Source organism: Alterinioella sp. (assembly GCF_058343375.1).
This window is the reverse complement of sequence record NZ_JBTUJH010000015.1, coordinates 1-45026: the sequence shown is the minus strand read 5'-3', so window position 1 is coordinate 45026 and position 45026 is coordinate 1. Positions and strand designations below refer to the sequence as shown.

General features: G+C 61.1%; 47 protein-coding genes. 22 read left to right on the top strand and 25 right to left on the bottom strand.

Going from position 1 to position 45026, the window contains the following annotated elements; translation table 11 throughout:
- The 3 genes from ACW8PS_RS02690 to ACW8PS_RS02680 form a co-directional block, all read left to right on the top strand.
- Positions 1 to 381 (top strand): hypothetical protein (locus tag ACW8PS_RS02690; RefSeq protein WP_491525721.1); only part of this gene is annotated, 381 nt, incomplete at its 5' end.
- Between the two features lie 108 nt (positions 382 to 489).
- A complete protein-coding gene (locus tag ACW8PS_RS02685) occupies positions 490 to 1500 on the top strand; it encodes a branched-chain amino acid ABC transporter permease (RefSeq protein ID WP_491525720.1) in 1011 nt (336 codons plus the stop codon).
- Complete coding sequence (locus ACW8PS_RS02680) at positions 1497 to 2804, top strand: branched-chain amino acid ABC transporter permease (protein ID WP_491525719.1); 1308 nt, start codon at positions 1497 to 1499, stop codon at positions 2802 to 2804. Before ACW8PS_RS02685 ends, ACW8PS_RS02680 begins: the two co-directional genes overlap by 4 nt.
- Before the next feature lie 86 nt (positions 2805 to 2890).
- Here the strand turns inward: ACW8PS_RS02680 and ACW8PS_RS02675 are convergent, their stop codons facing one another.
- The 3 genes from ACW8PS_RS02675 to dusA all read right to left on the bottom strand — a co-directional run bounded on the left by ACW8PS_RS02675 (position 2891) and on the right by dusA (position 4930).
- Entirely contained in the window at positions 2891 to 3034 is a 144-nt protein-coding gene (locus tag ACW8PS_RS02675; protein WP_491525718.1) for a hypothetical protein, read from the bottom strand.
- Positions 3031 to 3855 carry a sulfite exporter TauE/SafE family protein gene (locus tag ACW8PS_RS02670; protein ID WP_491525717.1) on the bottom strand — a complete coding sequence of 275 codons (825 nt, stop codon included), beginning with the start codon at positions 3853 to 3855 and terminating at the stop codon, positions 3031 to 3033. Before ACW8PS_RS02670 ends, ACW8PS_RS02675 begins: the two co-directional genes overlap by 4 nt.
- Before the next feature lie 67 nt (positions 3856 to 3922).
- Positions 3923 to 4930 (bottom strand): tRNA dihydrouridine(20/20a) synthase DusA, encoded by a 1008-nt coding sequence (gene dusA, locus ACW8PS_RS02665; RefSeq protein WP_491525716.1) that lies wholly within the window; start codon positions 4928 to 4930, stop codon positions 3923 to 3925.
- Between the two features lie 259 nt (positions 4931 to 5189).
- Between dusA and ACW8PS_RS02660 the strand changes: the two genes are divergently transcribed.
- From ACW8PS_RS02660 to ACW8PS_RS02645, 4 genes are all read left to right on the top strand, one after another.
- Positions 5190 to 5897 (top strand): ABC transporter ATP-binding protein, encoded by a 708-nt coding sequence (locus ACW8PS_RS02660; RefSeq protein ID WP_491525715.1) that lies wholly within the window; start codon positions 5190 to 5192, stop codon positions 5895 to 5897.
- Complete coding sequence (locus ACW8PS_RS02655) at positions 5894 to 8257, top strand: ABC transporter permease (protein WP_491525714.1); 2364 nt, start codon at positions 5894 to 5896, stop codon at positions 8255 to 8257. Before ACW8PS_RS02660 ends, ACW8PS_RS02655 begins: the two co-directional genes overlap by 4 nt.
- 5 nt (positions 8258 to 8262) lie before the next feature.
- The gene (locus tag ACW8PS_RS02650) at positions 8263 to 9495 is read left to right on the top strand and encodes an efflux RND transporter periplasmic adaptor subunit (protein WP_491525713.1); all 1233 of its coding nucleotides are present in this window, start codon (positions 8263 to 8265) and stop codon (positions 9493 to 9495) included.
- Between the two features lie 143 nt (positions 9496 to 9638).
- A complete protein-coding gene (locus tag ACW8PS_RS02645) occupies positions 9639 to 9887 on the top strand; it encodes a hypothetical protein (RefSeq protein WP_491525712.1) in 249 nt (82 codons plus the stop codon).
- Here ACW8PS_RS02645 and ACW8PS_RS02640 read toward each other — a convergent pair.
- The 9 genes from ACW8PS_RS02640 to ACW8PS_RS02600 form a co-directional block, all read right to left on the bottom strand.
- The gene (locus tag ACW8PS_RS02640) at positions 9874 to 10587 is read right to left on the bottom strand and encodes a DUF2231 domain-containing protein (RefSeq protein WP_491525711.1); all 714 of its coding nucleotides are present in this window, start codon (positions 10585 to 10587) and stop codon (positions 9874 to 9876) included. The two genes, ACW8PS_RS02645 and ACW8PS_RS02640, sit on opposite strands and share 14 nt — an antisense overlap.
- A gap of 53 nt (positions 10588 to 10640) precedes the next feature.
- Positions 10641 to 12035 (bottom strand): ethylbenzene dehydrogenase-related protein, encoded by a 1395-nt coding sequence (locus tag ACW8PS_RS02635; RefSeq protein WP_491525710.1) that lies wholly within the window; start codon positions 12033 to 12035, stop codon positions 10641 to 10643.
- Between the two features lie 45 nt (positions 12036 to 12080).
- Complete coding sequence (locus tag ACW8PS_RS02630; protein ID WP_491525708.1) at positions 12081 to 12314, bottom strand: hypothetical protein; 234 nt, start codon at positions 12312 to 12314, stop codon at positions 12081 to 12083.
- Positions 12315 to 12495: 181 nt separating this feature from the next.
- Complete coding sequence (locus ACW8PS_RS02625) at positions 12496 to 12840, bottom strand: hypothetical protein (protein WP_491525707.1); 345 nt, start codon at positions 12838 to 12840, stop codon at positions 12496 to 12498.
- A 71-nt stretch (positions 12841 to 12911) separates the two neighbouring features.
- Positions 12912 to 13553, bottom strand: a complete 642-nt coding sequence (locus ACW8PS_RS02620; RefSeq protein WP_491525706.1) for an RNA polymerase sigma factor — start codon at positions 13551 to 13553, stop codon at positions 12912 to 12914.
- A gap of 42 nt (positions 13554 to 13595) precedes the next feature.
- Positions 13596 to 14282: a DUF6629 family protein gene (locus ACW8PS_RS02615; RefSeq protein WP_491525705.1), complete on the bottom strand. Its 687-nt coding sequence runs from the start codon at positions 14280 to 14282 to the stop codon at positions 13596 to 13598.
- 422 nt (positions 14283 to 14704) lie between these two features.
- Positions 14705 to 15871, bottom strand: coding sequence for an endolytic transglycosylase MltG (gene mltG / locus ACW8PS_RS02610; RefSeq protein WP_491525704.1), 1167 nt, complete (start codon positions 15869 to 15871; stop codon positions 14705 to 14707).
- Positions 15871 to 17133 (bottom strand): beta-ketoacyl-ACP synthase II, encoded by a 1263-nt coding sequence (gene fabF / locus ACW8PS_RS02605; RefSeq protein ID WP_491525703.1) that lies wholly within the window; start codon positions 17131 to 17133, stop codon positions 15871 to 15873. Before fabF ends, mltG begins: the two co-directional genes overlap by 1 nt.
- A gap of 159 nt (positions 17134 to 17292) precedes the next feature.
- The gene (locus ACW8PS_RS02600; RefSeq protein ID WP_491525702.1) at positions 17293 to 17526 is read right to left on the bottom strand and encodes an acyl carrier protein; all 234 of its coding nucleotides are present in this window, start codon (positions 17524 to 17526) and stop codon (positions 17293 to 17295) included.
- 336 nt (positions 17527 to 17862) lie between these two features.
- Between ACW8PS_RS02600 and ACW8PS_RS02595 the strand changes: the two genes are divergently transcribed.
- Complete coding sequence (locus ACW8PS_RS02595) at positions 17863 to 18507, top strand: hypothetical protein (RefSeq protein ID WP_491525701.1); 645 nt, start codon at positions 17863 to 17865, stop codon at positions 18505 to 18507.
- Here the strand turns inward: ACW8PS_RS02595 and ACW8PS_RS02590 are convergent.
- From ACW8PS_RS02590 to ACW8PS_RS02575, 4 genes are all read right to left on the bottom strand, one after another.
- Positions 18462 to 19415: an alpha/beta hydrolase gene (locus ACW8PS_RS02590; protein ID WP_491525700.1), complete on the bottom strand. Its 954-nt coding sequence runs from the start codon at positions 19413 to 19415 to the stop codon at positions 18462 to 18464. The two genes, ACW8PS_RS02595 and ACW8PS_RS02590, sit on opposite strands and share 46 nt — an antisense overlap.
- Positions 19415 to 20152 carry a 3-oxoacyl-ACP reductase FabG gene (gene fabG / locus ACW8PS_RS02585; protein ID WP_491525699.1) on the bottom strand — a complete coding sequence of 246 codons (738 nt, stop codon included), beginning with the start codon at positions 20150 to 20152 and terminating at the stop codon, positions 19415 to 19417. Before fabG ends, ACW8PS_RS02590 begins: the two co-directional genes overlap by 1 nt.
- Before the next feature lie 74 nt (positions 20153 to 20226).
- Entirely contained in the window at positions 20227 to 21174 is a 948-nt protein-coding gene (gene fabD / locus ACW8PS_RS02580) for an ACP S-malonyltransferase (RefSeq protein WP_491525698.1), read from the bottom strand.
- Between the two features lie 126 nt (positions 21175 to 21300).
- Positions 21301 to 21684, bottom strand: coding sequence for a hypothetical protein (locus ACW8PS_RS02575; RefSeq protein WP_491525696.1), 384 nt, complete (start codon positions 21682 to 21684; stop codon positions 21301 to 21303).
- Between the two features lie 450 nt (positions 21685 to 22134).
- Between ACW8PS_RS02575 and rpsF the strand changes: the two genes are divergently transcribed.
- From rpsF to rplI, 3 genes are read left to right on the top strand one after another with little or no spacing between them, the layout of a single operon-like run.
- On the top strand, positions 22135 to 22488 hold the full coding sequence (gene rpsF / locus ACW8PS_RS02570; protein ID WP_491525695.1) for a 30S ribosomal protein S6: 354 nt from the start codon (positions 22135 to 22137) through the stop codon (positions 22486 to 22488).
- A 22-nt stretch (positions 22489 to 22510) separates the two neighbouring features.
- Positions 22511 to 22738, top strand: coding sequence for a 30S ribosomal protein S18 (rpsR, locus tag ACW8PS_RS02565; RefSeq protein WP_491525694.1), 228 nt, complete (start codon positions 22511 to 22513; stop codon positions 22736 to 22738).
- Positions 22739 to 22750: 12 nt separating this feature from the next.
- Positions 22751 to 23389, top strand: coding sequence for a 50S ribosomal protein L9 (gene rplI / locus ACW8PS_RS02560; protein WP_491525693.1), 639 nt, complete (start codon positions 22751 to 22753; stop codon positions 23387 to 23389).
- A gap of 149 nt (positions 23390 to 23538) precedes the next feature.
- On the opposite strand, the gene ACW8PS_RS02555 is transcribed toward rplI, so the two are convergent.
- The 7 genes from ACW8PS_RS02555 to ACW8PS_RS02525 all read right to left on the bottom strand — a co-directional run bounded on the left by ACW8PS_RS02555 (position 23539) and on the right by ACW8PS_RS02525 (position 32357).
- Positions 23539 to 24255, bottom strand: coding sequence for a hypothetical protein (locus ACW8PS_RS02555; protein ID WP_491525692.1), 717 nt, complete (start codon positions 24253 to 24255; stop codon positions 23539 to 23541).
- 470 nt (positions 24256 to 24725) lie between these two features.
- Entirely contained in the window at positions 24726 to 25193 is a 468-nt protein-coding gene (locus ACW8PS_RS02550; protein WP_491525690.1) for a hypothetical protein, read from the bottom strand.
- A 424-nt stretch (positions 25194 to 25617) separates the two neighbouring features.
- Positions 25618 to 27039, bottom strand: coding sequence for a hypothetical protein (locus ACW8PS_RS02545; RefSeq protein WP_491525689.1), 1422 nt, complete (start codon positions 27037 to 27039; stop codon positions 25618 to 25620).
- 639 nt (positions 27040 to 27678) lie between these two features.
- Complete coding sequence (gene tig / locus ACW8PS_RS02540) at positions 27679 to 29004, bottom strand: trigger factor (protein WP_491525688.1); 1326 nt, start codon at positions 29002 to 29004, stop codon at positions 27679 to 27681.
- 277 nt (positions 29005 to 29281) lie between these two features.
- On the bottom strand, positions 29282 to 29710 hold the full coding sequence (locus ACW8PS_RS02535; RefSeq protein WP_491525687.1) for a MerR family transcriptional regulator: 429 nt from the start codon (positions 29708 to 29710) through the stop codon (positions 29282 to 29284).
- A gap of 114 nt (positions 29711 to 29824) precedes the next feature.
- Positions 29825 to 29998, bottom strand: a complete 174-nt coding sequence (locus tag ACW8PS_RS02530; protein WP_491525686.1) for a hypothetical protein — start codon at positions 29996 to 29998, stop codon at positions 29825 to 29827.
- Positions 29999 to 30035: 37 nt separating this feature from the next.
- Entirely contained in the window at positions 30036 to 32357 is a 2322-nt protein-coding gene (locus ACW8PS_RS02525) for a heavy metal translocating P-type ATPase (protein ID WP_491525685.1), read from the bottom strand.
- Between the two features lie 264 nt (positions 32358 to 32621).
- On the opposite strand from ACW8PS_RS02525, the gene ACW8PS_RS02520 reads away from it, so the two are divergent.
- The 5 genes from ACW8PS_RS02520 (at position 32622) to ACW8PS_RS02500 (ending at position 37183) form a co-directional block, all read left to right on the top strand.
- Positions 32622 to 32990 (top strand): hypothetical protein, encoded by a 369-nt coding sequence (locus ACW8PS_RS02520; RefSeq protein WP_491525684.1) that lies wholly within the window; start codon positions 32622 to 32624, stop codon positions 32988 to 32990.
- Between the two features lie 65 nt (positions 32991 to 33055).
- Positions 33056 to 33658, top strand: coding sequence for a cupredoxin domain-containing protein (locus ACW8PS_RS02515; RefSeq protein WP_491525683.1), 603 nt, complete (start codon positions 33056 to 33058; stop codon positions 33656 to 33658).
- A gap of 48 nt (positions 33659 to 33706) precedes the next feature.
- Positions 33707 to 35287 carry a cytochrome c oxidase subunit I gene (locus ACW8PS_RS02510; protein WP_491525682.1) on the top strand — a complete coding sequence of 527 codons (1581 nt, stop codon included), beginning with the start codon at positions 33707 to 33709 and terminating at the stop codon, positions 35285 to 35287.
- A 14-nt stretch (positions 35288 to 35301) separates the two neighbouring features.
- Entirely contained in the window at positions 35302 to 36165 is an 864-nt protein-coding gene (locus tag ACW8PS_RS02505; protein ID WP_491525681.1) for a multicopper oxidase domain-containing protein, read from the top strand.
- Between the two features lie 91 nt (positions 36166 to 36256).
- A complete protein-coding gene (locus ACW8PS_RS02500) occupies positions 36257 to 37183 on the top strand; it encodes a heme o synthase (RefSeq protein ID WP_491525680.1) in 927 nt (308 codons plus the stop codon).
- Positions 37184 to 37255: 72 nt separating this feature from the next.
- Here the strand turns inward: ACW8PS_RS02500 and ACW8PS_RS02495 are convergent, their stop codons facing one another.
- Positions 37256 to 37858 carry an RNA polymerase sigma factor gene (locus ACW8PS_RS02495; protein WP_491525679.1) on the bottom strand — a complete coding sequence of 201 codons (603 nt, stop codon included), beginning with the start codon at positions 37856 to 37858 and terminating at the stop codon, positions 37256 to 37258.
- Between the two features lie 82 nt (positions 37859 to 37940).
- The gene (locus tag ACW8PS_RS02490) at positions 37941 to 38858 is read right to left on the bottom strand and encodes a DMT family transporter (protein ID WP_491525678.1); all 918 of its coding nucleotides are present in this window, start codon (positions 38856 to 38858) and stop codon (positions 37941 to 37943) included.
- Between the two features lie 112 nt (positions 38859 to 38970).
- Here ACW8PS_RS02490 and ACW8PS_RS02485 point away from each other — a divergent pair, with 112 nt between their 5' ends.
- From ACW8PS_RS02485 to ACW8PS_RS02460, 6 genes are all read left to right on the top strand, one after another.
- Positions 38971 to 39153 (top strand): hypothetical protein, encoded by a 183-nt coding sequence (locus tag ACW8PS_RS02485; protein WP_491525677.1) that lies wholly within the window; start codon positions 38971 to 38973, stop codon positions 39151 to 39153.
- Positions 39154 to 39930: 777 nt separating this feature from the next.
- Complete coding sequence (locus ACW8PS_RS02480; protein ID WP_491525676.1) at positions 39931 to 41247, top strand: class I SAM-dependent methyltransferase; 1317 nt, start codon at positions 39931 to 39933, stop codon at positions 41245 to 41247.
- Between the two features lie 135 nt (positions 41248 to 41382).
- On the top strand, positions 41383 to 42606 hold the full coding sequence (gene nhaA, locus ACW8PS_RS02475; RefSeq protein WP_491525675.1) for a Na+/H+ antiporter NhaA: 1224 nt from the start codon (positions 41383 to 41385) through the stop codon (positions 42604 to 42606).
- A 257-nt stretch (positions 42607 to 42863) separates the two neighbouring features.
- Positions 42864 to 43151 (top strand): hypothetical protein, encoded by a 288-nt coding sequence (locus ACW8PS_RS02470; protein ID WP_491525674.1) that lies wholly within the window; start codon positions 42864 to 42866, stop codon positions 43149 to 43151.
- A 146-nt stretch (positions 43152 to 43297) separates the two neighbouring features.
- Positions 43298 to 43567, top strand: coding sequence for a DUF5676 family membrane protein (locus ACW8PS_RS02465; protein WP_491525673.1), 270 nt, complete (start codon positions 43298 to 43300; stop codon positions 43565 to 43567).
- A partial coding sequence (locus ACW8PS_RS02460; protein ID WP_491525672.1) for a DUF3141 domain-containing protein occupies positions 43564 to 45026 on the top strand: 1463 nt, incomplete at its 3' end. The genes ACW8PS_RS02465 and ACW8PS_RS02460, both read left to right, overlap by 4 nt.

Below are 45026 nucleotides of genomic sequence, written 5' to 3'. Positions count from 1 at the left end.
GGCATCGCCGCTCTGCCGGCCCTGCCCCTCACCGCACAAGAGGTCAGCCTGACCTGTTCCCTGACCATTATCTGTGTCGGGGTCTCGCCCTGCGCCGATCTGGAGCAGCAGATCGTGATCACCAATGCGGGCGATGGCTGGAGTGTCGACTGGAACGCGGATCTGCCCTCGGATTACATCGAAATTGCCAATATTGCCGCCCCCGAAGGGTCGCTTGAGCCCACCACGCTGCGCACGCTGCTGCATGTCAACGCGGATACTCAGGCGGTGCAGTTCATCAGTGTCGAGGCCGGCGGAAATCTGGTGCTGACGCTGCATCAGCCGCAGATCAGGCCCCAGGCCGTGACCGGCTTTGGCATTTGCGAAGGGATGGTCGAATGACACTGGCCGCGTTGCCCCTGATCGTGCTGAGCACGACTTGTTTCGGACCTTGCGAGGCCACAGGATGACCCTGCCCGCCCGCCATATAACACCGCATGGAGGTGCCCCTTGGACCTGCTGAACGCAATCGTGGTCTTGGCCAATTTTGTCATTGTGCCTGCCACTGCCTATGGTGCGCAACTGGCGCTTGGCGCGCTTGGCGTCACGCTGATCTATGGCGTCTTGCGGTTTTCCAACTTTGCCCATGGCGACACCATGGCCTTTGGCGCGATGGTGACGATCCTGGTAACCTGGGGCTTTCAAAGCATGGGCGTATCGCTTGGGCCGCTGCCCACGGCGCTGCTGGCCTTGCCCTTTGGTATCGCGGGAACTGCGCTGCTGCTGATTGGCACCGACCGGGTGGTTTACCGGTTCTACCGGCAACAAAAGGCGAAACCGGTGATCTATGTGATTGCCTCGCTCGGGGTGATGTTCATCATGAACGGGCTGGTGCGCTTCATCATCGGCGTCGATGACCAGCGTTTTGCCGATGGCGAACGCTTCATCATCTCGGCGCGCAATTTCCGCGCCCTGACCGGGTTGGAGGAAGGGCTGGCCATTCGCACAAGTCAGGGCATTACCCTGGTCACCGCCATTCTCGTGGTGGTGGTGCTGTTCTGGTTTCTCAACCGCACCCGCACCGGCAAATCGATGCGCGCCTTTTCCGACAATGAGGATCTGGCGCTGCTGTCGGGCATCAACCACGAACGGGTGGTGCTGATCACCTGGATCATCGTCGCGGCATTGGCAACCACGGCGGGTGTGCTTTATGGGCTTGATAAGAGCTTCAAACCGTTCACCTATTTCCAACTGTTGCTGCCGATCTTCGCCTCGGCGATCGTTGGCGGCCTGGGCAATCCGATCGGGGCGATTGCGGGCGGGTTCCTGATTGCGTTCTCGGAAATATCGGTCACCTATGCATTCCGCCGCGTCGTAGGCCATGTCCTGCCGGAAAGCTGGCAGCCCGAGGGGTTGATGCAGCTTTTGTCCACCGACTATAAATTCGCCGTCAGTTTCGGCATCCTGCTGATTGTGCTGCTGTTCAAGCCAACAGGATTGTTCAAGGGGAAATCAGTATGAGCCGGATTGAACCACGCAATATCCTTTTGTTCGGGTTCGTCGCCCTGCTGTTCATCGGGACCGGGTTTTACCAGTCCTGGAACACGGCGCTTGCGATCTTCAACATGGGGCTGGTTTCGGCGATCATGGCTTTGGGCGTGAATATGCAATGGGGCTATGCCGGGCTGTTCAATGTCGGCATCGTGGGCTTTGTCGCGGTTGGCGGGCTGGCCGCCGTTCTGGTCTCGATGCCGCCGGTGCCCGAGGCCTGGAATGCCGGTGGCCCGCGCATGGTGCTGGCGATGCTGGCGGGGGCGGCGACCATTGCGTCGGCCATCATGGTCTGGAAACGCCTGCCGCGCGGCCTGATCCGCACCGTGGCGTTGCTGGCCGTTCTGATTGCGGGCTATGTGATCTACCGGGCGCTGTTCGATCCGGCCCGCGATGCCATCGAAAGTGTCAATCCGGCGCTGTCGGGCTATCTGGGCGGGCTTGGCCTGCCGATCGTGCTGGCCTGGCCGGTGGGCGGGCTGTTTGCTGCGGGCGCGGCCTGGCTGGTGGGCAAGACGGCGCTTGGCCTGCGCTCGGACTATCTGGCCATCGCCACGCTCGGCATTGCCGAGATCCTGATCTCGATCATGAAAAACGAGGATTGGCTTGACCGCGGCGTCAAGAACGTGACCGGCCTGCCGCGCCCGGTGCCCTATGAGATCGACCTGCAAAACAGCAGCTGGTTCAACAATCTGGCCGATAGCCTGGGCACCAATGTGGTGAGTTTTTCGTCGGTCTTCGTAAAACTGAGCTATTCCGCGCTGTTCATTGTCGTGCTGTTGACGCTGATCTGGTTCAGCCAGAAGGCGCTGCATTCACCCTGGGGCCGGATGATGCGGGCGATCCGCGACAATGAGGTCTCCTCGGCGGCGATGGGCAAGAACATCACGGCGCGGCATTTGCAGATCTTCGTCCTTGGATCGGCCGTTGTCGGGCTGGCGGGGGCGATGATGACAACGCTGGATGGGCAATTGGTGCCCTCCAGCTACAACCCGCTGCGCTTTACCTTTCTGGTCTGGGTGATGGTGATCGTGGGCGGGTCGGGCAATAATTGGGGCGCGGTTCTGGGCGGGTTTCTGATCTGGTGGTTGTGGATTCAGGTCGAGCCCATTGGCCTGGGGCTGATGCAGTTCATCACCGCCGGAATGGCGGAGGACAATCCGCTGCGCGACCGGATGATCGATTCGGCAGCCCATATGCGATTGCTGACGATGGGGGTGTTCTTGTTGCTGATGCTGCGATTCAATCCGCGCGGATTGATTCCCGAGAAATAGGCGGGCGGGACGCAATTTCGAAATTGCGTGAAAAGGGCTTTGCAAAGCCCTTGCAAAAGGCGCTTCGAAGCGCCTTTTCCCCGCGCTCAAGGCAAAGTAAGCCAGTCGGCAATATCGGGCAGCTCTGGACGGAAATAGAGGATGATGCGGCCCTCGGGCGGGGCCTTGGCAGTTGCCGCCAGCGCCGGATCATGGTCGAACACCTGCCAGCCTGCCGACAGCCAGCTCACCAGCCCAACGCCTTGCGCAGCATGTTGAGCGCCATCACCATGATGAACACCGCAAAGACCCGTTTCAGGGGCCTGGGGTCCATCGCATGGGCCAGCCGCACGCCCCAGGGCGCGGTGATCAGGGTCATGGCAACCACGATGGCAAACGCCACCAGATTGACCTGGCCCACAGTAAAGGGCGGCCTGCCCGGCCCGTCGCCTCCCACAAACAGAAAGCCCAGAACCGACGGCACCGCAATGATCACGCCAAAGCCCGCGGCGGTGGCCACGGCATTGTGGATGGGGCGGCCATAAAGGCTCATCAATGGCACGCCAAAGCTGCCGCCGCCGATGCCCATCAGGACCGACAAAAACCCCAGAATGGGCGAAATGACGATGCGGATGAGACCGGTGGGCATTGCATCCCCCAACCGCCAATCGGCGCGGCCAAAGCCGAAATAGAGGCCGATGCAAATGCCCAGAACGCCGAAAATACCCATCAGGATCTCGGAGCGCAGCCCGCTGGCCGCGATCACGCCCAGAGCCGCGCCAATGGCAATGCCCGGCCCCCAGGATCGCAGGATGGCCCATTCCACCGCGCCTTTGCGGTGATGCGCCAGAACCGACCGCAGCGAGGTGATAATGATGGTCGCCAGCGAGGTCGCCAGCGATATCTGGATAAGTTCCGGCGTGTCATAGCCAAGCGCCGAGAAGGCAAAATAGAAGGCCGGCACCAGAATGATACCGCCGCCCACGCCCAGAAGCCCGGCAACCACGCCCGCGAAGGCACCGATGGCCAGTATAAGCAGCAGGAGCGGCAGAAACTCGGACAGGTCGGGCATGGCGTGCAATTTCCGGGCTGGAGGGTGCGGGCAGATAAGCAGAGGCGGGCGGGAATGGAAAGCGGGCTCAGGCGGCGAAGCGGCGAATGGCACCAAGGCCTGCCTCGATCACCTCGGGGCCGGCACCGGGCCGGTGGGCGCGTTCAGACAGCACCCGTTTCCAGTGCCGCGCACCGGGGCGCCCCGCAAACAGGCCCAACATATGCCGGGTGATCTGGTTGAGCCGGCCACCGCCGGCCAGATGCGCCTCGATATAGGGGATCATCGCAAGGGCCACATCCTCGGCGCTGCGCGCCGCTGCGGTGGCCCCGAAAATCGCGCCATCTGCGCCAAGCAGAATCCTGGCGGGCTCGTGATAGGCGGCGCGCCCGATCATCACCCCATCCATGCCCGCGCCCAGATGGGCCTGGGCCTGATCGAGCGAGCCAACCCCGCCATTCACCGACAGATGCAGATGCGGAAAATCTGCTTTCATGGCGTGAACCAGCGGATAATCCAACGGCGGCACATCGCGGTTTTCCTTGGGGCTGAGACCTTGCAACCAGGCCTTGCGGGCATGAATGGCAAACCGGGTCACGCCGGCTGCGCTGACGGTTTCAAGAAATCTCGGCAGCACCTGGGCCGGATCCTGATCATCGACGCCGATGCGGCATTTCACGGTAATCTCGACGGGGGCGGCGGCAATCATCGCGGCGACGCATTCGGCCACCAGCGTGGGGCGTTCCATCAACACCGCGCCGAACGCGCCCGATTGCACCCGATCCGAGGGGCAGCCGATATTCAGGTTGATCTCATCATAGCCGAAATCGGCCCCGATCCGTGCCGCCGCCGCCAATTGTGCGGGATCGGAGCCGCCCAGTTGCAGGGCCACGGGATGCTCGGACGGGTCAAAGGCCAGCAACCGGTCACGGTCGCCATGGATCAGCGCCGGGGCTGTCACCATTTCGGTATAGAGCAGCGCGTGGCGGGTCATCAGCCGATGGAAATAGCGGCAATGCCGGTCGGTCCAGTCCATCATCGGGGCGACGGACAGCTTGGCGCTTGCGCTGAGCTTCGAGTTTTCGGCCTGATCCATAATTTAGCTCCGAGACCGATTGCCTGTCCACATTCGGCATTTTGCCATTCGGGCCGAATTTCCGTTTGATTTACACCATATGCCGAAAAACAAAAGGCCATGCGACCGCCTTGGTCGCAATTCCGGAACGCCACCGCAAGAATGGCGCCATCGCGTGGCGCGCACATGGCCCGGTCATGCGACGTTAACAAACTGGCCGTAGCGCCAAAATCTGTCCAGTATGTTCAATCGGAACTGAACATCTTTTTGCGAGTGCCGGATGAAGAAGACCATTTTTTCAACCAAGGGGCTGACCAAGGTCTATGGTGAGGGGCGTTCGGCCGTTCATGCCCTGCGCGGCGTCGATCTGGACATTCCCGAAGGTGAGATTGTCGTCCTTCTCGGCCCCTCCGGCAGCGGCAAGTCCACGCTTTTGAACATCATCGGAGGCCTGGACCGCGCCACCGAAGGCGACGCCTTTTTTCAGGACCGGAACCTGTCGCAGATGACGGACAGACAACTGACCCGCTACCGCCGGGATCACGTCGGGTTTGTCTTTCAGTTCTACAATCTGATGCCCAGCCTGACCGCCCATGAAAATGTCGAGCTGGTGACCGAGATTGCCCGCGATCCGATGGATCCGGGCGAGGCCCTCAACCTTGTCGGCCTGCGCGACCGGATGGATCATTTCCCGGCGCAATTGTCCGGCGGTGAACAGCAGCGCGTGGCAATTGCGCGGGCCGTCGCCAAGAACCCCACGGTTCTGTTTTGCGATGAACCGACAGGCGCGCTGGACAGCATGACCGGGCGCGCGGTGCTGAAAGTTCTGCGCGACGTGAACCAGAAACTGGGTGCCACGGTGCTGATCGTCACCCATGCCGCCAGCCAGGCCGCGATGGCCGACCGGGTTGTCCATTTCGCCGATGGCCGCGTGCGAGACATTGTGGTGAACAGCACAAAGCTTACCCCCGAGGAGATCGACTGGTGAGCCCGCTTGACCACAAGCTGTTGCGCGATCTGTGGCGCATGAAGGGCCAGGCCATTGCCATCGGGATGGTGATTGCGGTCGGTGTCGCGATGCTGGTGATGATGTCGGGGCTGGTCACGTCGCTGAACGAAACCCGGTCCGCCTATTACGAGCGTTACCGTCTGGCGGATATGTTCGCCCCCGTGACCCGCGCGCCCGACCGGCTGGTGCAGCGGCTGGCGGCGATTGACGGGGTAAGCGCGGTCGAACCGCGCGTCACCGGCAGGGCTCTGATAGATCTGGCCGGCGTTGATTTACCGGTGCAGGCGCAGGCGGTATCGCTGCCTGATCTGCGCGCGCCCCGGCTGAACGATGTCTTTTTGTCGGACGGGCGGATGATCGACAGCGACCGGGTTGATGAAATCCTTTTGCTTGCATCCTTCGCCGACGCGCATGGCTTGCGCCCCGGCGACCGCATATCCGCGACCATGAACGGTGCGCGGCGCAGTTTTCGGATCGTGGGTCTGGCCCAGGCCCCCGAATTTCTTTATACGACCGCGCCTGGCGAAGTGATCCCCGATGATGCGCGTTTTGGTGTCATCTGGATGAGCCGTTCGGCGCTGGCCGCCGCCTATGACATGGACGGCGCGTTCAACGAGGCGCTGCTGTCCTTGTCGCGCGGCACCAATGAGGCGGCCGTATTGGATGCGGTCGACCGCATTCTGGACCCCTATGGCGGCACCGGATCCTATCCGCTGGCTGATCAGATCTCGAACCGCTTCCTCAGCCAGGAGATCATCGGGCTGGCGGGAGCGGCGATCAGCGTGCCGCCGATCTTTCTCGCTGTGGCGGCGTTCCTGCTTTATATCGTGATCAATCGCATGGTGCAGTCCGAGCGCGAGGAAATCGGATTGATGAAGGCCTTCGGTTACACCGATTTCGAAACCGGCGCGCATTATTTCAAGATGGTGATTGTGATTGCAATCGGCGGTGCCCTGGCCGGGTGCCTGTTGGGTATCGCGGGGGGCCGGGCGCTGATCCAGTTCTATGCCAATTATTTCAAGTTCCCGTTTTTGGTGTTCCAGCTTGATCCGGCGTCATTTGTCACCGGCGTCAGCGTCAGCATTCTGTCGGCATCCGTCGGCGGGCTGATGGTGTTGCGCTCTGTCTTTGCGCTGACGCCTGCGACCGCAATGCGGCCCCCGGCCCCGCCCGATTACAGCCGGTCAGGCCATATTGGGCGCTGGATCGGGGCCTGGCTGGATCAACCCTCGCGCATGGTATTGCGCCGCATCACGCGCCAACCCGGACGCATGGCGGGCGCGATGATCGGTATCGCCTCGGGCATGGCGCTCAGCGTGTCGATGATCACGATCTTTGTCGGTTATGACCGCGCCATCGAACTGACCTTCAATGTCATCGACCGCAGCGATGTGACGGTCGGCTTTACCCATGCGGTCGCTGATTCCACGATATTCGAGTTGCGGCGGATGCCGGGCGTGACCCTGGTGGAACCCGTGCGCCATGTGCCTGCGGTGTTGCGCAACGGGCTCAACACCTATCGCGGAACTGTCTCGGGCCTGATGCCGCAGGCGCAGCTGTTTCGCGCCCTGGATGCCGATCTGGGCGTCATTGCCCTGCAGGGGCGCGGCATTGTTCTGTCCACGGCGCTGGCCGGCATTCTGGACATCCGGCCCGGTGAAATGCTGACGGTCGAGATCCGCGAAGGCCGCCAGCCTGACCTGCAGATCCCGGTAACGGCGGTGGCCGAAAGCCTGCTTGGCGCGCCCGCTTATATGGAACTGGGTGCCCTGAACCGCGCCTTGCGGGAACCAAACCGCGTCTCGGGGGCCTATCTGTCGATAGATCAGGACCGCGCCCAGGATATCTACCGGGCCTTGCAGAATATGCCGACGGTCGCGGGAGTCAGCCTGACATCGGACGCCGAAGCTGCAATTGTGACCTTGATGAATTCCGGTGCCGGGGCAATTCGCTATGTCATGGGGGCAATTGCCTTTGTGATTACCTTTGGCATCGTCTACAACGCCGCCCGCATTGCCTATGCCGAGCGGTCCCGCGATCTGGCAAGCCTGCGGGTGATCGGCTTTACCAGGGGTGAGACCGCGTTCGTATTGTTGGGGGAACTTGCGGTCGTGACCATGGTTGCGCTACCGCTTGGCAGTGTCATGGGCTATTATCTGTCCTTCGGTATCGCGGCCGGATTCTCCAGCGAGCTTTACCAGATCCCGGCGTATTTCGACCCGGCCAGTTATGGGTTTGCCGCGATGGTGGTGATCGGTGCGGCTGTCACCTCGGGCTGGTTGGTGAAACGCGATATCGACCGGGCTGACCTGGTCCTGGCCCTGAAAACGAGAGAGTAGCAGCCATGGCCAAAGCAAAGAAACGATCGCGCCTGATTCTGACCACGATTACCGTGCTGCTGGTTGCGGGCGCATTGGCGGTGGCATTCTGGCCCAGACCCATGATGGTTGATATGGGGGACGTGACGCGCGCAGCCATGCGCCTGACAATAAATGAGGAAGGCCGCACACGGGTGCGCGACGCCTATATTGTCTCGACCCCTGTGGCCGGGCAGTTGCAGCGCGTCACCGTGCAGCCCGGCGACCAGGTCATCCGGGGTGAAACCATCGTCGCCAATATGCGCCCGACCAACCCCGCCGCGCTGGACGTGCGCAACCGCGAACAGGCCATTGCCGCCGTCAATGCCGCCGAAGCGGCGCTGCGGGTTGCGCGCGCCGATCTGAATGCGGCGCTGGCCAATCTTGATCTGGCGCAAGCGGAATTTTCCAGAACGGAACAATTGGTGGAACGCGGCATAGAGACCGGTGCCGCACTTGACCGCGCCCGGCAGACCGCCCGCGTGGCGCAGGCAAATGTTGATACTGCCGAGGCCGCAATCTCGATGCGCGAGGCCGAGATTGCCAATGCGCGGGCGCAACTGATCGGGTTCGACGATCAGCGCCTTGCCGCGGCCATCGGGAATGCCTCCGACGACATCCCGCTTTATGCCCCGGCCGATGGCCGTATCCTTCGGATCATCCAGCAAAGTGCGACATCACTGCCTGCCGGCGCGCCGATCATGGAAATCGGCGACATCGCCAATGATCTGGAAGTGGTGGTCGATCTGCTGTCAACGGACGCGGTGCAGGTCTCTGTGGGCGATCCGGTGATCATTACAGATTGGGGCGGATCAACGGATCTGTCGGGCGAAGTGATCCGGGTCGATCCGTTTGGAATAACACGGTTTTCGGCCCTTGGCGTGGAAGAACAACGCGTGAATGCCGTGATCGCATTTTCCGATCCGCCCGATCACTATACCGGCCTCGGCCATGGGTTTCGAGTGGAGACCCGGATCATTGTCTGGGAGGCGGAAGACACGCTGATTGTCCCTGCCAGCGCGCTTTTTCGAAGCCGCGACAGTTGGTCGGTATTTGTCGTCTCTGACGGTATCGCCCTGTTGCGCGCGATCGAGATCGGCCCGAATAACGGCATCGAGGCGCAGGTGACGCGCGGATTGTCCGAGGGCGAGCGCGTGATCCTCTACCCGTCTTCCGGCCTGTCCGAAGGGATGCGCGTCGCGGAGCGCGTGATCAATTGATGGGCCTCGCGCAGGCTCGGACCGCCTAAGCCGTCGCCAGAATCGCCAGACCAAGCAGCACCACCCCGCCGCCAAGCCCCGGCTTGATATTCGGTGCGCATTTCGGCCAGCGAATACAGACCGTCCTGATCGGTATCCATTTCATGCGCCAGCGCGGCCCCGGTTATGGCCAATATGCCAATGGCAACGGCACCAGCCAGAAGTTCGAGTTTCATGGTGAGAATTCCTTGTTCGGTGTTGATCCGCGGCAGCGCTGCCGCCCGCTGACAGGAAGACGCCGGAAAGCACCGGCATTTCAGATTTCTGAAGGAAAAACCTTTCGGTGGAAGCCCGCAAAGCGCCGGATTGCGATTCTCCGCCGGGGCGCGGCGCGCGGCACTATCGCTTTCTAGGGGCCGCATTGGCGCGGCGCCCCACTATCCCGATCGCGATCAGCGCGATCGCCCCGGTGCCATAGAGGATCAGCATCCAGGTCGGCAGATAGAAGGTCATGTAGACATCCCAGCCGATCCAGCTGAGGCTTCTTGTCACCAGCGAGGGCGTGCCGGTGAGCGACCCACCCAGGGTTCCGGTGATCGTGATGACGATCGCGCCGATGGTGGCCAGCGAGAAGGTGATCCAGCGCTGAGCGCCGTCAAACAGGTGCCGGCGGAAGCGGTAGCCAAGCACGGTCATCACGCTCCAGTAGCTCAGCGTCCAGGTCGCCAGCAGGATATGGTTGCGCCCCAGAGGCGATTGCGTGATTGCCGACCACGGATAGATTGTAAGCCCCAGCCCGTAGGTGACAAAGCCCGCCAGCGTTCCCAATGCGGCCAGCGGCCAGATCGCCTTTTGCAGTTGCACGGCGATATTGGAATCCGAGAAGCTGCGGATCACGATGAACAGATAGGCCGTCACCCACAAAGCGACCGGAAAATGCGCAACGAGAATGTGATAGACCGGGCTGAGCGACCATTGGGCAGCACCTTCCACGGCCAGCGCGACCCCGCCGCCCGCGCTATGGGCCAGGGCCGCAGCGGTTGCCAGCAGTGTCACGGCCCCGGCCGCCATACCGATCCGGGCACCGCGCGTCCTCCATTCAAAGCGTTTCATCTTGCCTTCCTTTCCGGCATTGGTGATTGGGTCAGCGCTTGTCAACTGGTGGGTCATAGCTGTTCCTCGCGGCGGCGCATCAGCAGGTTGACGTTGATCCCAAGGCCCACGATCAGGCCAAGGCTGACGACAAGCGTCCAGATCCACTGGGCGCGGATCTCCTCGGCAAATTCCATCTGCACGCCGTAGATCGCCAGCTGTTCCTCGCTGTGGCGGGAAGCCACCGGGACACGGGCCGCGATACGGTCGGCACCGGGATGTTGTTGGGCATCGGTCAGACGGCCCCAGGTGACCTGTCCGGGGTAGAAGGTGGTGATTTCGGTCCAGGGCTGGCTCCAGTCCGGCTCGGTTCCCGGCTCGATGCGTTCGGCGACCAGTTGGGCGGGTTGTTCCAACCCCAGGGATACCGGCAAGGTGACGTAGTGCCAGCGCATGGTCGACGCGTTGCGGAACACCGCGAATGCCAGATCGTAATTGCCGCCATCGCGGAAAATCTTGTCATCATCGGGATTGCCGGTATCCATGTCGCGCACCAGGGTCACGTCCCAGAACCCGTTGCGCCAGCGCGCAGCGGCGGGTTGAGCCACATCGCCGCGCGATCCCTCAGCGGGGCGCAGATAACGCCGCGGGATGGTGTCGCCGTTTTGCCAATCCAGGCTCGGGTCAAACGCAATAGCGGTTTCGGCGCTGAGGTAATAGATGTCGTTGAACCCGACATCCCCGGCGAGGACCGCCTCCAGCGACAGCGCCGGGCTGCCCGCGACCTCCGGGTTGAACATGTATCTTGGCTGGCCGGTTTCGCTATCAAAATTGGTGCTATAGGGACCGGTGCCAGCATCGCCGCTGCGTTCTTCGGCGACAAAGCCGTCATCGGCCAGGCCGATCGGGTTGGACCGGCTTGAACGCCATTGCCACAGGTCGATGAACTGGCCCGCTTCGCGCAGCGCCTCGAGTTCGCTTTCAGACCGGACCGAGTCGAAATCATTCGGATCAATGCGCGATGACGGCACGTATTTGGTGCGCTCCTCCTCGGAGTCCGGCGCGCCGGTGAAGGTCGTCAACCTGTCACCGATGGTGATATAGCCGCCATAGCGCGAAAACAGCGGCACCGAGCCGTCATCGATCATCATGGCCACCCGGTCTTCGGTCAGGAAATCAGGGTCGGGCCCCAATGTTCCACCGCCGCGCCGGATCCATTCACCATCCTGGTAGACCAGCACATCATTGAAGATGGCGGGGCGTTGCGTCGGCCACCGGTAGCGAAACCAGATCCGTTCCCCATCATAGGCGGCCCGCACTTGCAGCGTGCTGGTCAATTCATCGGGAATGACGATGTTGCGTTCGGGGTCGTCCTGGACGATGCCCGTGCCATGCGTGGCCCAGCCCAGAACCAGCAGGCCCGCGAAGATCGCCACCGAGACAGCGAGATATGACGTTGGTTGCTTCATCTTCTTTCCATTCTCTCATGGCCCTGTGGCCCCTTGCGAGGCGTGTCACTGGTGCCTGTATTCAAAAATATGCTCGATCACATGCCCGCCATCGGGCACGCCGCCATGCATTCGCGCCTCCTCCGAGCCGGGCCGAAAGCCGCGCAGCATCTCGGCCGGCAGAACCGCGGAATATATCGTCACATTGTCGACGATGACGACATCGCTGGAGCTTTGCGCGTTCCGGGCGCTGGCAAAGACCAGAAGCCGCGCGCCCATTTTTCCGAAAGGCCGGGACATTACATTGATCATTGCCGGTCTTTCCCTCTCCCCAGGTGAATGTGAGGCCCGCGCCTCTCATGATCAGACAGACGCGCGCCGCCGCGGGGGATTACAGATTTTCCTGGTGAGCGTGAAAAACAACGCCGCGCGCGGGCCGGCCGGGGCGCATGGGTTGGCGCTTGCTGTTCATTCGGGCCGGCTATTTGGCGCGGCAGCTGCAATCGTCAAGCGGGGCCGTGTCACCGGGTGCGGCATCGGGCGATATGCCAAGCCCCAGATCCAGCAGCACCGCCACGTCGCGCCGGGTTATGGCCAGCATCCGTTCGGCATCATCGATGCCCAGGCCGCAAATGGCGGCGGCGGCGGCCAGCGTCTGGCCTTCAAATTCGGTCAGGTAAAACAAGTCACGTCGCAGCAAGGCATCGCTGGCCTGCAAGTCCTTGCGGCAGCCGCAGAACAGGGCGTCCAGAACCTTGCGAAGCTCAGAATTCCCCTGAGATCCCGGCAGATCATACCCGGAACAGGACCGGTTCGAAAACGTCATTGATCGCCACCTCCCTCGATATTCGGGCCGCAATACCCCTTCATCCGGCAGACGCTCCTTGACCGGAAATGTTACAGCGACGGTGTGTCAGATGGCGTTTTTTCGCCTGCACAGCGCGATACCTCGTCGGGGTTTTCGCAACCGGCGGGCGGGCAGGAACAATCCTCAAAACCATGCTTGCAGCAATATCCACAATGTCCCAGCAGCGCATCGCCCAGCGCGGCGCGGGCGCGGTGCAGGCGCACGGCCAGCGTTCCCGGCTTCAGCCCCAGATCTGCGGCGACGCTGGCGCGATCTTCCTCGTCGATATCGATCCGGTAGATCAGCTCGCCATCCGCGGGGCGCAATCCTGGCACCAATCCCTTCACGCAGCCGCAGATCCGGGCCATCGCTTCAGAGGAGTCCACGGCTTCCTCTGCCGACTGTGTTTCGATTGCAAAGGCATCGCCCAGCCGCTTGCGCCGCCCGGTCTTGCGATAATGGTCATTCAGGGCCGAGCGTAAAACCGAATAGAGCCAGGCATCCATCCGATCCGCTTGGCGCAGTTGATCCTTGCGGGCCAGAACCCGAATGCAGAATTCCTGCAACACATCCTCGGCATCGGCGCGATTGCCAAGGCGTTTGACCAGAAACCCAAGAAACGCGGACCGCCCGGAAAGCAACGCGTGATCGAGCCCGTCACCAGTATGTGCCGAAGATGTGGAACTTTCCATGACAGCCGATACACCCCCGGTTCCTGTGGTCCGGCCGGGCGCTCATGCAAACAGCATCGGGCATTCACGCGCGCATTTGTTACGCATGATGATGTAGATCAGATGCAGCGTGCCCAGCCCGGCAAGCAGGCAGAAAAACGAGATATAAGCATAGCGCAGGAATACGATATCCACAACGACGACCGCCACGATGGTCAGCGCAAACCAGCGCATATGCAGATAGGTCGAGATCGCCGGTGCCGCAATGATCAGGAACAGGTAGATTGAAAAAGTCAGCTCTCTGGGCATCAGATAGTCAAGGATCATGGTGCCCTCATAGGCCAGCGAGTTCCGGTTGACCGACACTTCGATCCAGTCAGGGTTGAGCAGATGCGGCACATAAAGCGCCAGGCCAAAGGCCAGCCCGCCCACCGACATCGCCAGCAACCAGGGCTTTCTGGTGCTTTCGGGCGGCTCAAGCACATAGGTCGCCAGCGGAATCCAGAACGGCCACATGAACCAGGTGAAAAAGATGAACCCGAGCGCACCCAGCAATGTCGTTCCCGGATCACCGGTATTGACGCCCCACCAGACATTGCCCTCCATGAATTGCTGCACACCGGCAAAAAGCGGCATCAATGCCACCGGCAGATAGCGCTTGTTGATCTGCCACGCCTTGGTAATGGCGACCCCGCCCCCGACGATGAGAATGGCGCTGGCGGCGAAACTGACGGTCTGCGAAAGGCACATGGAACAGGGTCTCCGGGGACGTGGTGTGGGCGGATCGGTCCGATCCCTGGGGCGTTCGATCAGATTAGGAAGTTGCATCCGGGTTGTCACGGGCCAAGTTTCGCACCCCTGACTGTCAGCCAGCCACAAACGGCGTCACCAAAACCCGCGACCCAAGATCAAGCCCGGCCACCCCGTCAGATCCGGAGTTTCAGTCTCTGCTACAAGAGAGTGCTCCGCAGACCGTAACCCTATCCTGACAGGGACCGTCATGGTATTTGTCGAAACGCTTCCAGGGGAGATACAAGACAGCTTTTCCTGTTTGACAACAACTCGCTGCATGTTTGGATTCAGGTTGATCCAGATATTCTTTGCGCTGCAAATATCCCGGGGGTGTGGGGGCTGGCCCCCACCCGGATCGACGCGCGACAGCGCGGCGAGGCTCAGTTTTCCTGCGCTGCCCGTTCGGCTTCAATCGCGCGCCAGGCGGCGACGTTTCGCTGATGTTCTGCCAGGGTTACGGCAAAGGCATGCCCACCTGACCCATCCGCCACAAAGAAGATATAATCGGTCTCGGCCGGGTTCACAGCCGCCTCGATCGCGGCACGCCCGGGGTTGGCTATCGGCGTCGGCGGCAATCCGTCGATGCGATAGGTGTTCCAGGGATTGCCCGCATTATCAATTTCACTTTGCCGGATGCCGCGCCCCAAAAACCCCCGCCCTTCGCTTTCGCCATATATGATCGTCGGGTCGGTTTGCAATCTGATCCCCTGGCGCATGCGGTTCGCGAACACACCCGCCACCTGATTGCGCTCAGAGCTGACGCCGGTTTCCTTCTCGATAAGCGAGGCCAGAATCAACGCCTCCTGCACAGTCGCGATCGGCAGGTCATCCGCGCGCCCGGCCCAGGCGGCAATCAGGATGGCGGTTTGCGCCTCGGCCATTCGGGTCAGCAGCTCTGATATCACAGTGCCGCGCGCCACTTCATAGGTATCGGGGGCCAGCGTGCCCTCGGGTGGCAGATCAACCACATCATCGACCAGAAAATCCGCCCCGCGCAGACCTTCCACAATCTGCCAGACCGTCATTCCTTCGGGGACCACCACACGGTAGACAATCGGCACTGTGCCGGCGACCAGCGCAGCATAGGCCTCGGGCACCGGATCGCCGGATCCAAACACCGCCAGATCGACCTGCTCGCCGGTTCCCGGCACCCTTTCGCGCAGGCGCATTTCGCCGTTGCCCTGCCCCCGGATAACGTAGGTGGCGGTATAGCGGAAGGTCGATCGCCCGCCCGAAGTTACAATCGCAAGCACCTCAGCCATCGACACCCCGGCCGCGATCTCATAGGTGCCAAACCGCAAATCCTCGGCCTGTTCGGTATAGCGCGCACCAAGACGAAACAGCGTCGGGCTGGAAATGACACCGGCCGCAAACAGGTTTTCCGAAACCTCCGCCAGGCTGGCACCCGGTGCCACCTCAAAGAAAACGGCCTGTTCCAGCGGCCCGGGTTCGACGAATTGCCGCTGCCCCCAGGCAATCGCCCCGGCAAAGGCGATGAACGCCACGATAAGAAGGCTGAACCCGTTGGCCGCAATGTGCTTCCACATCAGTCTGTCACCTTGCCCAGGAGCAGGCTGGCATTGGTGCCGCCAAATCCGAAACTGTTGCTCAGCGCGACATTGATCTTGCGTTCGCGTTTGACATTCGGTGCCAGATCCAGCGTCGATGTGATGTCCGGGTTGTCCAGGTTGATGGTCGGCGGAGCCACCTGATCGCGGATCGCCAGGATGCAGAAAATCGCCTCCACCGCGCCGGCCGCGCCCAGAAGATGCCCGATCGAGGATTTGGTCGAGGACATGGTGGCCCCCGCCACCGCATCGCCCAACAGCCGCTCCACCGCGCCAAGCTCGATCGTGTCGGCCATGGTCGAGGTGCCATGCGCATTGATATAGTCGATATCGCCCGGGCTCAGCCCGGCCCGATCCAGCGCCGCTTTCATCGACCGAAACCCGCCATCGCCATCCTGCGATGGTGCGGTGATGTGATAGGCATCCCCCGACAGCCCATAGCCCAGAACCTCGGCATAGATCCTGGCACCGCGCGCGCGTGCGTGCTCATATTCTTCCAGCACCACAACGCCCGCGCCCTCGCCCATGACAAAGCCGTCACGATCGGCATCATAGGGGCGGCTGGCTTTTTGCGGATTATCGCCGCGATTGGTGGACAGCGCCTTGCAGGCATTGAACCCGGCAATTCCGATTTCGCAAATCGCCGCCTCGGCCCCGCCCGCGATCATCACTTCGGCGTCGCCCCACTGGATAAGGCGCGCCGCATCGCCAATGGCATGCGCCCCGGTCGAACAGGCGGTCACCACCGCATGATTGGGGCCCTTGAACCCGTAGCGGATCGAGACCTGCCCCGAAATCAGATTGATCAACGATCCCGGAATAAAGAAAGGCGAGACCCGCCGCGGGCCCTTTTCCTTCAGCAATATGGCGGTGTCGGCAATCGAGGACAGCCCGCCGATGCCTGATCCGATCATCACACCGGTGCGCAGCCGGTCGGCCTCATTCTCGGGCGTCCAGCCGGCATCGGTCACCGCCTGCATGGCGGCCGCCATGCCATAGAGAATGAAATCATCGACCTTGCGCCGATCCTTTGGCGACATCCAGTCATCGGGATTGAATGTGCCGTCGCTGCCATCGCCCAGAGGCACTTCGCAGGCATAGGTCGTGGCCAGATGGCTGGCGTCAAACTTTTCGATCGCCCCGGCACCCGACTGACCCGCCAGGAGCCGACCCCATGTTTCTTCCACACCGCAGGCCAACGGGGACACCATCCCCAGACCGGTGACAACAACTCGACGCATATATCCTGCCCTTCGCTTTTCAGCCTGTCGCCTAGGTGATAGCGTCAAGCGCCCCATGGGGGCAATCCCTTGGCGCATCGCCGGCACATGGGAAATGGCCGAAACGCAAAACGGCACCCCGCCCGGGATGCCGCAATGAATTTTCAGATCGTGCGAAGCTCAGGAGGCTTCGGTGATGAATTTGACGGCGTCGCCGAAGGTCTGGATCGTTTCGGCCGCGTCATCGGGAATTTCGATGCCGAACTCTTCTTCAAAAGCCATGACCAGTTCGACAGTGTCCAGGCTGTCGGCACCCAGATCGTCGATGAACGAGGCGTTCTCGGCCACTTTGTCTTCCTCGACGCTCAGGTGCTCGACAACGATTTTCTTCACGCGGTCTGCGATATCGCTCATCTTTACGATCCTCATTCAATTTTTCGAAAGCATGCCCACCGGGGCCACCCTCGTTTTTCAATGTGCCGATGTCGGCGGTGTCATGGCGCTTGATTAAAGCCCCGCTACCGTCTGACGCAAGTGCGCCCCCCGGCAAAACTGCGCCGCCTATAGCACATATCCTTGCGAAGGCAACGGGGCAATGCGCTGATTTTCGCCAAAATGGATGCCCTTCCGGCAGCCTTGCGCTTAACCAAATTGCATCTTTTCTGGCCTATCGTGACCTTCGGATGCAGCGATGCGCCCGCAATATGCGGTCGGATACCGAACCACATGTTTTGATGAAAGGTCCAGGCCATGACAGACCCGGTTCAGTTCCTGATTGCCGCGGTGGTCTACCATCCCGCAGCGCCCTATCTGGCGGTTGTTTTTTCCCTTGGCCTGCTTTCGATCGGCTTCATCGCATTCGATATCCGGGTGCGCAGATCAAAGCCTGGACAGGTGGCGAAAAACCATGCTGTGCGGGCTGGCGCTGCCCCCGCAGCGCCCATGCCGGCACCGGCTGAACACCTGGCCCTGGCCGCGATTGATCGGGTTCCGGTGCTTGATCCGGCGCGCGCAAGCCTGCTGGAACGGCTGGAGGATGTCGTCGAATGCCTGGGACAGGCGCAGCGCGTGTTGCCGGATGTGGCGCTTGCGCGGGCGCTCTGCATTCGCCCGGCTGCAGGCGATACTGGTCTGGCCGTGGATGCGCTGCAACCGTTGAACCGGGCCGAACTGGATTTCGGCGTATTTTCCTATAGCGGCGAAATTGACCTGGCGGTGATGATCCGCCCCCAGACCGGTGCCGCCACCGATCCGGAACGTCACCTGATTGACATCGCAATAAAAAAAGCTGGTGTGCCACTGATCCGCATTCCCGTTGATGCCTCTCCTGCGGCGCTTCGGACGCGCATTCAATCTGCGCTTCTGCCAGTGCCGGGCCCCGCAAGGGCCGCCTGACCCTCACTCTCTGCCGTTCCGGTCAGAAAGGCTGCCAGTTCATCGACGCCGGCATCGGCCTCGGGGACGCGGCCGCACATCAGATGCCAGACATGTGGCACGTCATGCCAGATCCGCAGCTCTGCCTGACCGCCTGCGGCCGTGATCGCCACCGCCAGGCGTTGCCCGTCATCGCGCAGAATCTCGCTCTCGCAGACCTGCACAAAGACCGGCGGCAGCCCCGACAGATCGCCCCAAAGCGGAGAAATGCGCGGCTCTGCGGAATCCTGCCCCGCCAGATAGGCCGCAACCGCGCGCCGCCCCCAGGACAGCGGCAGGATCGGATCGCGCCACCGGTTTTCCGAAAGCGACGCGCCCGACCCCGTCAGATCGGTGATCGGAGACATCAGCGCCACCGCGCGCGGCGCAGGCAAGCCCGCGCGCGCAATATCACGCAACAGCACCATCGCCAGACAGCCGCCGGCGCTGTCGCCCGCCAGCGAAATCCGGGCCGGATCATGGCCGGCCGCAAGCAGGCCGCGATAGGCAGCCAGGGCATCGTCAGGGGCGGCGGGAAAGGGATGTTCCGGGGCCAGGCGATAATTTACAAACAGCGCCCGCAGGCCCGATTTTGCCGCCAGATGCGCCACCAGATGGCGATGGCTGCGCAGCGATCCCATCACAAAACCGCCGCCATGCAGATAGATCAGCACACCATCCTGACGCTGATCCTGGCGGGTAATCCAGGTGCAGGGCACGCCACCCATATCGACCGGCACCAGCACCATATCGCGCGGCGTGCGATACAGCAGCCGCGCGTTCAGATCAAAGGCCATGCGGGCAATCGGCTGCGGCAATGGCAGCACCAATAGCGGTTTTTGCACCGTCCGTGCGATACCGTTGCACAGGCGCTGCCGGAGCGAGACCATCAGATCATCGCCATGCCGCCATTGACATGCAAGGTGGCGCCGGTGACGTAACCCGCCTCGGGTGAGGCCAGATACAGCACCGCTGCCGCAATCTCGGCCGGGCTGCCCATGCGCCCCGCCGGGATCTGGGTCAGGATCTTGCCTTTCTGATCCTCCGTCAGCTTGTCGGTCATCGCGGTTTCGATAAAGCCGGGGGCCACCGCATTGACCGTGATGCCGCGCGATGCGACCTCATGGGCCAGCGATTTCGACATCCCGATCATGCCCGCCTTGGAGGCCGCGTAATTGGCCTGACCGGGGTTGCCCGTGGTTCCCACCACGGAGCTGATATTGACGATCCGGCCCCATCGCGCCTTCATCATCGGGCGCAACACGCCACGGCAGAGCCGCATGGTGGAGGTCAGGTTGACCTCGATCACAGAGGCCCATTCCTCGTCCGACATCCGCATGAACAGGTTGTCGCGGGTGATGCCGGCATTATTGACCAGCACATCGACCGATCCCATTGCGTCCGCCGCTGTCTTGGGCAAGGCCTGCACCGCCTCGGAATCGCTCAGATTGCAGGGCAGCACATGGGCGCGCTCGCCCAGTTCATCGGCCAATGCCTGCAACGGATCAATCCGCGTGCCGGACAGGCCGAGTGTTGCGCCCGCACCATGCAATACCCGCGCAATCTCAGCCCCGATGCCGCCAGATGCGCCAGTTACCAAAGCGTTTTTTCCTGTCAGATCAAACATGTTCGTCCTTTTCTTAAACCACCGCCCTTGAACCCGACCGGTGGATGGGTCTCTGTGTCACACGGCCCCGGCGCTCAGGCCGTGGCGAAAGCCTCAGCCGCCGCGCGGACTTCTTCGGGTGTGCCGAGCGTCCGATAAGTCAGCGATTTGTCGATCCGGCGCACCATGCCGGTCAAGGCCTTGCCGGCCCCGATTTCCCAGGTCTCGGAGACTCCGTTCTCGGCCATCCACAGCACGCTTTCGCGCCAGCGCACCGACCCGGTGACCTGCTGCACCAGGCTGTTGCGTATGATCATCGGCGAGGTTTCGGCCACCGCGCCGACATTGACCACGACGGGCACTTTCGGCGGCGATATATCAACATGGCTCAGCGCTTCGGCCATGGCTTCGGCGGCGGGTTCCATCAATTCGCAATGGAACGGAGCAGAGACCGGCAACAGCAGCGCCCGCCTGGCCCCTTGAGCCTTGGCAATCTCGATGGCGCGTTCCACGGCCCTGCGGTGGCCCGAGACCACCACCTGACCGGGATCATTGTCATTGGCGGCCGAACAGACCAGCCCATCGGCGGCGGCGGCCTCGGCCACTTTCTGCACGGTGGCAAAATCGAGCCCCAGAAGCGCGGCCATCGCGCCTTCACCCACCGGCACCGCCTGCTGCATGGCGCGGCCCCGGATCCGCAACAGACGCGCGGTATCTTCCAGGCTGAGGGCCCCCGCCGCACAAAGCGCCGAATATTCCCCCAGGGAATGACCGGCCACGAAACTTGCCGCCTCGACGGTGACACCCTCGGCCGCCAGCGCCGCCATGACCGCAAGCGAGGTCGCCATCAGCGCCGGTTGCGCATTCTGCGTCAGGGTCAGATCATCCTGCGCGCCATGCCAGATCAGCGCCGACAGATCTTCGCCCAGGGCCTCGTTGACCGCGTCAAACACCGCCTTTGCCGCTGGATATTCCTGTGCCAGGGCCTGACCCATGCCGATGGTCTGGGCCCCCTGGCCCGGAAAAAGAAATGCTCTGGTCATGGCTGTTGCCGCCCCCTCATGGCTCTTGATATCCTAGTTTACCGGGCTAGCGCATGACGATGCATTTCGCAATTGCGAAGCGGTGCGTGGGGCCGCTGGATTGGGGCCGCTGGATTGGGCTGCCGATCAGGTCAGGGTGAAACTGGGCACCGGCGGGCCTTCGCCGGGATAGAGTTCCTGAAACAGTTTTGGAGACAGCGCCCGCCAGCTCAGCAGCAGATGGCCCTGAAACCATTTCCGGCTGACCCGATCGGGCCGGGCCATGACCTGATTGAACCGCATTATGGATTTGGTGACAAAAAAAACATCGGGGGCGGCGGCGATCAGGAACGGACGTTCCCCAGGGGGCAGGCGCAGCCCCGGGGCGTTAACGTCCTGATCCCACCATGTCCAAAGTTCGCCATGCGCCAACAGGCAGGGGCCGCAGGGCAGCTCTGCCCGCGATATTTCGGGCAAGGCAAGGGTCGCAGCCAGTGCGCGCACGCCCATCCAGGTCAAACCCTTTGCCACCCTGCCCCCATTATCTTCCGGATCGAAGCTATTCTAGCATTTTGATGGCTTCACGCATAATCCGGCCATCGCCACTGGATTACGTTAGGTCATCCAACTCTTGAAAATCAACATAAATCGCTGATAAACAGTATATATACAGGCGTTCAGGTCCCGCAACGCTGCCCTCCGGTCAGGCCGCCGAGGGGCGCGAATCGCTTGCGCAGAGGCCCATTGCCCCCCTGACCCGCCATAATGGACATGCCACCGCCCCGGCCGTCGATCACCTCGGGGATCATGGGCTGCCGCCTGGCTGTGGGCGCGCGGGGAAAGCGCTTGATCTCGCCGTTGACTTGGCTATAAGGCGGGCTTCCTCTGCTGATGCTTTGCACCGGCGTGGTCTCTCGTGGTCGGGGGCAGAGGATCAACCCCGACCTTTGAAACACGCCTTAGAAAATGACTGGAGACCCCATGCCTCTTTATGAGCATGTGATGATTGCGCGTCAGGACCTGTCCAACACGCAAGCCGAAGGCCTTATCGAACATTTCGGCACCGTTTTGTCGGACAATGGCGGCACCGTCATTGACCACGAATACTGGGGCGTCAAGACGATGGCCTACAAGATCAACAAGAACCGCAAGGGCCATTACGCCTATATCCGCACCGATGCGCCTTCGGCCGCCGTGCAGGAGATGGAGCGCCTGATGCGCCTGCATGATGATGTGATGCGCGTTCTGACCATCCGGGTCGATGAACATGCCGAGGGCCCTTCGGCCCAGATGCAGAAACGTGATGAACGCGACACCCGTCGCGAACGCCGCTGAATTTCAGGGAAGGATCAAACTGATGGCCGCAAAACCTTTTTTCCGCCGCCGCAAGACCGACCCGTTCGCGGGCCAGAATGCACCCAAAATCGACTATAAGGACATCCGTCTTCTGCAGCGCTATGTTTCCGAGCGTGGCAAGATCGTGCCGTCCCGTATCACTGCCGTAGGGGCAAAAAATCAGCGTGCCTTGGCCCGTGCGATCAAACGCGCACGGTTTCTGGCCCTGCTTCCCTACGCCGTCAAATAAGGAATCTGACCCATGGACGTTATCCTTCTGGAACGCGTGGCCAAACTGGGCCAGATGGGCGAAGTCGTCTCCGTCAAGGAGGGCTATGCCCGCAATTTCCTGTTGCCGCAGAAAAAAGCCCTGCGCGCCAATGAAACCAATCTGAAGGTCTTTGAGAACCAGAAAGCGCAGCTTGAAGCGCATAATCTGGAGAGCAAGGGCGAAGCTGAAGCGCTTGGGGCCAAGCTGGCCGGTCAGCAGTTCATCGTGATCCGGTCTGCATCGGATGCGGGGGCGCTCTATGGCTCGGTCACCACGCGTGACGCCGCCGAAGCGGCCACGGCCGAGGGCTTTACTCTGGACAAGAAACAGGTCGCCCTGGCGCGCCCGATCAAGGATCTGGGCATGCACACGGTTCACGTGATCCTGCATCCCGAGGTCGAGGTTGATATTGCGCTGAACGTGGCGCGTTCGCCCGAAGAGGCCGAATTGCAGGCCTCTGGCAAATCCATTCAGGAACTTGCCGCCGAAGCCGAGGCCGAGGCCGAGTTCGAGATTGCGGAGCTGTTCGACGATATCGGGGCAGCCGCCTCGGATGACGATGAACTGGCCGGGGCTGTCTCGGAGGCTGACGCGCCTGCGGCAGAAGGCACGGACGACGACGACGCCTGACCCGTCAGAACCCTTTACCGGGTGGAAAATAGACGCCTGCGCCTTTTGCCGAAGGCGCGGGCGTTTTTCGTATATTGCAATGTGCCGGAACAAAAAAAGGGCCCGCCCCCATCAATGGGGGGCGGGCCTGTTGGTGTCGGGTCGATGACCTATTTGTTGTCAGTCACCGGTGCGTCAGGCAGGGGTGCCGGAGCCGGTGCCGGAGCGGGCAGCGGAGCCGGTGCCGGAGCGGGCAGCGGTGCAGGGGCCGGAGCGGGCAGCGGTGCCGGGGCCGGAGCAGGTGCCGGCAATGGTGCCGGAGCAGGTGCAGGTGCCGCAGGTGCGGGCAGCGGTGCGGGCGCAGGTGCCGGAGCAGGCGTCGCGGGGACAAATCCGCCGCCGCCCGGTGCCGCCGGGGCCGCGCCGGCAACTGCAATCGCCTGGGCCGTCAGATTGGCCTCGCAGAAGCTGCCATCATACGAACCCACCCAGATATCGACGCGGCCATTCAGGTTCTCGGCCCCCGAAATGGTCAGGCGCGGATCAAGGTTGCCATTGCCGTCATCGTCAAACAGCCAGGTCGTGTTGACGGTATTGACCAGCAGCGTCGCATCGCAGGCCGATACCACTGACAGCTCCAGGTCGTAATTGTCCATCGCGCTCAGGATCAGCGAAAAATCGGGCACCTGGGCGGTAAAACCGATACCGGGCAATCCACAGCCCGCCACATCAAATGATCCTCCCGCAGTAACCGGGGCGATTTGCCCGCCAACCAACTGGGCACCGGTAAACTCATAGGTTTCACCAATCTGTTGCCAGCTCGGGCAGGCCATCGCGGCCGCGCTGCTGATCAGGATAAAGGCGGTCGATGCAAGGAGTGTTTTCATGGCAGTGGGTCCTCAAAAGTCTCGGTTTCAGATAAAGGTAAAGATGGGCCGGTTGGGGGGTAATTGCAAAGGCAATGTCAGGCGGCCCGACTCTGACGGGGTGGGGCATGGCGCAAATCCTTTCCGGCGATACCATTGATATCATTCGGTTGCCGGTCGAACTTGGCAGGTATTTCTGCGGCAAGGCTGCGGGGCAATTTCCGCTGCCGCAAGGGCTGCCCCATATATCGACCCAACCTTCCTGTTTGGACGTGTCGGGTAGCGTCACAACCGCAAGAATGTCGTTGATATCTCCATATTGATCATGCTGGTGTGTGTTAGAAAATGTTTGTGTGAATACAAAACGTTAATTCATTGTCTGGCCGGACAGTTTGTTTTTGAACATCATCGCCCCCCTATCGGGCCGCTCCAACAAGAAAAGGCCGCCCTAAACCGGGCGGCCTTTCCAGGATCACGACGTGAAACAGAGGTCAGTTATACCAGGTTTCCAGTTCCAGTGTCGCACCACAGGTCGAGCTGCCATAGGTGCCGACCCAGACATCGATGCGGCCCTGGCTGTCGGAGGTGCCAATAAGGTTCACGCGGGGAAGCAGGTTGCCGGCGCTGTCATCGTCGAAATACCATGTGGCATTTGCCGAGTTCACCAGCAAAACTGTGTCGCAGGATGCCTGCGTCACTTCGATCTCCAGCCGGCCATAGGATGACATTCCCGAGGTGTAGAACGAGAAATCGGGCTGCGAAATCACGTAGCCGGTATTGTCCCAGCCGCAATTGCGCAGGCTCTGGCTGCCACCGGCGGTTACGCTGTAGCTGTTGGGGCTGAAAAGATCCTGACCGGTCACGGAATAGGTGGCCCGGCCCTGGGTGATCGTCGGGCAGGCCATTGCGGCGACGGAAAGGGACATAAGAACAAAGAAGGAAACAATAAGGGTGCGCATTTAAATCTCCATTTTTATCATGCAAGAGGACCATAACCCCCTATTAGTGTCTTGTCTACACTAAAATAATATCAGGCCCCATGTTTACTATGTCCTCGGTATGCGCGCTTTGGTTCAAAGAGACTTAGGGTCTGTGCCCCTATGCCAGGCTGCGCGATAGCTTGGCATACCAGGCGCGACCCTGCGCGACCGTGCGCCGAAACATGAGCGAATCAGATCCCATGCGTCCCGCATTTTTGATTCGGACCGTTTGCGAAACTCCGCGATTTGTCCGGCCGGGGCCAGGACGCTCCGCGCATTCGGGGCCACCGGCACAGTGACCACGTGGATCAAAACTCGCTCGGACCCGAACCGCAATCGCCGCCAAATTGAAAAGGGCCGCCCCTGACGGACGGCCCCTTCCCTTTCTCAAGAAACGCTGGCGTCAGTTATACCAGGTCTCCAGTTCAAGCGTCGCCGCGCAGGCAGAGCCGTTATAGGTGCCAACCCAGACATCCAGACGGCCGTTCAGACCAGGCCCCGAGGGCAGGTTCAGAAGCGGCTGCAGGCTGCCACCGCCATCATCGTCGAAATACCAGGTGGTATCGGGCGTGTTGACCAGCAGGGTCGGATCGCACTGGCTTTCGACCTCGATCTCAAGCCGATCATAGCCATCCATACCTGACAGGTTGAACGAGAATTGCGGCACCGGATAGACGTAGCCGGCCCCGTCCATCGGGCAATCGCGCAAGGCGGTCGAACCACCGGCCTGCACCTGATAGCGCTGCGGGCTGTAAAGCTGCTGACCGGTCAGGTTGTAGGTCTGGCCGGGCTGCTGCCAGGTCGGGCAGGCAGCGGCAGGGGCTGGCGTCGGCAACGGCTGCGGCGTCGGCAACGGTTGCGGCGTCGGCAGGGGGGCCGGTGCCTGGGCCAGGAAGGTCTCAAGGTTCAGCGTGCCCTGGCAGGTGGTGTTGCCATAGGTTCCGACCCAGATGTCGATGCGACCGTTCAGGTTCTGCGCGCCCCGGATTTCAATCTGAGGGTCCAGATTGCCATTGCTGTCATCGTCAAACAGCCAGGTGGCGTTGGCGGTGTTGATCAGCATGACCGAATCGCAAGAGGCGTCCACATCGGCAACCAGATAATACTGGTCCATGCCGCTCAGGTAGAAGGAATATTGCGGCACCTCCGAGACATAGCCGGAATTCGAAAACCCGCAGCTGCGCAGTTCCGCACCGCCAGTGGCCATCACAGGGAAGGCACGCGGCGAATAAAGTTCCTGACCGGTTGCGTTATAGGACTGGCCCGGAACGCCATAGCTGGGGCAACCGGCGACAGGCAGCGGTGCAGGTGCAGGTGCCGGCGCAGGTGCCGGCGCAGGTGCCGGCACGGGTGCGCCGCCGGCCTGTGCATACCAGGTCTCCATGTTCAGCGTCGCATCGCAATAGCTGCCATCATAGGTGCCGACCCAGATATCGACGCGCCCGTTCAGGTTCTGCGCGCCCCGGATCTCAAGCCGCGGGTCAAGGTTGCCATTGCTGTCATCGTCAAACAGCCAGGTGGCGTTGGCGGTGTTGACCAAAAGCACAGAATCGCAGGCGCTGTCCACATCGGCGACCAGATAGTACTGGTCCATGCCGCTCAGGTAGAACGAGAAATCCGGGGCGGTTGTGGCGAAACCGGAATTGTTGAAACCGCAATTGCGCAGTTCATTCTGGCCACCGGCCACAACGCTGAAAGATTGCGGGCTGTAAAGCTGGTCGCCCGAATAATTGTAGGTTGCGCCGGTCTGGCTGTAATCCGGACAGGCGAGCGCCACCGTAGCCGAGGCAAGAAAGCCAAAAATGGCCATTGCTAAATATCTCACGGGTATTTCCTCCAAGAGATTGGGTTGAGATCATGACTTTAACTTCGTCCCGATGCGCCGACCGCACATGATCCTTTTTCGACCGGCTCGACCCCGTCCCGATCCCCGGGGCCGTAGAAGCAATGAAAGCCATTTTTGGCCGCCCCTGCTATTCGTAAATTCCATCCCTTTCCTGCATCATTGCCGTATCTTGGGCAAAAGGAGCGCGGGCCGCGCCGAGCACCGTGCCGAGGCAGGCGCGCGCAGTTGCGGTCTGGATTGCAGACAGAAAAACAGAAATGCCAAATCCCTCCCAGATTTGTCCGGCCGGCACAGCGGGGCATTTTTGGCCCTCAATTGATCCTACGCGCACGGGCTTGCCTTTTTGGTGGCCCGAAATGGCGCGCTATGGACATGACGCATATATGCGCCGTCTTGCCTGTAAGTGCCTTAACCGGCGTTAAAGGTTCAAATAAAAAAATGACGTCAATCACTACTTGGTTCTGGTCTCGCCGAAAGGATAACAACCTTCCAGCACCAGAGCCTAGGAAAAAAGACTGCGGGAACAGAAAAAGATTATGCATAAACCTGGGCACCGAACAAAAAGGGGGCCGCACATGATGTGCAGCCCCTGAATATCGGGCGTCCCTGACGCGGGATTTATGCGTCGTCCAGCGCCTCGATGGCTTTTTGAAGGTCATCTTTCGAGACTTCCTTGTCGGTGATCTCGGCCATTTCAAAGATGAAATCGACAACCTTGTCTTCAAACAGCGGTGCGCGCAACTGCTGTTGGGCACCCTGGTTCTTCTGGATGAACTCAAAGAACTCGCGTTCCTGACCGGGATATTGCCGGGCCTGGTTCATGATCGCCTGCGTCATCTCGGCGTCGCTGACCTGCACGTCGTTTTTCTGCCCCAGATCGGCCAGCAGCAGCCCCAGACGCACACGGCGTTCGGCCAATGATCTGTGCTCATCGGTCGGCTCGGCCTCGGGGTGGTCATGGCCTTCGACCTCGGGGTTTTCCTCATGCCACAGCTGATGCGCGATCTGGCCGGCTTCGGCATCCACCAGCGAGGGCGGCAGATCGAAATTCACCGCGCCATCGAGTTGATCCAGCAGGTTGCGTTTCATCACCGCGCGCGAGGCGCTGGAATATTCGGCCTTCAGGCGGTCCTTGATCTGGTCGCGCAGGGCCTCCAGGCTGTCGGCCCCGAATTGTTTGGCCAGCTCGTCCGTCAACTCGGCCGCGGCGGGCGCTTTGACTTGCTTGATCTTGCATTCAAAGATCACGGCCTTGCCGGCCAGATGTTCGGCCCCGTATTCCTCGGGGAACGAGACCTCGACGCTTTTCTCGTCACCGGCCACGGCACCAATCAACTGTTCCTCAAAGCCGGGGATGAAACTGTTCGAGCCAAGCGTCAGCGGATAATCTTCTGCCGTGCCGCCCTCGAATGCCTCGCCATCGAGTTTGCCCAGAAAATCAATCACGATCTGATCGCCATCTGCGGCCGGCCCGTCCTTGGTTTCAAAATTCTGCGCTGACTCCGCCAGATTTTTCAGCGCTTCGGCGACGTCATCTTCGGCCGGGGTCACGATCAGTCTTTCCAGCGAGAGCGCCTTGAAATCGACCTCGGGGATCTCGGGCAGCGCCTCATAGGACATGGCGACGACGACATCATCGCCTTCTTTCCAGTCTTCATTGATCATCTTTACTTCGGGCTGCATCGCCGGGCGGTCGCCGCATTCTTCCAGGTGGCTCTGCATCGCGCCATCGACGCTTTCCTGCATGGCTTCACCAATCAGGCGCGGGCCAAACTGCTTTTTCAGCAGCGCCATCGGCACCTTGCCCTTGCGAAAGCCCTTCATTTCGACCCCGGGCTGCGCCTCGAGCAGCTTTTCATCCACTTTCGCGGCCAGTTCGGCGCCGGTGATGGTGATCTCATAGCCGCGCTTGAGGCCCTCGTTCAGCGTTTCAGAAACCTGCATGGCATTCCCTATATTATCTGTGCAGGGCCCCTGCCCCGCAACGTCCAAATTTGCGGTGTTCTATGCGTGGCAGGCCATACGTGCAAGGGCGATCTGGCAATTGATCGGCGTTGCGGCGTGGTCCCGGCAGACAACCCTTGCCGGCTGTTTGAAATTGTCGATGCAGCTATGCGTCCGCAACCGGGCGGTCCGGACCCCGCGCAGGGACGAGCCATGCCGCGCGGCGGGGCCATTGGCGAGGCACAAACCGCCTTGCCAGAACCGGGCCTGCCGCCGATCAGGCCCCGATCTCGTCATGATCGGTCAGACATTCCGAATGATCGCGCAGCACTTCGATGATCTTGCACTCGGACACAGAATTGCCGGCACATTCATTCACCATGCGGCGAAGCTCCTTTTTCAGGGCCTGAAGGCGCTTGATACGCTTTTCCACCTGCACAAGGTGACGTCGCGCAATGATATCCGCATCCGCACAGGAGCGCGACGGATCGTCCGCGAGGTCGAGCAATTCCCGAATCGTTTCAAGCGAAAAGCCAAGCTGGCGGGAATGTCGGATAAACCCCAGACGATCCAGATCCTGTTCGAAATACCGGCGCTGGCCGCCGGCTGAGCGCCCCGGTTCGTTCATCAGACCGATCTGCTCGTAATAGCGGATGGTCTGGACCTTGGTTCCGGTCCTTTTTGAAAGCGTGCCGATGGTAAGCATGGCGATCCCTGTTGCTGAAGTGACTGTAGCTTATCGCGAACCGATCCTGGGCGGGAGGCCAGAAAGATCAACCCCGCCTGTTCGGATACAGGGGGGGGGCGAAACTCATGATGATCAGGTGAACAGCAAGGATGTGGAAAGATCGGGCAGGATGGATGATAGGCCGAGACGCAGCTTGCGATCCAGCATCTGCAAACCGGTGAAGAAGGCAATGGGGACCACCGTCGCCCAGGCCGTTGCCACCCCTACGGATCGAATGACGGCCTGCAGCCGGTCCAGCAGTTTCACACCATCCCCTTCCCTCAAACCTTCTTGCGGGCTTTTCCTATTGGCCCTGGGCCAGCGCAATCCCGGTCATCTTTTTGCCAACCGCCCATCCATCCGGCGGGGTCCTGGTCTCGTTTTTCGAATGCAGCAGCCGCAGCGCATTGGCCACGACGACCAGAGACACCCCGACATCGGCCGCGATGGCCCCCCACATGGTCGCCATGCCGAACGCCGTCAGCCCGACGAACAGCGCCTTGGTGGCAAGCGAAATGCCGATATTCTGGTGGATGATGCCCATGGTTCGGCGCGAATGGGAAATCAGCCACGGCACCTTGCCGATATCATCGGTCATCAAGGCAATATCGGCGGTCTCGATGGCGGCGTCCGATCCGACGGCCCCCATGGCAATGGCGAAATGCGCCCGGGCCATGGCGGGCGCATCATTCACCCCGTCACCGATCATGGCCACCACGTCATGGCTGGCCACCAGTTCCTCGATCGCGGCCACCTTGTCTTCGGGCAACAGCTCGGCGCGGACCTCATCAATGCCGACCACAGCCGCGACGGCGCGGGCGGTGCGTTCATTGTCGCCGGTCAGCATCACGATGGTTTTCACGCCCTGCGCATGCAGCTTTGCGACGATATCCCTGGCGTCGGGGCGGATGCGGTCGCGCAGCTCGATCAGTCCCAGCAGACGCTCGCCCGACCCGACCGCGACAAGCGTGCTGCCGGCCCCTTCGATCCGTTCCAGCAGATCGCGGGGGATGGCATCGGCCAGGCCCTTCTCGGATGCGAACCGGTCAGAGCCGAGCCAGACCGGCTGTCCCTGCCACGACCCCTCGATGCCGCGTCCCGGCACTGTCCTGGTGTCGGTGGCGGCACCCTGGTCCAGCCCGTCGCGCGCACCGCGGGCCAATATGGCCCGCGCCAGCGGATGCGAGGACCGCGCCTCCAATGCCACGGCGGCGCTCAACAGATCGCGTTCCCTGGTGCCCCCCAAGGGATACAGACCCGCAACCTCCGGCTCACCCATGGTGATGGTGCCGGTCTTGTCCATCGCCAGCGCGGTCAGCCGTGACGGGGCCTCGACATAGGCACCGCCCTTGATCAACACCCCGTTGCGCGCCGAAGACGCAAGGGCCGCCACGATCGAGACCGGCGTCGAGATGACCAGCGCGCAGGGGCAGGCGATCACCAGCAGCACCAGCGCGTTGTAGATCCAGTATTCCCACGCAGCTGCGAAGAACAACGGCGGCACGGTGGCGATCAGAATCGCCAGAACCATGACGATGGGCGTGTAGATGCGGGCGAATTTGGTCACCCATTGTTCAACTTCGGCACGCTTGGAATGGGCATCGCCCACCATGCGGATGATCTTGGACAGCACGGTGTCGCCAGCCGCCCTGGTCGCGCGGACAATCAGCGTGCCATCCCCATTGATGGTGCCGGCATAGATGACATCGCCGGTTTCCTTGGCAACCAGAGCGCTTTCGCCGGTGATCGGGGCCTGATCGACATCGCCGCGACCGTCAATCACTTCACCATCGAGCGGAATCCGGTCGCCGCCGCGCACCACGAACCGGTCGCCGATCGCGACCTCGGCTGCCGGCATGTCGGCCTCAGAGTCATCATCGCGGATCACCCGCGCCGTCGGCGGGGCCAGATCGAGCAGCGCCGACACCGCGTTGCGGGCGCGCCCGACGCTCCAGGATTCAAGGGCAAGCGACAGCGCGAAAAAGAACGCGACCGTGGCGGCTTCGAAAAATTCACCCAGGCCGATCGCGCCGGCCACCGCCACAATCATAAGCAGGTTCATGTCGGGCGACAGCCTGCGCGCCGCCGACCATGCCTTTGGCGCGACCAGCCAGGCACCGAATATGATGGCCAGCATGAACAGGGCGACCTCGATCAGCGGCATTGCCGCATCGCCATGGCCGGAGAACAGCCGCAGCGCCCCTGAGAGGCCGCTTTCGACAGCATGGTAGATAAAGCCCGCCGCCCAGAACCCGCCACTGAGCCCGGTGAACAGCCGCTGGCGCGCAAAATGGGCGGCCTGATCGCCTTCGACGGTCTTTGCATCCCAAAGCTTGGCGCTCATTCCGGTCGACCCGATAATCTTGATGATCTTTTCGGCAGCTAACGGATTTGCGCCCTCAAGAATTGTCATCCGACCATTCAGCACATCGAATGCCAGATGCTCGGTGCCGCCGATTTCGGGGCCCAGAACGCGGCTCAGAATTCCAACTTCTTCGGCGCAGTCAAGCCCGTTGACGCGAAAGCTCTGCCCTGATTCTGGCGGTGGGGCTGGTTGCGCAAAAGGATCGCAAGCCGTTCCACAGCAGGCGGATTCCGCATGTTTATGGGTATGATCATGTGCCAATTTTCTGTCCTGTCCTGAATTTCGCTCTCAAGATAGGAGCTTCAGTAACTAGAGGTTCAAGTGCTTTTATTGCCCCCCCGAACGCGGCTTGCAAAACACCGATATCGCCCGCGATCGCCAAGGCGGGGCCATAACCGCAAGAAAATTATCGAATGTTCCAATATTGAATCCTAAAATTTCTTGTGCTAACGATTCCGGCAACGGGAGGACGATAGCATCGACGCAGTCTTGAAACGCATGGGGCAATGTCTTCGCACGGCGTGTTTGCTGGTGCTCGTTGTGACGAGCATCGTCGGCGCGTCGTCGCGCAATGCCATGGCCATGGACTCCGATGTGATCTCCCGGATGCGGTTAGACCTGTCACAAGATTGTCAGCCCGCCGCGATCACCGATTTGTCCGGCGCGATCTGCGATGGTGATGGTGAAATTCCTGCCCGGATGCCCAACTGCCCGATGATCAATCTTTGCCTGAATATGGGCACAGGGTCTGGCCATTGCGGTCTGGTGGCTGTGACCGATCCGGCAATTGTTCCCGACGCCTGCACCAGCGCTGTGTCGGTCGTCTTTTTGCGCAGTGCGGTTCAAAGATCCGGGCTTGTCGCAGATCCTGTTTTTCACCCCCCGATCCTCTGAAACGCCGTTCACGGTTGCGCTGAGGCGCAACAGAGAAAACTTCGTTTCAACAGGGGAAAACTGGAATGGAAAACGCACTCGGGCTGGCCGGATACCAGTCTACAATGATGATAATCGTATTCGCGGTGCTGGGGCTTGGCATCGCGGCGCTGTTCGCGGCGCTGTTTCTACCGTCACGCTGGCGACTGCCCTATTCGATGGAGTTCCTTTTCGTCGGTCTGCTGATCGTCATGGTCTGGTATGGCGACAACCGCAGCTCAGAGATCTTCGCGGCCTATCAGGCACCACTGGAAGAAGAAGGTGTTCTGGAAATCGGGTATGACCCGGAAAACAGCAATTTTGACCGCGTTATCAGAGTTCTGGCATTCCAGTGGGGATTTGCCTTCATCAACGAAGAGGATGAATTATCGCGCAATGCGGCGATCGTTCAGCCCGGAGAACGGGTGCTGTTCAGCCTGTTTGCCAATGATGTCATCCATGGCTTCAACATCCCCGCCGCCGGCATCACGGCCGAGTTCGAACCGGGGGTCGAACGCAATGTCTGGATTCTCGCGCCCGAAGAACCGGGGCGCTACCTGATCCAATGCCTGAACTACTGCGGTGTCGGACACTCGCAGATGAAGGCCTGGCTTGTGGTCCTAGGCGAAGAGTCCGAAGCCGAGGCCTGATCAGGCCCGCACGGACATAACCGAATTTCTAAGGAAGGAAACCGCACCATGGCAAGCGTACATGATGCAGAACGTATGGGTGGCACGCCCCATTGGGAGGCCGAAGATGTCATCGGCAAGATGACACTTCGCGATCTTCTGTTTTCACATGATTACCGTCACATCGCCATCAAGGGCATGTTGACCTCAGTGATGATGCTGGGGCTTGGCGGGCTGATGGCCATTCTGTTCAGAACCGAACTGGCCCAGCCCGATATCCAGTTCTTCGACGCACGGCCCTATATGTCGCTTATGACCCTGCATGGCATGTTCATGGTCTTCGGCTTCATCATTCCGTTCGTCATCTCGATCATGTATTACATGATCCCCAAGGTCCTGGGCACCGATCAGTTGCTCTGGGCGCGCGGGGCGCAATGGAGCTACTGGCTGTTGATCGTCGCGGCGGTGCTGCTGGTCATTTCACGGCCCGATTTCACCTGGACCTTCTATCCGCCAATGTCACTTCGGGTCGGCGGAAGCCTGATCTGGATGGGGTATCTCGCGGTTGTCCTGGTGGCGATCTCGGAATTCATTGCCGGGGCGGTTCTGTTCAAGAACGGCTATGCAGCCATGCGCCGCATTGGCGTGAAGAAAATGCCCCTGATGGGGTGGGGTGCCCTTTCCGAAGGTATCCTGCTGATCGGATCGACCCCGATCCTGGCACTGGTTGGTATCTTCATGTATACCGATTGGGCCCAGATCACGGCGGTCTATGACCCGTCGCGCGGCGGCAATGTGATGACCTTCATGTTCATGTTCTGGTTCTATGGGCACCCGGCCGTCTATCTGCCGCTGATGCCGGCGGTAGCTACGCTTTATACGCTGCTGCCACGGTTCCTGGGACGTCCGATCTGGAGCTACTGGTCGGCCGTGACCGCTTTTGTCCTGCTGACCGTGTTGGGCTTTGTGGTTTACCCGCACCATTTCCAGCCGGCCGAGAATGTCAGTGGCTGGCTGCAACGCACGACGCAGATTCTGACCTTGATGATCTTCATCCCGTCGACGCTGCATGTCTTCAACTGGATCGCAACGCTCTGGTCCGACCCGATTCCGGCCGCGGCCCGGCGTGCGATACCGTTCAAGTTCATGATCGCCTCGATCTTCTTTCTGATGCTGGGCGGCGTGACGGCCTATCTGAACGCGCAGATCGCCGTGGATAGCGACTTTGTCCACAACACCTATTTCGTCCCGGCGCATTTCCACGCCATGTTCGTGGGCTTCATGGCCAATATGGCGATGGCGGGGTTCTACTATCTCTACCCCTACTTCACCGGACGGATGTTCAATCAGGCCCTTGCCAATACCCATTTCTGGTTCTGGCAGATCGGTATCTTCAGCAAGGTCACGCTGATGTATTACCTGGGCTTCAACTACTTCCCGCGTTGGGTCGTGGATTATCTGGACCTGCCACAATGGTCGATGCCGCAAATGATGCTGACCGCGGCCGCCTATCTGATTGGGCTCGGTTTCATCGTTTTCGTCTTCAACACCATGATAAGCTCCACCCGCGGGGCAAAGGTGTCTGGCGACCCCTGGGCCATTGACAGTGGCGAAGCTGGCACCGCGGCCAAGCCGGTCCCGGCTGAATAAGAAGGAAAACCCAAATGATCATGAGAGTATTTCTGCTATTCGGGCTCGTCCTTCTGGGAGGGACAGCCTATTTCACCGTCGTCGAGACACCGCCAACTGTGCAATTGCCCCCAACGGTCGGGGATTATGCGCGCCTTCGCGAAGAAGGGATCATCCCCGAAGGGGTCCTGGTGGAGAACGAGGAGGTCGAACATGAAGTGTTCGGTGTCCCGCCCGAGGATGAGGCAATGATTGCGGCCGCATTGGAAAACATGGACATGGGCGACATGGACATGGATATGGGTGCCATGGATATGGGCGAAGGCACCCAGATGGACATGGGCGAAGGCACCACCATGGATATGGACATGGATGGTGACGGCACCATGGACATGGCCGAGGCCGACATGCCCGCGGATGGTGCCATGGATATGGGCGAGGACGCCCAGATGGAGATGACCGAATTCGAAGAGGAAGAAGCCAACCGTCTGATGGCTGGCCAAATGGCCGGGCTGATCATCACCGATGACGGTGAGTTCGACCGCGAGATCATCCTGAGCATGTCGGAATGGACCTTCTCGGATCTCGAGATCGACGCCCAACCCGGTGAACGCATCCGATTCACGTTGCGCAATGATGGCCAGATCCTGCACGAGTTCATGTTCATGAGCATGGCCGCGATGCAGGGGGTGAATTATCGTGCCCGGCGGGCGGATTGGAACCTTCTGGAACATGAGGCGCTTTACGAGAAATCGCTGCTTCTGCCCGGCGACGAGATCAGCTTTGTGGCCGAAATCGTGCGCCCCGGCGTCTGGATGTTCATGTGCATGCTGCCCTATCACATGCAGATGGGCATGATGGGCCAGATGGCCACCGAAGGCATGGCGATGGACATGTAGCCTGCCCGGCTACAGTTCCGGCGATCCGACCCGCGGCCCGGACATTCCAGGCCGGGCCGCGGCACTGCACCTCCAGCCCCCGGGGGCCAATATGGCTGATACCTCAAACTATTCCCCTGCCCTGCGCAGGCCGCTACCGGCAAGTTATCTTGCGCTGCTGAAGCCGCGTGTGATGTCGCTGGTGATCTTTACCGCCATGGTCGGTGTCTTTGCGGCCCCCGCCTCCGTGGACCCGGTTACCGGGCTGCTGTCGATCCTGTTCATCGCCACCGGGGCCGGTGCCTCGGGCGCGCTGAACATGTGGTGGGATGCTGATATCGACATCCAGATGCGGCGCACCCGCAACCGTCCGATCCCCAATGGCGATGTGTCGCCAAGGGCTGCGCTGGTCTTTGGGCTGGTGCTGTCGGTTCTGTCTGTTTTCGCGCTCTGGGCCGTGTCCAACGCATTGGCGGCGGGCCTTCTGGCCTTCACCATCTTTTTCTACGTCGTGATCTACTCCATGATCCTGAAGCGGCGCACACCGCAAAACATCGTGATTGGCGGTGCCGCGGGGGCGTTTCCGCCAATGATCGGATGGGCGGTGGCGATGGGCAGTATCGACATTGAAAGTGTCATGCTGTTTGGCTTGATCTTTTTCTGGACGCCGCCGCATTTCTGGGCCCTGGCGCTTTATATGCACGATGATTATTCGCGCGCCGGCGTGCCGATGCTGACGGTCACCCATGGCCGGACGGCGACGCGGCGACATGTTCTGATCTATAGCGTGGTTCTGGCCGTGATCTCGATCGCCATGGGGTTTTCGGCGATAGGCGGTCCGATCTATCTGGTCGCCGCGGTTGTTCTCAACCTGATGTTGCTGCGCCGTGCGCTGGCCATCGCGTCGCGAGATGAAACCACCGCCACTGATGATCGCTACGCCACCGAACGCGCGTTTTTCCGGCTGACGCTTCTCTATCTCTTTGTGCTGTTCGCCGCGGTCTGGCTTGAGGCTGCCCTGAACGCGATCGGCCTGTAGACCGCTGTTATCGGCCACGGAAATGCCGGGATGTCATGTGCAAGACCCCGCACAGACCCGGAACGCCGGGCCCTACCCTGCAAGGGCGGCATCATCGGGGCTTTCGTGGTTGCAAAAGCAATCGCGAAACTCGGATTTGCAACAGCCGCCGCAATGCTGTTTCAGCGCCACACCAATAGCGGCCCTTGCCCGGTGCAGCCGAACCCGAAGGTTCTGTTGCGAAATGCCCATCGCAGCCGCGACATCGCGGCGCGGTTCCTCCAGAAAATCGACCCGCCGCAGCAGCTCGGCATATTCGGGTCGCAATCTGGGCAGCAACCCGCGCAGACAATTGCAGATCGCCCCGGCCTCCTCGGCCTCGACGCTGTCGCCATCCAGCACCATCTTTTCGCGCGAATAGCGGGCATCGCCGCGTTTGCGCACCGTATCGCCGCGGAAATGATCCATCAAAACGGATCGCAGAACGGTATAGAGCCAGCCGATGGCGCTGCGGTCATCGCGAAGCTGCGTGTCGCTTTGCATCACCCGGATGCAGAAGCTGTGCAGGATATCTTCGGCTGTTGCCTGATCCCCGACCCGGCGCATCAGATAGCGCAGGAAGTCGGCGTAATGGGCCTGTAGCGCGCGCTCCAGCGCCGGCGAGGCCGGGCGCATATCGTCTGATGGGGTGTTCACAGGGGCATTCATTGCACGGGCTTTCTATCAACTCGGTGTTCTTATCTATGATGTCGCGGCACCACTACTACCATGATGCACATCAAATTCGCACAGGATCGGGCGGCGGCTGCGGGCCGGCCTTGCGGGCCGTGCCGCGACCTGCCACCAACACCACGCCAAGGATGGCCAGCGATATCCCGATCAGCTTCAGCAAGCCAAGCGTTTCACCAAAGAACACCATCCCCATCGTCAGCCCGAACACCGGCACCAGAAAGCTGAACGCATTGGCCTGATTGAGCGGCACTGTCGTCAGAACCGACATCCACAGCACATAGACCAGAGCCGAGCCGAACAGCGCCAGCGCCAGCACTATGGCGATGAAGGTGGCCGACCACTGGATCGCGCCCGGATCCTCGGTCATGCCGGCGGCAATGGCCAGCGGAACGCTGCCAATCAGAAACTGCATCCCCACCGCCATCAGCGGGTCGATCTGCCCGGCGATTTTCTTGATCATCACATTGCTGACCGTGATCCCGAGGGCGGCCAGCATGATATAGGCCACGCCGATCAGATAATTGCCCTGGCCACCTGCAATCAATTGCGGGGCGGCAATCACCACGATCCCGAGAAACCCGAGGGAAAGCCCCACCTTGCCGATGGGGGCCAGACGTTCGCCCAGCACCACGGCCCCCAGGCCCGCCGCCAACAGGGGTTGGGTGTTTGCGATCACCGTTGCGATGCCCGGCGACACGAATTCAGCGGCATGAAACATGCCCAGAAACCCCAGGCTGGTGGCCCCGATCCCCATCACGGACAGGGTCGCCCAAACCTTGAGGCCACGTGGAAATGGCCGCCCGAGCGCCCATGCCAGCCCAACCAGGACCAGACCCGCGATGGCCGCGCGCAGCGTTGCAAAGCTGAGATGCGGGGCCAGGGTGATGCCGATGGTGATCAGCGGAAAACAGGCCGCCCAAAGCAGCATCGCCGCGATGATCCTGGAAATCGAAAAAGGTGTCATGCCATCCCACTTTCGACAACAGGGTTGATCCAGGGCAAGGATGCGAATGTTGTCATCGGGACTTCACTGGCGCGAATGACCGGGCAGCCAGCTGGCAAAAGCAACGCTTCGCATGAGCGAGACGACGGGTCACCTCGGCCCGGGAAGATCCGATCTGATCCGCGATCTGTGCCGGGCTCTGGCCCTGCATCTCGGCCCGTATCAGGATATCGGCATCTGCGGGGTCCATCAGCTGGTAAAGTGTCAGGGCCAGATCGTGAAACAAGGCCTGCAACTCCGCATCCGCGGGCTCTGATACGCCGCACCGGCAGGGCGCGGGTTTGCGGGTTTGCGGATCCGCCTGGTCGAAATCGCCATGTCTCATCTTGGGGCGCCTCCTGATTGCATCGCGCTCACTTCAACTGACGTGCGGGCGCGCGCTTCGTTACGGGATATGGTCTGCCTTTGATGAAAGATTTGAAAAAACCCGGCGGCGGCGGGGATATTCTGTAACAATCCGGCGGCGCGCGCGTCTTTATCATCAGGGGGCAAAGTCAGGCCGCCATGCATGAAACGAAATGAAAGGGATACATAATGTCGTGGATCGTCGAAATGGGACCCGTGATCATGGTCGCCGGAAGCGCCCTGTTATTTGTTGCAGCTGTATTCGCCAGGAATGAGCCGGCTCTGATCATTCAGAGACACCGCCGCGTTCGGGACCGCAAGACATCCGACAGGTGACGCCGAACCGAACATGACCCTCTCGATGCTGCGTTTTCGGAAAAGCCCGCATCACCTGACGCTGCCTGAGATCAAGGATTTCAACGCGCCCGGCGATGCGCCCTGTCTCAGCGATTGCGAGACCTGTTTTAGGCAATAAAGACCCCTGATGCGCCTTGGCCCTGAAACGATCTGCCTGTTGGGCGGTCACGGCGATATCGGCCTGATGATCAAACGCCCTTTACGACCGTGCCGGCCGCGCAGCCACCGCTGCGCGGTCGGTCTGCGTTGTCAGCGAATGCCCGTTCGGCGTTTCGGGCTTCGATCTGTAACGGATTTCTCCTGCTGGCGTCTTGATAGGGACACAGCCTGAATGGGGGAAGCCGTCATGAATGACAGCACCGGACTGAACAGATCCACCGCAACCAGGATCCATCCTGTTGCAATTGACGACCGGCCAGGCGGTCGGTTCAACCTCTGGGCGCAGCTGCTTGGCCGGTTTCTGAGCCGGTCCATCAGAAGCGGCACATTGATCCTGACCTTCCCGGACGGATCACGGCAGCGCTTTGGCAGCGGCAGCCCGCAGGTAGCGGCCACGATCACCCGCGCGCAAACCCTGCGCCGGATCACGCTGAACCCCGATCTGGCGGTGGGCGAGGCCTATATGGATGGCAGCCTGCGCATCGACAGCGGCGACATCTACGATTTTCTGGACCTTGTTCTGGGCAATCTCGGGGCGACCACAAAATCGCCATTGCGCCGGGGTTGGCTGGCCTTTCGGCGCCTGATCCGGCCTTTGACCCTGTTCAATCCGGCCAGCCGGTCGCGGGCAAATGTGGCGCATCATTACGACCTGAGCGATCGCCTGTATGACCAGTTTCTGGATGCTGACCGGCAATATTCCTGCGCCTATTTTGCCACGCCCGGTGACTCGCTGGAACAGGCGCAGGTGCAGAAAAAGCGCCATATCGCGGCCAAGCTGCTGCTGCGCCCCGGCCAGCGGGTGCTTGATATCGGGTCGGGATGGGGCGGGTTGGCCCGGTTTCTGGCGAGCCAGGCCGATGTTTCGGTCACCGGCCTGACCTTGTCCGAGGAACAGCTCTCCTATGCACAAGCGCAGACCGCCGGCGCGGAGCTGGAAAACAAGGTGGCGTTCCACCTGCGCGACTACCGCCATGAAACCGCGCGCTATGACCGGATCGTGTCGGTGGGCATGTTCGAGCATGTCGGCACGCCGCATTACCGCACCTATTTCAACACCATTGCAGACCGGCTGAAAGAGGATGGCGTCGCGCTGATCCATACCATCGGATCAAGCAGCCCGCCGGGGGCCCCGAGCGCGTGGATCAAGAAATACATCTTTCCGGGCGGCTATGTCCCGGCCATGTCCGAAGTTCTGCCCGCCATTGAAAAAAGTGGCCTGATCGTCACGGATGTCGAGGTTCTGCGCCTGCATTACGCTGAAACCCTGCGCTTGTGGCGGCAGCGGTTCCTGGCCAACCGGGCCCGGATCTCCGAATTTTACGACGACCGGTTTTGCCGGATGTGGGAGTTTTACCTGGCCGCATGCGAGGCCGGGTTCCGCCATGGCGGGCTGGTGGTATTCCAGTTCCAACTGGCCAAGCGCAACAGCACGGTGCCGCTGACACGCGACTATATTGCCGAGGCGGAGGGGCACCGCCTGTATTGACAATGCGCCCGCGCGGCGACACATCGCATAGGCCACGAAACGCCCCAACAGTTCGGAGCGGCCTGATGCGATCATGGCCGCCCCTTCCCCTCAGCCATGCGCGCGCGAACAAGATCAAGAAGCACTGGACCCGATGTGAACCTGAAACGTCCGACCCTCGACAAAATATCGGGCGGGTTGATTCTGGGGGCCATTTTGGCAGCTTTGATCGCTGCGAATTCGCCCCTGGCGGGCCTCTATGATGCCATTCACCATATCCCTATCCGCATCGGCCTGGCCCCTTACCTGATTGATGAACCGCTGATTGTCTGGATCAATCAGGGGTTGATGACCCTCTTCTTCGTGCTGGTCGGGGTCGAGATCAAACATGAGCTGCTTGAGGGGCACCTGTCCAGCCTGCGCCGCGCGGCCCTGCCCGCCATCGCCGCTTTTGGCGGTATGGTGGTCCCGGCGCTTGTCTTTGCCGCTTTTACGGCATCCGATGGCGACGCGCTGCGCGGTTGGGCGATCCCGATGGCTACCGACATCGCACTTGCCCTGGCCATCCTGTCGCTGTTGGGCGCGCGCGTTCCGGTCGGGCTGAAGGTGTTTCTGATGGCGCTGGCGATTTTCGATGATATCGGCGCGGTGGTGATCATCGCGGCGTTTTACGGCGAGGACATTCAGATCCTGCCGGTGCTGCTTGCCGTTATGACATTCGCAGTCATGGTTGGCCTGAACCGGATGGGATATGCCCGCCCCTGGGCGCTGACGGCCCTTGGCGTGCTGCTTTGGTTTGCCTTTTTCCGGTCAGGGATCGAGCCCGCGCTTGCGGGCGTTCTGATTGCAGCCGTGGTGCCCAACGGGGTCAGGGGCAGCAGCGCGCCATCACCGCTTTTGCTGACGGAAAGATTTCTGCACCCCTGGGCCGGCTTGCTGATCGTGCCACTATTCGGGTTTTTCAATGCCGGTGTCACGATCGAGCCGGAGACTTTGCGAAATGTCACCGGCGGGGTGTCCCTGGGTGTTTTCCTCGGCCTGTTTCTGGGCAAGCAGATCGGTGTGTTTGGGGCCACCTGGTGCGCCGTCAAGCTGAAGATCGGCCTTTTGCCGCCGGGCGTCGGGTTTCGCCATATCTATGGCGTAAGCCTGCTGGCGGGTGTCGGGTTCACCATGGGCCTCTTTGTCACCGCGCTGGCCTTTGAGACATCGGAAATGGCGGCAAGCGCGCGGCTGGCAATCCTGGCCGGGTCCGGCCTGTCAGCCATGGCCGGGCTGATCGTCTTGTGGTTTGCGCAAAACGCGCGACCCCGAAACGCAGGTGGCACAGCCCCAGGGCGGGATCTGAGTGACCGGGCCAGCGACGGCCACGAAGATTAGAGCGCGTCGCGCCAAATTGAATTCACCGGCCGGCCCGAACGCATTCGATTGCGCGAACGCTGCCTCGGTCCGGGTGATGAATGCGCGAATCCGATCAGGCGCGACGCGCTATAGGTTGACATATATCAACAACACACAGACGCTTTCATGCAATGGTCTGGATCATGCCCAACAGCCGATATCAACTTTTGCTTGCCAAAGTCGCGCGGCGGTGTCGCGTCGGGATTCTGACGCTGATGGCGATCGGGATGGTCCTCATGGCTGCGCATAATGATGTCGCCCGCGCGGCTGAGCCAGGTGCGACAGCTGCAGGTCTCATGCTGGCGGATCTGGACTCTCAAACAGATCCGCATGTTACCATTGCGCCAACGCAGACCGATTCCTGCCCCTCGCAAACCTCGTGCCACCATGGCCAGCCGTTATTTGGTGGCGTGGCAACCACGGCAGGCCTGCTGCCGCATGGCAGTTTCTGGCGGCTCATCCCCAGCCAGATCCACACCTGCGGGCACCATGTTGGCCTGGACCATCCGCCGCCGATTGCCTGACGCTTTTGCGTTCGCAGCCTCTCGTTACAGTTTTCGCCTTGGTGACTGTAACGCCTGTTCCCTGACAACGTCTTGATACTGAACCCGTGAGAACGCGGGCGGACCTGTCGTGTTTGCCACGATTTCCAGCTTCAAGGAGGGACCCAATGTCTGATTCAAGACCCATCCGCATCTACCCGGTCGCCATGGCGCTTGGCATTCTGCTGTCGCTGAGCTTTGCCCTATGCGTCGTCTTTGGCCTGCTGTTTCCAAACGTCACCATGTATCAGGCCTGGTTGCCTCTGTTGCCGGGCGTCACCTGGATCAGTTGGTCCAGCGCCATTCTGGGCCTGGTCGAAACCTTCGCCTATGGCTGGTATATCGCCTTGATTTTCGTGCCTGCGCTGAACTTCTTTTCACGGCGGGCCGCAGCATGAACATGCAACCTTCGATTGACCGGCTGATCGGCGCGATGACGGATATACCCGCGCCATCCGATACCAGCGCAGCCCCCCTGCCCGATCCGGCGGCCTATGGCCGGGATCTGTGGGAACGCTCGGTGCTGTTTGTCGATACGCTGCGCGAACGCGCCGACAACATGATCGCGCATGACCGCGCCGGCATGCCGCCGCTGCTGGATTTCAAATATGAAACCCTGCTGGATGCGCGCCAATTCGCGCGCCCGGCCAATTACGCCCTGCTGCGCATCACCGAGGTCGATGGCAATTGCTGGGATGATTGCGTCGATGCCGAAAAACCGCCCGTCATCGTGGTGGACCCGCGCGCCGGCCACGGGCCGGGCATTGGCGGCTTCAAGCGTGACAGCGAGGTCGGCATGGCGATGGCCGAGGGCCACCCGGTCTATTTCGTCATCTTCTTTCCCGAGCCGGTGAAAGAGCAGACGCTTGAGAATGTGCTTCTGGCCCTGCGCCGCTTTGTCGAGGAGGTTTCGGAGCGCCACGATGGCGCTGCGCCCGTTCTCTATGGCAATTGCCAGGCCGGGTGGGCGGTGACGCTGCTGGCGGCGCATTGCGAAGGTCTGGCGGGGCCGGTTGTCCTGAATGGCTCGCCGCTGTCCTATTGGGCGGGCGAAGATGGGGTGAACCCGATGCGTATCACGGGGGGCCTGCTTGGCGGGTCCTGGCTGGCGCATCTGATTGCCGATCTGGGTGACGGGCGCTTTGACGGGGCCTGGCTGGCGCAAAACTTCGAAAGCCTGAAGCCGGAAAAGGCGATCTGGGAAAAATACGCCAACCTGCTGGCGAATGTAGATACCGAACGTGATCGTTTTCTGGATTTTGAGCGTTGGTGGAACGGGTTTTATAGTCTCAGCCGCCCGGAAATCCTCTCCATTACCCAGAACCTGTTCATCGGCAACCAGCTGGAGAATGGCGAGATGGCGATTGGCGATCACTGCGTCGCCGATCTGCGCAAGATCAAGAACCCGATGATCGTGTTCGCCTCCTATGGCGACAATATCACGCCGCCGGCGCAGGCTTTGGGCTGGATTGCGGCGGTCTATAAGGACACGGCCGATCTGAAAGCGGCCGGTCAGCGGATCGTCTATCTGACCAATGCCCATGTCGGGCATCTGGGCATTTTCGTGTCGGCCTCGGTGGCGCGGCTGGAACATCGCGCCATTCTGGAAAGCCTGGACAGGATCAACAAGTTGAAACCCGGTCTTTACGAGATGAAGATCGACAATCCCACTGGCGATCCCGACTGCCACGCGCCGCACTACAAGCTCCGGTTCGAGCCGCGCGATGTGCGCGATCTGGCCCAGGAGGTTCCCGAACAGGCCTTTGACGCCGTGCAGCGCCTGTCCAAGGTTAACGAGGCGCTCTATTCCACCTTTGTCAGCCCCTGGATCCGCCTGATGACAACGCCTGCCAGCGC

Coding starts and splice junctions, on each gene's coding strand:
- ACW8PS_RS02680 (WP_491525719.1), top strand. CDS start 1,497: ATGAGCCGGATTGAACCACGCAATATCCTTTTGTTCGGGTTCGTCGCC.
- ACW8PS_RS02670 (WP_491525717.1), bottom strand. CDS start 3,855: ATGCCCGACCTGTCCGAGTTTCTGCCGCTCCTGCTGCTTATACTGGCC.
- dusA (WP_491525716.1), bottom strand. CDS start 4,930: ATGGATCAGGCCGAAAACTCGAAGCTCAGCGCAAGCGCCAAGCTGTCC.
- ACW8PS_RS02660 (WP_491525715.1), top strand. CDS start 5,190: ATGAAGAAGACCATTTTTTCAACCAAGGGGCTGACCAAGGTCTATGGT.
- ACW8PS_RS02650 (WP_491525713.1), top strand. CDS start 8,263: ATGGCCAAAGCAAAGAAACGATCGCGCCTGATTCTGACCACGATTACC.
- ACW8PS_RS02645 (WP_491525712.1), top strand. CDS start 9,639: ATGCGCCAGCGCGGCCCCGGTTATGGCCAATATGCCAATGGCAACGGC.
- ACW8PS_RS02640 (WP_491525711.1), bottom strand. CDS start 10,587: ATGAAACGCTTTGAATGGAGGACGCGCGGTGCCCGGATCGGTATGGCG.
- ACW8PS_RS02635 (WP_491525710.1), bottom strand. CDS start 12,035: ATGAAGCAACCAACGTCATATCTCGCTGTCTCGGTGGCGATCTTCGCG.
- ACW8PS_RS02630 (WP_491525708.1), bottom strand. CDS start 12,314: ATGTCCCGGCCTTTCGGAAAAATGGGCGCGCGGCTTCTGGTCTTTGCC.
- ACW8PS_RS02625 (WP_491525707.1), bottom strand. CDS start 12,840: ATGACGTTTTCGAACCGGTCCTGTTCCGGGTATGATCTGCCGGGATCT.
- ACW8PS_RS02620 (WP_491525706.1), bottom strand. CDS start 13,553: ATGGAAAGTTCCACATCTTCGGCACATACTGGTGACGGGCTCGATCAC.
- ACW8PS_RS02615 (WP_491525705.1), bottom strand. CDS start 14,282: ATGTGCCTTTCGCAGACCGTCAGTTTCGCCGCCAGCGCCATTCTCATC.
- mltG (WP_491525704.1), bottom strand. CDS start 15,871: ATGTGGAAGCACATTGCGGCCAACGGGTTCAGCCTTCTTATCGTGGCG.
- fabF (WP_491525703.1), bottom strand. CDS start 17,133: ATGCGTCGAGTTGTTGTCACCGGTCTGGGGATGGTGTCCCCGTTGGCC.
- ACW8PS_RS02600 (WP_491525702.1), bottom strand. CDS start 17,526: ATGAGCGATATCGCAGACCGCGTGAAGAAAATCGTTGTCGAGCACCTG.
- ACW8PS_RS02595 (WP_491525701.1), top strand. CDS start 17,863: ATGACAGACCCGGTTCAGTTCCTGATTGCCGCGGTGGTCTACCATCCC.
- ACW8PS_RS02590 (WP_491525700.1), bottom strand. CDS start 19,415: ATGGTCTCGCTCCGGCAGCGCCTGTGCAACGGTATCGCACGGACGGTG.
- fabG (WP_491525699.1), bottom strand. CDS start 20,152: ATGTTTGATCTGACAGGAAAAAACGCTTTGGTAACTGGCGCATCTGGC.
- fabD (WP_491525698.1), bottom strand. CDS start 21,174: ATGACCAGAGCATTTCTTTTTCCGGGCCAGGGGGCCCAGACCATCGGC.
- rpsF (WP_491525695.1), top strand. CDS start 22,135: ATGCCTCTTTATGAGCATGTGATGATTGCGCGTCAGGACCTGTCCAAC.
- rpsR (WP_491525694.1), top strand. CDS start 22,511: ATGGCCGCAAAACCTTTTTTCCGCCGCCGCAAGACCGACCCGTTCGCG.
- rplI (WP_491525693.1), top strand. CDS start 22,751: ATGGACGTTATCCTTCTGGAACGCGTGGCCAAACTGGGCCAGATGGGC.
- ACW8PS_RS02555 (WP_491525692.1), bottom strand. CDS start 24,255: ATGAAAACACTCCTTGCATCGACCGCCTTTATCCTGATCAGCAGCGCG.
- ACW8PS_RS02550 (WP_491525690.1), bottom strand. CDS start 25,193: ATGCGCACCCTTATTGTTTCCTTCTTTGTTCTTATGTCCCTTTCCGTC.
- tig (WP_491525688.1), bottom strand. CDS start 29,004: ATGCAGGTTTCTGAAACGCTGAACGAGGGCCTCAAGCGCGGCTATGAG.
- ACW8PS_RS02535 (WP_491525687.1), bottom strand. CDS start 29,710: ATGCTTACCATCGGCACGCTTTCAAAAAGGACCGGAACCAAGGTCCAG.
- ACW8PS_RS02515 (WP_491525683.1), top strand. CDS start 33,056: ATGGAAAACGCACTCGGGCTGGCCGGATACCAGTCTACAATGATGATA.
- ACW8PS_RS02510 (WP_491525682.1), top strand. CDS start 33,707: ATGGCAAGCGTACATGATGCAGAACGTATGGGTGGCACGCCCCATTGG.
- ACW8PS_RS02505 (WP_491525681.1), top strand. CDS start 35,302: ATGATCATGAGAGTATTTCTGCTATTCGGGCTCGTCCTTCTGGGAGGG.
- ACW8PS_RS02500 (WP_491525680.1), top strand. CDS start 36,257: ATGGCTGATACCTCAAACTATTCCCCTGCCCTGCGCAGGCCGCTACCG.
- ACW8PS_RS02490 (WP_491525678.1), bottom strand. CDS start 38,858: ATGACACCTTTTTCGATTTCCAGGATCATCGCGGCGATGCTGCTTTGG.
- ACW8PS_RS02485 (WP_491525677.1), top strand. CDS start 38,971: ATGAGCGAGACGACGGGTCACCTCGGCCCGGGAAGATCCGATCTGATC.
- ACW8PS_RS02480 (WP_491525676.1), top strand. CDS start 39,931: ATGGGGGAAGCCGTCATGAATGACAGCACCGGACTGAACAGATCCACC.
- ACW8PS_RS02470 (WP_491525674.1), top strand. CDS start 42,864: ATGGCTGCGCATAATGATGTCGCCCGCGCGGCTGAGCCAGGTGCGACA.
- ACW8PS_RS02465 (WP_491525673.1), top strand. CDS start 43,298: ATGTCTGATTCAAGACCCATCCGCATCTACCCGGTCGCCATGGCGCTT.